Source organism: Arthrobacter sp. 2MCAF14, assembly GCF_052115645.1.
Lineage (GTDB): Bacteria > Actinomycetota > Actinomycetes > Actinomycetales > Micrococcaceae > Arthrobacter.
Genome location: NZ_JBFRHB010000017.1, coordinates 1 through 57,671, shown reverse-complemented (window position 1 = coordinate 57,671; position 57,671 = coordinate 1). Strand labels below are relative to the sequence as shown.

51 protein-coding genes, 1 tRNA gene, 1 pseudogene and 2 riboswitches (1 of these 55 running past the window's edge) are annotated in these 57,671 nt (G+C 64.1%); of the genes and pseudogenes, 22 read left to right on the top strand and 31 right to left on the bottom strand.

The genetic code is table 11. The features are described from left to right. On the bottom strand, positions 1-524 hold the 5' portion of the coding sequence (locus tag AB4074_RS13140) for a hypothetical protein (protein WP_441413768.1). Its footprint begins 514 nt before the window's first position; 524 of the gene's 1,038 nt are visible here — the first part of the coding sequence; its start codon is at positions 522-524; its stop codon lies off the left edge, out of view. A gap of 171 nt (positions 525-695) precedes the next feature. Here AB4074_RS13140 and AB4074_RS13135 point away from each other — a divergent pair, with 171 nt between their 5' ends. Beyond that, positions 696-992 carry a hypothetical protein gene (locus tag AB4074_RS13135; RefSeq protein WP_441413767.1) on the top strand — a complete coding sequence of 99 codons (297 nt, stop codon included), beginning with the start codon at positions 696-698 and terminating at the stop codon, positions 990-992. Positions 993-1,068: 76 nt separating this feature from the next. Here the strand turns inward: AB4074_RS13135 and AB4074_RS13130 are convergent, their stop codons facing one another. The 3 genes from AB4074_RS13130 to AB4074_RS13120 all read right to left on the bottom strand — a co-directional run bounded on the left by AB4074_RS13130 (position 1,069) and on the right by AB4074_RS13120 (position 4,067). Beyond that, positions 1,069-2,589: a putative bifunctional diguanylate cyclase/phosphodiesterase gene (locus AB4074_RS13130; RefSeq protein WP_441413766.1), complete on the bottom strand. Its 1,521-nt coding sequence runs from the start codon at positions 2,587-2,589 to the stop codon at positions 1,069-1,071. After that, positions 2,579-3,025, bottom strand: coding sequence for a DUF7793 family protein (locus AB4074_RS13125; protein ID WP_441413765.1), 447 nt, complete (start codon positions 3,023-3,025; stop codon positions 2,579-2,581). The genes AB4074_RS13130 and AB4074_RS13125 overlap by 11 nt, the downstream gene beginning before the upstream one ends. Before the next feature lie 277 nt (positions 3,026-3,302). Next, positions 3,303-4,067, bottom strand: a complete 765-nt coding sequence (locus tag AB4074_RS13120) for a hypothetical protein (protein ID WP_441413764.1) — start codon at positions 4,065-4,067, stop codon at positions 3,303-3,305. 126 nt (positions 4,068-4,193) lie between these two features. Here AB4074_RS13120 and AB4074_RS13115 point away from each other — a divergent pair. From AB4074_RS13115 to AB4074_RS13090, 6 genes are all read left to right on the top strand, one after another. Then, positions 4,194-4,266 (top strand) — tRNA-Arg (locus tag AB4074_RS13115). Position 4,267: 1 nt separating this feature from the next. After that, positions 4,268-4,723: a DUF6314 family protein gene (locus AB4074_RS13110; RefSeq protein ID WP_441413763.1), complete on the top strand. Its 456-nt coding sequence runs from the start codon at positions 4,268-4,270 to the stop codon at positions 4,721-4,723. Beyond that, the gene (locus tag AB4074_RS13105; RefSeq protein WP_441413762.1) at positions 4,720-5,136 is read left to right on the top strand and encodes an NUDIX hydrolase; all 417 of its coding nucleotides are present in this window, start codon (positions 4,720-4,722) and stop codon (positions 5,134-5,136) included. Before AB4074_RS13110 ends, AB4074_RS13105 begins: the two co-directional genes overlap by 4 nt. 149 nt (positions 5,137-5,285) lie before the next feature. Next, positions 5,286-7,151 carry a glycosyltransferase family 2 protein gene (locus AB4074_RS13100; protein WP_441413761.1) on the top strand — a complete coding sequence of 622 codons (1,866 nt, stop codon included), beginning with the start codon at positions 5,286-5,288 and terminating at the stop codon, positions 7,149-7,151. Then, on the top strand, positions 7,148-10,462 hold the full coding sequence (locus AB4074_RS13095; RefSeq protein ID WP_441413760.1) for a response regulator: 3,315 nt from the start codon (positions 7,148-7,150) through the stop codon (positions 10,460-10,462). The genes AB4074_RS13100 and AB4074_RS13095 overlap by 4 nt, the downstream gene beginning before the upstream one ends. Continuing rightward, a complete protein-coding gene (locus AB4074_RS13090; RefSeq protein ID WP_441413759.1) occupies positions 10,459-11,391 on the top strand; it encodes a GGDEF domain-containing response regulator in 933 nt (310 codons plus the stop codon). Before AB4074_RS13095 ends, AB4074_RS13090 begins: the two co-directional genes overlap by 4 nt. Before the next feature lie 142 nt (positions 11,392-11,533). Here AB4074_RS13090 and AB4074_RS13085 read toward each other — a convergent pair whose 3' ends face one another. Both AB4074_RS13085 and AB4074_RS13080 read right to left on the bottom strand, forming a co-directional pair. After that, positions 11,534-13,447: an ABC transporter ATP-binding protein gene (locus AB4074_RS13085; protein WP_441413758.1), complete on the bottom strand. Its 1,914-nt coding sequence runs from the start codon at positions 13,445-13,447 to the stop codon at positions 11,534-11,536. Then, the gene (locus AB4074_RS13080; protein ID WP_441413757.1) at positions 13,444-15,114 is read right to left on the bottom strand and encodes an ABC-F family ATP-binding cassette domain-containing protein; all 1,671 of its coding nucleotides are present in this window, start codon (positions 15,112-15,114) and stop codon (positions 13,444-13,446) included. The genes AB4074_RS13085 and AB4074_RS13080 overlap by 4 nt, the downstream gene beginning before the upstream one ends. 207 nt (positions 15,115-15,321) lie before the next feature. Between AB4074_RS13080 and AB4074_RS13075 the strand changes: the two genes are divergently transcribed. The 5 genes from AB4074_RS13075 to AB4074_RS13055 all read left to right on the top strand — a co-directional run bounded on the left by AB4074_RS13075 (position 15,322) and on the right by AB4074_RS13055 (position 19,311). Beyond that, positions 15,322-16,047 carry a hypothetical protein gene (locus AB4074_RS13075; protein ID WP_441413756.1) on the top strand — a complete coding sequence of 242 codons (726 nt, stop codon included), beginning with the start codon at positions 15,322-15,324 and terminating at the stop codon, positions 16,045-16,047. Then, the gene (locus AB4074_RS13070) at positions 16,044-16,751 is read left to right on the top strand and encodes a hypothetical protein (RefSeq protein WP_441413755.1); all 708 of its coding nucleotides are present in this window, start codon (positions 16,044-16,046) and stop codon (positions 16,749-16,751) included. The genes AB4074_RS13075 and AB4074_RS13070 overlap by 4 nt, the downstream gene beginning before the upstream one ends. 246 nt (positions 16,752-16,997) lie before the next feature. Continuing rightward, positions 16,998-17,816 (top strand): amino acid ABC transporter substrate-binding protein, encoded by an 819-nt coding sequence (locus AB4074_RS13065; RefSeq protein WP_437772589.1) that lies wholly within the window; start codon positions 16,998-17,000, stop codon positions 17,814-17,816. Between the two features lie 15 nt (positions 17,817-17,831). Then, positions 17,832-18,497 carry an amino acid ABC transporter permease gene (locus tag AB4074_RS13060; RefSeq protein WP_441413754.1) on the top strand — a complete coding sequence of 222 codons (666 nt, stop codon included), beginning with the start codon at positions 17,832-17,834 and terminating at the stop codon, positions 18,495-18,497. Next, positions 18,484-19,311: an amino acid ABC transporter ATP-binding protein gene (locus AB4074_RS13055; protein WP_441413753.1), complete on the top strand. Its 828-nt coding sequence runs from the start codon at positions 18,484-18,486 to the stop codon at positions 19,309-19,311. Before AB4074_RS13060 ends, AB4074_RS13055 begins: the two co-directional genes overlap by 14 nt. 144 nt (positions 19,312-19,455) lie before the next feature. Here AB4074_RS13055 and AB4074_RS13050 read toward each other — a convergent pair whose 3' ends face one another. The 10 genes from AB4074_RS13050 to AB4074_RS13005 all read right to left on the bottom strand — a co-directional run bounded on the left by AB4074_RS13050 (position 19,456) and on the right by AB4074_RS13005 (position 32,015). Next, positions 19,456-22,482, bottom strand: coding sequence for an alpha-mannosidase (locus tag AB4074_RS13050; protein WP_441413752.1), 3,027 nt, complete (start codon positions 22,480-22,482; stop codon positions 19,456-19,458). A 164-nt stretch (positions 22,483-22,646) separates the two neighbouring features. After that, the gene (fdhD, locus tag AB4074_RS13045) at positions 22,647-23,522 is read right to left on the bottom strand and encodes a formate dehydrogenase accessory sulfurtransferase FdhD (protein WP_441413751.1); all 876 of its coding nucleotides are present in this window, start codon (positions 23,520-23,522) and stop codon (positions 22,647-22,649) included. A gap of 1 nt (position 23,523) precedes the next feature. After that, positions 23,524-25,860, bottom strand: a complete 2,337-nt coding sequence (locus tag AB4074_RS13040; protein WP_441413750.1) for an FdhF/YdeP family oxidoreductase — start codon at positions 25,858-25,860, stop codon at positions 23,524-23,526. A gap of 62 nt (positions 25,861-25,922) precedes the next feature. After that, on the bottom strand, positions 25,923-27,248 hold the full coding sequence (locus tag AB4074_RS13035) for a molybdopterin molybdotransferase MoeA (RefSeq protein WP_441413749.1): 1,326 nt from the start codon (positions 27,246-27,248) through the stop codon (positions 25,923-25,925). Beyond that, complete coding sequence (locus AB4074_RS13030; protein ID WP_234751566.1) at positions 27,245-27,532, bottom strand: DUF6457 domain-containing protein; 288 nt, start codon at positions 27,530-27,532, stop codon at positions 27,245-27,247. The genes AB4074_RS13035 and AB4074_RS13030 overlap by 4 nt, the downstream gene beginning before the upstream one ends. Before the next feature lie 31 nt (positions 27,533-27,563). After that, positions 27,564-28,223 (bottom strand): molybdenum cofactor guanylyltransferase, encoded by a 660-nt coding sequence (gene mobA, locus AB4074_RS13025; RefSeq protein WP_441413748.1) that lies wholly within the window; start codon positions 28,221-28,223, stop codon positions 27,564-27,566. Between the two features lie 37 nt (positions 28,224-28,260). Further along, positions 28,261-28,761: an HNH endonuclease gene (locus tag AB4074_RS13020; protein ID WP_441413747.1), complete on the bottom strand. Its 501-nt coding sequence runs from the start codon at positions 28,759-28,761 to the stop codon at positions 28,261-28,263. A 321-nt stretch (positions 28,762-29,082) separates the two neighbouring features. Next, on the bottom strand, positions 29,083-29,847 hold the full coding sequence (locus tag AB4074_RS13015) for an NlpC/P60 family protein (RefSeq protein WP_441413746.1): 765 nt from the start codon (positions 29,845-29,847) through the stop codon (positions 29,083-29,085). 5 nt (positions 29,848-29,852) lie between these two features. Continuing rightward, positions 29,853-30,019: riboswitch (cyclic di-AMP (ydaO/yuaA leader) on the bottom strand. A gap of 145 nt (positions 30,020-30,164) precedes the next feature. Further along, positions 30,165-30,983 (bottom strand): M23 family metallopeptidase, encoded by an 819-nt coding sequence (locus AB4074_RS13010; protein WP_441413745.1) that lies wholly within the window; start codon positions 30,981-30,983, stop codon positions 30,165-30,167. Between the two features lie 2 nt (positions 30,984-30,985). Continuing rightward, a riboswitch (cyclic di-AMP (ydaO/yuaA leader) is annotated at positions 30,986-31,193 on the bottom strand. Between the two features lie 126 nt (positions 31,194-31,319). Continuing rightward, positions 31,320-32,015, bottom strand: coding sequence for a metal-dependent transcriptional regulator (locus AB4074_RS13005; RefSeq protein WP_441413744.1), 696 nt, complete (start codon positions 32,013-32,015; stop codon positions 31,320-31,322). A 248-nt stretch (positions 32,016-32,263) separates the two neighbouring features. Between AB4074_RS13005 and serC the strand changes: the two genes are divergently transcribed. Continuing rightward, on the top strand, positions 32,264-33,394 hold the full coding sequence (serC, locus tag AB4074_RS13000; protein ID WP_441413743.1) for a phosphoserine transaminase: 1,131 nt from the start codon (positions 32,264-32,266) through the stop codon (positions 33,392-33,394). A 21-nt stretch (positions 33,395-33,415) separates the two neighbouring features. On the opposite strand, the gene AB4074_RS12995 is transcribed toward serC, so the two are convergent. From AB4074_RS12995 to AB4074_RS12985, 3 genes are read right to left on the bottom strand one after another with little or no spacing between them, the layout of a single operon-like run. Continuing rightward, positions 33,416-34,780 carry an MFS transporter gene (locus AB4074_RS12995; protein ID WP_441413742.1) on the bottom strand — a complete coding sequence of 455 codons (1,365 nt, stop codon included), beginning with the start codon at positions 34,778-34,780 and terminating at the stop codon, positions 33,416-33,418. A 44-nt stretch (positions 34,781-34,824) separates the two neighbouring features. After that, positions 34,825-35,316 carry a DUF3027 domain-containing protein gene (locus tag AB4074_RS12990; protein ID WP_441413741.1) on the bottom strand — a complete coding sequence of 164 codons (492 nt, stop codon included), beginning with the start codon at positions 35,314-35,316 and terminating at the stop codon, positions 34,825-34,827. A gap of 7 nt (positions 35,317-35,323) precedes the next feature. Further along, positions 35,324-35,707 (bottom strand): cold-shock protein, encoded by a 384-nt coding sequence (locus tag AB4074_RS12985; protein ID WP_059388199.1) that lies wholly within the window; start codon positions 35,705-35,707, stop codon positions 35,324-35,326. Between the two features lie 246 nt (positions 35,708-35,953). Between AB4074_RS12985 and AB4074_RS12980 the strand changes: the two genes are divergently transcribed. Genes AB4074_RS12980 through AB4074_RS12970 form a run of 3 tightly spaced genes read left to right on the top strand, consistent with a single transcriptional unit; the run spans position 35,954 to position 40,335 of the window. Next, on the top strand, positions 35,954-36,169 hold the full coding sequence (locus AB4074_RS12980; protein ID WP_441413740.1) for a hypothetical protein: 216 nt from the start codon (positions 35,954-35,956) through the stop codon (positions 36,167-36,169). 49 nt (positions 36,170-36,218) lie between these two features. Next, entirely contained in the window at positions 36,219-38,681 is a 2,463-nt protein-coding gene (locus AB4074_RS12975; RefSeq protein WP_441413739.1) for a helicase-associated domain-containing protein, read from the top strand. Between the two features lie 10 nt (positions 38,682-38,691). Continuing rightward, a complete protein-coding gene (locus AB4074_RS12970) occupies positions 38,692-40,335 on the top strand; it encodes a DNA repair helicase XPB (RefSeq protein ID WP_441413738.1) in 1,644 nt (547 codons plus the stop codon). 19 nt (positions 40,336-40,354) lie between these two features. Here AB4074_RS12970 and AB4074_RS12965 read toward each other — a convergent pair whose 3' ends face one another. Together AB4074_RS12965 and AB4074_RS12960 are read right to left on the bottom strand one after the other, a co-directional pair. Further along, positions 40,355-40,582: a hypothetical protein gene (locus tag AB4074_RS12965; protein WP_441413737.1), complete on the bottom strand. Its 228-nt coding sequence runs from the start codon at positions 40,580-40,582 to the stop codon at positions 40,355-40,357. Positions 40,583-40,653: 71 nt separating this feature from the next. Continuing rightward, positions 40,654-41,562, bottom strand: coding sequence for a LysR family transcriptional regulator ArgP (locus tag AB4074_RS12960; RefSeq protein WP_441413736.1), 909 nt, complete (start codon positions 41,560-41,562; stop codon positions 40,654-40,656). A gap of 69 nt (positions 41,563-41,631) precedes the next feature. On the opposite strand from AB4074_RS12960, the gene AB4074_RS12955 reads away from it, so the two are divergent. The 4 genes from AB4074_RS12955 (at position 41,632) to AB4074_RS12940 (ending at position 44,986) form a co-directional block, all read left to right on the top strand. Further along, positions 41,632-42,267: a LysE/ArgO family amino acid transporter gene (locus tag AB4074_RS12955; protein ID WP_441413735.1), complete on the top strand. Its 636-nt coding sequence runs from the start codon at positions 41,632-41,634 to the stop codon at positions 42,265-42,267. 84 nt (positions 42,268-42,351) lie between these two features. Then, a complete protein-coding gene (locus tag AB4074_RS12950) occupies positions 42,352-43,062 on the top strand; it encodes a response regulator transcription factor (RefSeq protein WP_234751552.1) in 711 nt (236 codons plus the stop codon). Positions 43,063-43,064: 2 nt separating this feature from the next. Next, entirely contained in the window at positions 43,065-44,546 is a 1,482-nt protein-coding gene (locus tag AB4074_RS12945) for a sensor histidine kinase (RefSeq protein ID WP_441413734.1), read from the top strand. Positions 44,547-44,695: 149 nt separating this feature from the next. Continuing rightward, complete coding sequence (locus tag AB4074_RS12940) at positions 44,696-44,986, top strand: WXG100 family type VII secretion target (protein ID WP_059388207.1); 291 nt, start codon at positions 44,696-44,698, stop codon at positions 44,984-44,986. 120 nt (positions 44,987-45,106) lie between these two features. On the opposite strand, the gene AB4074_RS12935 is transcribed toward AB4074_RS12940, so the two are convergent. The 6 genes from AB4074_RS12935 to AB4074_RS12910 all read right to left on the bottom strand — a co-directional run bounded on the left by AB4074_RS12935 (position 45,107) and on the right by AB4074_RS12910 (position 51,025). Further along, entirely contained in the window at positions 45,107-46,183 is a 1,077-nt protein-coding gene (locus AB4074_RS12935) for an RNase H family protein (RefSeq protein ID WP_441413733.1), read from the bottom strand. Between the two features lie 200 nt (positions 46,184-46,383). After that, the gene (gene groL / locus AB4074_RS12930) at positions 46,384-48,012 is read right to left on the bottom strand and encodes a chaperonin GroEL (RefSeq protein WP_269998773.1); all 1,629 of its coding nucleotides are present in this window, start codon (positions 48,010-48,012) and stop codon (positions 46,384-46,386) included. A gap of 297 nt (positions 48,013-48,309) precedes the next feature. Beyond that, positions 48,310-49,578 (bottom strand): ABC transporter substrate-binding protein, encoded by a 1,269-nt coding sequence (locus tag AB4074_RS12925; protein ID WP_441413732.1) that lies wholly within the window; start codon positions 49,576-49,578, stop codon positions 48,310-48,312. Between the two features lie 113 nt (positions 49,579-49,691). Next, positions 49,692-49,895, bottom strand: a complete 204-nt coding sequence (locus tag AB4074_RS12920; RefSeq protein ID WP_059388209.1) for a cold-shock protein — start codon at positions 49,893-49,895, stop codon at positions 49,692-49,694. A 139-nt stretch (positions 49,896-50,034) separates the two neighbouring features. Then, positions 50,035-50,640 carry a LytR C-terminal domain-containing protein gene (locus AB4074_RS12915; RefSeq protein ID WP_441413731.1) on the bottom strand — a complete coding sequence of 202 codons (606 nt, stop codon included), beginning with the start codon at positions 50,638-50,640 and terminating at the stop codon, positions 50,035-50,037. A 49-nt stretch (positions 50,641-50,689) separates the two neighbouring features. Then, positions 50,690-51,025: a DUF3263 domain-containing protein gene (locus AB4074_RS12910; protein WP_059388211.1), complete on the bottom strand. Its 336-nt coding sequence runs from the start codon at positions 51,023-51,025 to the stop codon at positions 50,690-50,692. 133 nt (positions 51,026-51,158) lie between these two features. Between AB4074_RS12910 and AB4074_RS12905 the strand changes: the two genes are divergently transcribed. Continuing rightward, positions 51,159-51,926 (top strand): uracil-DNA glycosylase, encoded by a 768-nt coding sequence (locus AB4074_RS12905; protein ID WP_441413730.1) that lies wholly within the window; start codon positions 51,159-51,161, stop codon positions 51,924-51,926. A gap of 15 nt (positions 51,927-51,941) precedes the next feature. Beyond that, positions 51,942-52,781 (top strand): siderophore-interacting protein, encoded by an 840-nt coding sequence (locus AB4074_RS12900; RefSeq protein WP_441413729.1) that lies wholly within the window; start codon positions 51,942-51,944, stop codon positions 52,779-52,781. A gap of 38 nt (positions 52,782-52,819) precedes the next feature. Here AB4074_RS12900 and AB4074_RS12895 read toward each other — a convergent pair whose 3' ends face one another. The 4 genes and pseudogenes from AB4074_RS12895 to AB4074_RS12880 all read right to left on the bottom strand — a co-directional run. Further along, positions 52,820-54,298, bottom strand: coding sequence for a threonine/serine ThrE exporter family protein (locus AB4074_RS12895; protein WP_441413728.1), 1,479 nt, complete (start codon positions 54,296-54,298; stop codon positions 52,820-52,822). Positions 54,299-54,376: 78 nt separating this feature from the next. Next, positions 54,377-55,450, bottom strand: coding sequence for a lipid II:glycine glycyltransferase FemX (locus tag AB4074_RS12890; protein ID WP_441413727.1), 1,074 nt, complete (start codon positions 55,448-55,450; stop codon positions 54,377-54,379). Positions 55,451-55,826: 376 nt separating this feature from the next. Next, positions 55,827-57,257, bottom strand: coding sequence for an L-serine ammonia-lyase (locus AB4074_RS12885; RefSeq protein ID WP_441413726.1), 1,431 nt, complete (start codon positions 57,255-57,257; stop codon positions 55,827-55,829). 252 nt (positions 57,258-57,509) lie between these two features. Further along, positions 57,510-57,671 (bottom strand): annotated as a pseudogene (locus tag AB4074_RS12880) (serine hydroxymethyltransferase); the annotation flags it as partial.

The following is a 57,671-nucleotide window of genomic DNA, read 5'->3' as shown; positions in this document are numbered from 1 at the left end:
ACCCAGTATGCCTTGCCGGCCAACTGGTCATCCATTTCATCGGAGATTCTTTCCGAGAGGGACAGGCATTCCTCCCATGCGTCCTCAAGTTTTCCGGATTCGCCGAACGCCGCGATCAGTGCCTGCCGTGCATGGACGTCGATTTCCATGTCTGCGTCATCATCGACCAATCCAACTGCCGACCCCGCAGCCGAGGTGGCCATCTCCAGGAGCCCTTCACCCCGCAGGGAGTTCGCCATCAAGATGAGTGCCCGGGCCCGGTGTTGGGGTGAAGCCACAGCCAACGATGCCTCGGAAAGGGATCTCGCCAGCGCAGTGCTCGCAGCGAAATCACCTGCGTCGAGAAGATTCTCTGCTTGAAGGAAAGTCATGTTCCACCATCCGGCGGAATCGCCCTCATCAAGGGCAATATCGGCGGCCGAGCGCGCACCATCGGCAGCCTTGGCGAAGTCGTGGCTAGCCCGGTGTCCTCTCGCCTGCAGTTCCGCGGAGGCGTATGACGGCGCAACCTTCTTTTCTCCCATGGCTCCATTATGTCCCTGAGACACTTCGTCGAGATGCGGGCGGGCGATTAGCACGATTTTGGGAGATGTGGACAAAGCATTGATGACACGGCGTGTCGTTACTCTTATAATGAGCGTGCTTCACTTCGTTCACTCCAGTCGCATCAGTCACATATCACCAGGAGCTTTCGCATGAAAAGAACTCTCGCCGCCCTCCTCGCGGCAGCAGCAATCTTGCTCGCAGGAATTACCGGCTCGGCAGCAGTGTCCGCCAGCAGCCAGAGCCCCTCGCAGGATTCGTCCATAGCCATTGGCTGGTGGCCGAACTTTGCGCAGGATTCGGCCCAGGCCATTGGCTGGTGGCCCAACGCCGCCACCCAGGGTTCACCTGAGGCCATCGGCTGGTGGCCCAACTCCACCACCCAGGGTTCACCTGAGGCCATCGGCTGGTGGCCCAACGCCGCCACCAACTCCACACCCTCCAACTAGCTACAACGGAAAGGCACCGGACCTAAGGTCCGGTGCCTTTCGGTTACCTGTCTTCCATTACCGGGAAGAGGCATGCTCACGTGCCTCGCAACAGTTCCGCGAATTTATCCGCTGCCATGGGCCGGCCAAAGTAATACCCCTGGCCACTGGCGCAGCCCAGTCGGGCAAGCTCAGCCGCCTGCTCCGCCGTTTCGATGCCCTCGGCAACGGCCTGCATTCCGCATGCATGAATGAGCTGGAGAACAGCCGCCACAAAGTCGCGTTCCTTTTCGTCCGTGCCCAGGCCTTGGATAAGCGAGCGGTCGATCTTGACCACGTTGACGGGAAGGCTGCGCAGGTAGCTGATGGACGAATAGCCGGTGCCGAAGTCGTCGATTTCCAAGCGGATACCCAGACGCCGGAGGCCGGTCAGGGAGTATTTGTCGATGTCGCTTCCGTTCACGGCCATTGACTCCGTCAGCTCGATGACCAGCTTGGATGCCTCCACTCCGGTTTCGGCGAGCACTTCCCGCACATGCTCGATCAATTCCAGGCTTTGCAGTTCGGTTGTCGAAATATTGACGCGCATGCTGAAGTCTTCGTCCACGCCCGGGCCGTCCTGCCACTCGCGCAATTGCTGCATCGCCCGCCGTAGAACCCAATAGCCGAGATCGATGATGATTCCGGTTTCCTCAGCCAGCGGGATGAATGCATCCGGCATCAACAATCCCCTCTCGGGGTGGTTCCACCGCACCAGCGCTTCAGCGCCTTCAATCCTGCCCGAGGCCAGCTCGACAACAGGCTGGAAGTGGAGGACCAGCTGATCTGTCCGGATGGCTTCACGCAGCTCGGAGATCATGAGTCCTTGGAGCCGGCGCGCGTACAACAAAGCCGGCTCGAAAACCCTGACGCTGCTCCCCTGCTCGGCCTTTGCCGCATACATGGCCGTATCGGCTTCCATCACGAGGTCGTCCACGGACTGTCCCGGCTCGGCGACCCGGAGCCCGATGCTGGTTCCACAGATGATCCGGACTTCGCCAATGTCGATGCTCTCACCGACCGCCCGGAGGATCCGCTTGGCAACGCCCCGTGCATGTGCGGCATTGGATTTGGGCATCATGACGGCAAATTCGTCCCCGCCGAGCCTGGCCACCATGTCAGTGTCGCGGACCGCGGCGAGCAGGCGCCTGGCAGTGACCTTCAAGACGGTGTCCCCAGCGCCGTGCCCCAAGGTGTCGTTGATCCCCTTGAATGAGTTCAAGTCCAAAACGAGCAGTGCAGGTGGGAGCTCGCCCCGCTCGGATTCGACGAGTTCATGGTTCAGCGCCCTTTCGAGAGCCGTGCGGTTGGCCAACTGGGTCAGTGGATCAGTGAGCGCCATCCTTTCGAGTTCGATTTGGGCCTCGCGCAGCATGGCAGTCCGGCTTTCGACCCGTTCTTCGAGCTCCTGGTAGATGGCTTGGAGATCGTCCGCCATGAGGTTGATCCCGGTAATGACAGCAGCCACTTCGTCCCGCGGGCCGGAGACCGGGATCCTGGTGCTGAGGTCGCCGTCCGCAATCCGGACTACGCCTTCAACAAGGGCAAGGAGCCGAGGGTCCTGGGGCTCATGATCCACGGTGGTGCTCTCTCAACCAGTCGCGGGCTTCCGCCTCGGAGGTGAAGAACCGGGCCGGAACTGAATCCGACCTCGAACGCAGGAGGTAATGTGCGATCACCCGATCCACGGGACTCTCGCCCAGCAGGGCACATGCCGAAACAACCACGGAATTCGTGTAGGTCAGGCGCGCGTCGTTCGTGACGGACAGTACGCCGGTCACGGTGAGCAGCAGCGGCAGCCGCCGTCCATCCGCAAAAGCACGGACGGCCGCGGCGGCAGCGTGGGCTTCCGGTGAACGGACCACAGTGTTGGGCGGCAGAATGACCTCAACAATGCCATCTTCCGACAAATCGACGGTGATCTGTTCCGGAACATCGAAAACTGGTTCCGAGGAAGTATTCAAGGCATCATCGGGGAGCGTGGAATCCCGGGCGGGCAGTGTCTGGGCGCTCATCGCTGCGTCGCCTGCCGGCGTCGGACGATCGGAGCGTAAGAGTCCCGAAGGGCGCAACCCGAGAGCCCGGAAGCTGCCCTTACGGGGAATATTTCGGCTGCGTGTCCCGGACGACGCAGAACAAGCTGATGAGTCATGGGTCCTATGTTCTGCTGTGTCGGTCAATCTAATCTGCGCCAAGACTGCGTGGAACCCTCAGCCCGGCGCCATTCCGGTGAGTGCACTCATGATAATGCAAAGACTACCCACCCGCTGACATGAGGCTACCCGCGAAAACTCAGCGTTTTGCAAGCCGCGCCGCCGTCCGCCGTACTTGCCGGACCCTTTGCGCCACCACTAGCCCCGCAGCGGAAAATCCGATCGTCACCGGATAGGCCATCAGGCGTTCCAGGGTTCCAGGCTCGGGGACATCCATCCGTGTCAGGCCGCCGACCACGAGGGCGCCCAGTGTCAACGTTCCGCACGCCACGATGAACCAGCTCACAGGGGTATGCGGCAGCCAAAGCAGTCCGAGGAGCAACAGGGCGGATGCTCCACCGATGAAGAACATGAGGGCGCCCACAAGGTGGAAGGGAGACCCAAGGTCTTCCGGCACGAAACCAACAACCACAGTCCCCAGCCCGGAGATACCCGTCAGGACCCGGACCGCGACGGCGGCGGGCCTCGCTTTGCGGTACGCGGCACCCTGCAGGATGCGCACGCCGGGACGGGCCGCGATGCACAGGAGCGCCGAACTCAGCAACAGCGCCCCGAAAAGCATGCCCAGTCCCTGCAACACAAACGAGGCATTCATGAGCAGATGCAGGGGCGAGCAGACATCGCGGTGCTCGTAGATCCCGCACTTGAGCGCGCCAAGGTCGCTGATGAAACCGGTCCGGCGATCGTAGGGTTCGGGTCCCCGCCAGGCTTCGATCACCGCCGATTCGGCAACGAAATACTGCACCACGCTCAACTGGGCCCAGCCGCCGATGTTCGAGCGGATGGTGCCCAGCTCCGGGAGGTGGTCGCCGGGGGCGGCGGGCGCCGTCATCTGCTCTCTCATGCGGGCCAGCCTAGCGCGCGGCGTTCGGGGGCGCGGGCCGTCGGTGTTCGAGGGCCGCCCCGGCAGCTTGTATGCTTGTATGCGTGCCCAGCCAGCGGCTCCCCGGAGCTTCCAGCACGTGCACAGGCCCTCGTAGCTCAGTGGATAGAGCACGGCTCTCCTAAAGCCGGTGTCGTTGGTTCGATTCCAATCGAGGGCACTTGAAAGACCAGCTGCGCGAATCGTCTCCGACGCAAGACCTGCGGGCCTACCTGCTGGGCAGCTGGACCGTGGAACGGTCCCTGTGGGACCGGGCGGGCGGCACCCGCGGTTCGTTTACCGGCGTCGTGCGCTATTCAGCAACGCTCGACGGCGGCCTCCTCCTTCGCGAAGACGGCACCATGACCTGGCCCACCCACACAGGGCCGGCCTTCCGCGAATACCTCCTGCGGCCCTCAGACTCCCCCGCCGCTATGGATGTCTACTTCCCGGACGGGAAACCGTTCCACCGCATGAGCTTCCGCGACCACGCCAACGAGGACAGCCACTGGTGCGATCCCGATGACTACAGAGTCAATTACTTCTGGGGCGGGCAGGATGCATTCAGCTTCGCCTGGGACGTCCACGGACCGGCCAAGGATTTGCTGCTCGAATCACGGCTAAGGAGAGAGCAATGACCCCCAACAGTCCATCCAAGGACCTGATAGTCGTCAGCGCTGTCTGCGTATACGACGACGCCGGACGGCTGTTGACGGTGCGCAAGCGCGGCACCGACAAGTTCATGCACCCGGGTGGCAAGCCCGAACCGGGTGAAACGGCGGCGGAGACTGCATCCCGCGAGCTGGCCGAGGAGGTCGGAATCGACGTCGACCCGGCCAAGCTGGAACCCTTGGGGAGTTGGCTCGCCGTCGCCGCCAACGAGGCCGCGACGGACATCGAAGCCACTGTCTTCACCGCACCGGGCACGTGGGAAGCCCACCCTTCCGCCGAGATCGCAGAAATCCGCTGGCTGGATCTCTCTGCTGAACTTCCGGACGATTTGGCTCCGCTCCTGACGGACCACGTCCTGCCCCTGCTCGCGAAAAAATAGGGCCTCCCCACGCCGGGAGAACGCTGCGCGTATCAGTGCCTGAACTTCCCTGTTTTCCCATGAAAATCCGGTGAGAACTGGCTATAGTGATCGCACAGTTTGTTTTAACTTGATACAGGCTGCATTGTCAGATCCAGCTGGGGGATCGCATGCAATCTCTTGAACAACGCCGACGCGCCCGGGGAGACGTCGGCGGGGAATCCGGCGCGGAAGTCCGCCGGGAACCGACGCAGTTCCGTGACACTCCTGTGGAGGTCAAGGCCTACTCGACGGCGGGAATCGCCGGCTGGGCCGCGCAACTGGGTTCTCCCGCGCCCGAGGCTCCGCGTTCCCGCAGAATGGCCAGGACCAGTGGGATAGCTGCGATCGCAGCATTGTTTCTCTACCTGACGTGGCGGATCGCATTTACCATGCCGCTTGGCGGCGGGGATCTTGTCATCGCGTGGACGCTGGTGACGTTTGAGGCCCTTCCGATGATAGGGCTGGTCCTGAAGTCCATCACGCTGTGGAACATCGGCTGTTTTGCGCCCGAGCCGGTTGCCGAAGCTCCCAATGGCATGAAGGTCGCAGTACTGATCCCGACGTACAACGAACCGGTAGAGGTCCTTGCCCCCACCATCGCCGCGGCTTGCGCGCTTCAACCGAACCACGAAACGTGGGTGCTGGATGACGGTAGCCGCCCGTGGGTTGCGGAGATGTGCGCATCCTTCGGCGCCCGGGTTGTCACCCGCACCGAGCATGACCATGCCCAGGCGGGCAACATGAACCACGCACTGGAGCTCATGGCCGCAGAGGAAGCGGCCGGCAAGGACGCAATAGACATCATTGCCGTGCTGGACTGCGACCACGTACCGCTTCCGACATTCCTGACAGCCACCTTGGGATGGTTCGCCGACGAGGAAGTGGCCCTGATCCAGGGGCCTCAGGCGTTCTACAACTCTGGAGCCTTCGACGACGACGGCATCTCAGGCGAACAGGGTTTGTTCTTCAACGTCCTGATGCCTTCGCGCAACGTTCCCGGCGCAGGGCCGTTCTGGTGCGAATCAACCTCGCTGCTCCGCATGAAGGCGCTTCGCGAAGTAGGCGGAGTGGCCACCGAGACCATAACCGAGGACATGCACACGACCCTCAAACTCATCCGGAACGGATGGAAGACCGTCTACCACCACCAGACCCTGGCTGTGGGCCTGGCCCCGGCAACAGCCGATCAATACCTGCTGCAGCGCCGACGCTGGGGCATGGGCGCGATGCAGATCCTGACCTACGAGCGCCTCTGGGCGGCTAAGAGCTGGATGACCTGGCGAAACTTCCACGAATACATCAACGGAACTTTATGGTGGCTGGAGGGCATTGCCACTTTGATTGCCTTCATCATCCCCATGGCGGTCATGGTCTCGGGAGCCCAGACTTCCACGGCCGGTCCGGTGGAGTTCACCCTTGCCTTCGCAGCCATGTTCTGGGTCCGTTTGTGGGGCGCCAAGAGACTCATGCGCCACCAGATCCACTGGCCGACGGCGTTCGCCCTGCGGATTTTCCGGGTTCCCGTGGGCATGGCTTGCCTTTGGTGGCTCGTTTCGCGGAAGGCCTTGGAGTTTCAAGTCACCCCGAAAGGCGCTGCGGAACTTCGACTCCGCGGACGGGCCCCGGTGATCCTCATTGTGCTGATCGTCATTGTGGCCGCGATTATTCTCTATGCGACCGCCGGAGTCCTGGGTTGGGTGCCTTGGCGGACAAGTCCGGGCTCCACGATTGCCGCGGGCGTCTGGCTGGTTCTGGCCGGGGTTGTCTTGGTGCTGGGAACACTCCGGATCAGGGCCGCCGAATTCGCCACATCACGCAGGAGCGCCCACAGGGTCACAGTCAAGGTACCTGTCACGATCGAGGGCGTCGCTGGAGAATTGCTTGACTGGAACGCGTATCGAGGCCTCTCACTCTGGCTGTTCCATACTCCCGATGATGTCCTGCCGGGCTTTCCCCCTGGCGTCCCTGCCGTTGCAACCCGCGAGTCGGCATGAGCGGCCACACCTTGCGAAAGCCCGCCTTGGCCTGGACGGTGGCCGCCACCGCGGTGACCGTGGTCATCCTGGCGATGGTCCTCGGGGCAAACCAAGGGTCGTCCGCGGCGCAGTCAGCCGGGGACCTCGCCATCCTGGCAGCCGCGCTGCTCGCCACAGTCAGTTGTGCCCGGGCAGCACGGCGCAAAGACGAAAGCTCCCGTGCGTGGCGGGTCATGGCTCTTGCCACCTTGCTCTGGACCATCGGTCAAGCAATCTGGACCTTCTATGGGTTGACGCTCGACCATGACTATCCCTATCCCTCCCTAGCCGACGCCGCTTTCGTCGGCTATTCGATCCCGGCCGCGATTGCCCTCTACTTGTTCCCGCGTCCCCGGGTTTCCCGGGTTGCTTTCGTGCGCGCACTCCTGGATTCGGCAGTGATCGCCTCCGCCGTGCTGTTCATGAGCTGGGCCACTGTCCTCGGTTCCATGTACAGGGCGGAAGGCCATGAAACCCTCGCCCATCTCACCGGCCTGGCCTATCCCGTTGCCGATATCGTGATGGTCTCCATAGTCCTCATGCTCACGATGCGGAGAGCACCGGGAGAACGCCTCAGATGGGTCTGCCTGGGTGGCGGGCTCCTCGTCCTGGCGATCACTGACAGTACCTATGTGAAGCTGACCTCCGACAACATCACGGGGCTCACCGGGACTCCCCTGGCGGCTGGCTGGATCGCGGCCTTCCTGCTGATCGCCCTCGCCCCTCTGGTCCCCTACGCCCCCCGTCCCCGGACGGACCGGCGCCTCTACACCCTTGCGTTGGAGCTCCTCCCCTACGTCCCCGTCTTCGGTGCAGTCATGGTGGCGCCCATACGCGTCGGGCGTCCCAGCGACCCCTTCCTCCAAACCGTAGGCCTTACGGTGCTGGCCCTGGCCATCACCCGCCAGATCCTCATGATCCTGGAGAACATCAACCTCACGCGGGATCTTGAATCCAAAGTTGCCGAGCGCACGTCGGAACTCGAAGGCTTGGGCGCGATCGTCAACTCTTCGGCAGATGCCATTGTGGGCAAGACCCTGGACGGTGTCATCACCAGCTGGAATCCCGGAGCCGAACGGATCTACGGATACAGCGCCGCGGAGGCAATCGGCAGGAATGTTTCCTTCATCATTCCGGACGAGCTTCAGGACGAGGAAAAAGAACTCTTGGCAGCCATCAGGGCCGGCGGGGAAACCCACAGCTACGAAACAGCACGGGTCCGCATCGACGGTTCGATCGTTCCGGTCTCGCTGACGATGTCCCCGATCCGCGGAACGGACGGCATCCGAGGAGTCGCCACGATCGCCCAGGACATCACGGAACGCAGGATCGCCCAGGCCGAGTTGGTGACCGCCCGGGAAGCCGCCGAGGAAGCCAGCCGCTTGAAGTCGGAGTTCCTCGCGACCATGAGCCATGAGATCCGCACACCGATGAACGGTGTGATCGGGCTGACCGGATTGTTGCTGGACACTACCTTGGAGGAAACCCAGCGCCAATATGCCGAGGGCGTCAAGGGCGCGGGCGAAGCCCTGCTGACCCTGATCAATGACATTCTGGACTTCTCAAAACTCGAAGCCGGCAAGGTCGATCTGGACCCCGCGCCCTTCAATCCACGCACCCTGGTGGAGGAACTCGCAGTCCTCCTCGCCGAAACCGCACAGGCCAAAGGCCTGGAGCTGATTGCGTACTGCCGGCCGGAAGTTCCGGCGATGCTGGTGGGTGACGCCGGCCGCATCAGGCAGATCCTGCTCAATCTGGCCTCAAACGCAGTGAAGTTCACTCCCTCAGGAGAAGTCGTCATTAGCGTGAAGCTCGTGGAGCAAGAATCCGCAAACGCGCGGGTACGCTTCGAAGTCCGTGACACCGGGATCGGGATCGAGCCGGCAGACCATCTCAGGCTCTTCGAATCGTTCTCGCAGGCCGACGCCTCAACCACCCGCCGGTACGGCGGAACCGGCCTCGGACTGGCGATCTCGCGGAGGCTTACCGAGGTGATGGGCGGCGAGATCGGGGTGGACAGCTCCTTGGGCAACGGCAGCACCTTCTGGGCCACCCTTCCCCTGGCAGTGAGCGGACCCGCCGCAACTCCGCCGTCGATCTCGCCCGACCAGCTCACGGGACTCCGGGTCCTGGTAGTGGACGACAACTCGACCAACCGGCTAGTGCTGCAGGCACAATTGGCGGGCTGGCGGATGAAACCGGAGGCTGTCGGCGACGCCCAACAGGGCTTGGACCGTTGCCGCCAAGAGGCCGCCGCCGGACGTCCCTTCGACATTGCGGTGCTGGACATGTGCATGCCCGACATGAACGGCTTGGAGCTGGCCCACAAGCTGAGCACCGACGTCGCGCTCGCATCCACGCGGATCATCATGCTGACATCCACCATGAATGTGGACAAAGCCGAACTCGTGGCCGCCGGGGTCCAGGAATGGTTGACAAAGCCCGTGCGCAGCTCCGAGTTCTACGACCGCCTCATGCGTCTCGTCGCGACGCGCCCGATCGCGGCTCCCGCGGTCTCTCCCGCAATCCCGGTGACCATCAGCCAACCTTCGCGCGGCCTGATTCTGGTCGTCGAGGACAACGAGGTCAACCAGCTCGTAGCCCGCAGCATGGTCGCGAAGCTCGGGTACGAGGCCGACGTCGTAGCCGACGGCAGCGAGGCAGTCGCCGCTACCGCGGCCACCGAGTACGCCGCGGTCCTGATGGACTGCCATATGCCCGTCATGGACGGGTTCGAGGCCACCAAGGCCATCCGGGCACGGAACGATGGCCGCAAGCGGCTCCCCGTCATTGCCATGACCGCAGGCGCCCTGGATGAGGACCGTGAGCGCTGCCTTGCGGCCGGCATGGACGACTATCTGACCAAACCGGTGGACGTAGACAAATTGGACCAGGTCCTCTCGCGATGGATACCCGAAACACCGCAGGAAAGTGCCGGACCCGCACTCGACCCCGCGAGGCTGGAAACCCTGCGTGACCTCGGCCCGGCCGACGGATTGGGGTTGCTTCCTGCCGCGGCCCAAGCCTTCAGGCAAGACATCCAACCGAGCCTGCAAGCACTCCGCCGGGCGTTGGACAACGGAAGCGGAGACACTTTCAGGCAAGTGGCCCACAAATTGAAAGGCGCCGCAGCCAACATCGGAGCCGCCCGCGCAGCCCGGATGTGCGAGGAATTGGAACGCAGCTCATCAAGCGGCAAGCCTGTCGATCCCGCACTCCTGGCGGCGCTCGAAGCCGAACTTGACCTCGTTGACAAAGCGTTGGACCACGCCCTGTCGGTGGCCTCGTGAAGGTCCTGGTGGCGGACGACGACTTCGGTTCGCGCCTGGTCGCGAAGGCGGCGGTGGAGCAGTCCGGCCATGAATGCATCGTTGCCGCGGACGGCAGCTCCGCCTGGGAGATGTACAGGCAACACCGGCCGCAAGTCGTCGTGACTGACCTGATGATGCCCGGACTCAACGGACTGGAGCTGTGCCGCGCCATCCGCAGCGCCGAAGAAGACTCCTACACCTATCTTGTCCTTGTCACCTCGAAGGATTCACGGGAAGACGTCGTCGCCGGCATGCAGGCCGGAGCTGATGATTACGTGGCCAAGCCGCTTGATCCGTTCGCCCTGCATACCCGGCTGTTGGTGGCACAAAGGGTGACTTCGCTGCATACGGATCTTGCCCGCTACCGTGCCGCGCTCGCGGAGCAAGCGCGCACCGATCCCCTGACGCAGCTGCACAACCGGCTGAAGCTCTCGGAGGACCTGGAACAGCTGCACCACAGAAGCGCCCGCTACGGAACGGACTACAGCCTGGCGATCTGCGACGTAGACAATTTCAAGAGATACAACGATCTTTACGGCCACCAGGCCGGTGACCTGGCCTTGCAGTCGGTTGCGGCCGCCCTTGCCGGCCAAGGGCGGGAAAGCGACGGAATCTACCGCTTCGGCGGGGAAGAGTTCCTCTTCCTGCTGCCCGGCCAGTCGGTATCCGGCGCAGAAACCAGGCTCACACGCGCGCTCGAGGCCGTGCGGGACCTGGGCATTGCGCATTCAGGAAACCCCTCGGGCACCCTGACCTTGAGCGCTGGTCTCTCGGCCTTTGTGCCCGACCACCGTGTCAGCAGCGAACGGCTCCTCAAGGAAGCCGACATGGCGTTGTACACCGCCAAGTCCGCCGGCCGCAACCGCGTGGAAGTTGCGCCGGAAGTTCGCCAACACACCCGGAGCTGAGCGGCGTCGACACCATTGGCGTCACGTGGCGCAGGTTTTCGGCCGTGGCCGACTCCCGAATCGCCTAGTTTCCGGGGTTCCCTCCGGCGCTGCGCGCTAAAAAGTTGCTTAGCGTGACACCGTCGAACTGCCGGCACCGCGCCTACAGCTCCGGAACAGCTTCCTGTGCCACAGCCGTCGCCTCCGCGAACTGGGTGTTGTACAGCTCGGCGTAGCGACCGTCCGCGGCGAGGAGCTCTGCGTGTGTGCCGCGCTCAACGATCGATCCGTCCTCCACCACCAGGATGACATCGGCCGCCCGGATGGTAGAGAGGCGGTGGGCGATCACGACGGCGGTGCGTCCCTCGAGTGCCTCGCCCAAGGCCGCCTGGACGGCGGCTTCGTTCGTGGAATCCAGCGCCGCCGTGGCTTCGTCGAGGATGACGACCCTCGGTTGGGCGATGAGGAGGCGCGCGATGGTGAGCCGCTGGCGTTCCCCGCCGGAAAGGCGGTAGCCGCGCTCACCCACGACGGTCTCCAGGCCATCCGGCAAGGAGCGGACCATCGCTTCGAGCCGGGCGCGCCGAAGCACGTCCCACATTTCCGCGTCCGTCGCTCCTGGCCGGGCCAACCGCAAGTTGGAGGCGATGCTTTCATGGAAGAGGTGGCCATCCTGGGTGACCATGCCCAGGGTCGCCCGGAGGGAGTCGAACGTTGCGTCCCGGACATCCAGGCCGGTACCTCGCCCGTGCCCGCCCAATCGCACGGCGCCGGAGTCGACGTCGTACAGGCGGGACAGCAGTTGGGCCACGGTTGACTTGCCCGCGCCCGAGGACCCTACGAGCGCCACGGTTTGCCCAGGCTCCACGCGGAAGCTGATTCCATGCAGGACCTCTTCGCCGCCGCGGGTATCAAGCGTCGCCACATCCTCCAGCGACGCAAGGGACACCTTCTCCGCGGACGGATAGCCGAAGCGGACGTCGTCGAACTCCACGGCAACAGGTCCCGAAGGCACGGCGACAGCGTCGGGCTTCTCCTGGATGAGCGGCTTAAGGTCCAGGATCTCGAAGACCCGCTCGAAGCTGACCAGCGCGCTCATGACCTCAACGTGGGCACTCGACAACGCGGTGAGCGGCGCATAGAGGCGGGTGAGCAGCAGCGCCAGCACGACGACGTCGCCCGCTGCAAGCTGCCCGCTCAGCGCAAGCCAACCGCCCAGTCCGTAAACGAGCGAGAGGGCCAGTGCGGAAACCAGTGTCAATGCGGTGATGAACGTGAACTGCAACATGGCGGTGCGGACACCGATGTCCCGCACACGGCCGGCGCGCAGGGCGAACTCGGCGGACTCTTCATCCGGGCGGCCGAACAGTTTGACGAGCGTGGCGCCGGGCGCGGAGAAACGCTCTGTCATTTGGGTTCCCATGGCCGCGTTGTGGGACGCGGCCTCACGCCGGAGGTCGGCCAGCTTGGAGCCCATGCGGCGTGCGGGGATGAGGAAGATCGGCAGCAGCACCATCGCCAGGACGGTGACCAGCCAGGACGTGTTGAGCATGACCACGAGGGTCAGGACCAAGGACACGACGTTGCTGACCACTCCGGAGAGCGTGCCGGCGAAAGCCGACTGGGCTCCGATGACGTCGTTGTTGAGCCGGCTGACGAGGGCTCCGGTGCGGGTCCGGGTGAAGAAGGCGATGGGCATGCGCTGCACATGGTCGAACACCCGTGTCCGCAGGTCAACGATCACGCCTTCGCCGATCACGGAAGACAGCCACCGGGTCAGCAGTCCCACCCCGGCGTCGGCAACGGCCACGGCAGCGATGAGCGCGGCCAGCCCGATCACAACGTCCACGCCTGCATGGGCGATGAGCGCGTTCACCACCTTGCCGGCCAGCACCGGGGTGGCCACCGCAAGGAATGCGCCGGCGATGGAGGCCAGTACGAAGGCAATCAGCTTGTTACGGTAGGGTTTCGCGAAAGCGAGCACGCGCTTGATGGTTTCCCGCGAAAACGGCTGGGAGCCGCTCTTGGCGCGGGTGATGTTGTAGAGCGAGCGCCAGGCGACGCCATCCATGCTCATGGCTTGTGATTCCCCATTCCGGAAGTGTGGTGCAGTTCGGTCACGGTGCCGTTGTCAAGGTGCCAGCGGGAATCGAGCCGGACGTTTTCAAGCAAGCGGCGGTCGTGCGTGACCAGAAGGAGCGCGCCTTCGTAGCCGTCGAGCGCATCCTCAAGCTGCTCGATCGCCGGCAGGTCGAGGTGGTTGGTGGGTTCGTCGAGGACCAGCAGGTTGACGCCGCGGGCCTGCAGCAGCGCGAGCGCCGCGCGGGTGCGTTCGCCCGGGGACAAGGAATCCACGGTCCGGGAGGTGTGGTCCGCCTTGAGGCCGAACTTGGCCAGCAGGGTGCGGACATCCGCGGAGTTCCATTCGATCAGGACGGATTCGACGGCGTCTGCCAGGGTGAGGTGCCCCGCCAGCAGTCCGCGGGCTTGGTCGATCTCGCCGATCGCCACGGACGCACCCATCGAGGCGTCTCCGGCGTCGGGCTGTTGAAGCCCCAGCAGCAGCCGCAGGAGGGTGGACTTTCCTGCGCCGTTGGGTCCGGTGATGCCAATGCGTTCGCCGGCGTTGAGCTGGAGATTGACCGGTCCCAGCGTGAAGTCGCCTTGATGTGCCACGACGTCGCGCAAGGTTGCGACGACCGAGCTGGAGCGCGGAGCCTGGCCGATGCTGAACTGCAACTGCCATTCCTTGCGCGGCTCTTCCACCTCGTCAAGCCGGGCGATGCGGGACTCCATCTGTCGGACTTTCTGGGCCTGCTTCTCTGAGGACTCCACGCTCGCGGCCCTGCGGATTTTGTCGTTGTCCGGGCTCTTCTTCATGGCGTTGCGGACGCCCTGTGAGCTCCATTCGCGCTGCGTCCGGGCCCGGGACACGAGATCAGCCTTGGTGTTGGCGAATTCCTCGTAGCGTTCGCGGGCGTGCCGTTTTGCCACCGCCCGCTCTTCGAGGAAGGAATCGTAACCGCCGTCGTAGACCGCCACGCTGTTCTGGGCCAGGTCCAGTTCCAGCACCTTGGTGATGCAGCGTGCCAGGAACTCCCGGTCATGCGAGACCAATACGGCGCCACCGCGAAGGCCCTGGACGAATGATTCAAGCCGGGCGAGTCCGTCGAGGTCCAGGTCATTGGTTGGTTCGTCGAGGAGCACGACGTCGAAGCGGCTCAGCAGGAGCGCCGCCAAGGCAACGCGCGCGGCCTGCCCACCGGACAGGCCCGTCATGAGCGCATCCGGACCGGATTCCAGGCCAAGTTCCGCCAATACCGCGGGGATCCGGTCCTCCAAGTCCGCGGCACCCGATGCCATCCAGCGGTCAAAAGCCAAGGAATACGCGTCGTCGGCATCCGGGGTCCCGGCCGCGAGCCCCTCGGCGCCGGCTTCCATCTCGGCCGTGGCCTGGGCGCAACCCGTGCGGCGCGCAATGTAGGCGGCCACGGTTTCGCCGGGGGTGCGTTCGTGTTCCTGGGGCAGCCAGCCCACAAAGGCGTCGCTGGGAGCGAGGCTGACCGAGCCCTCTTGGGGGCGGTCAGCTCCTGCGAGGATGCGCAGCAGGGTGGATTTCCCGGCGCCGTTGGCGCCGACGACACCCACGACGTCTCCTGGCGCGACAGTGAGGGACAGCTTCGAGAACAAGGTGCGGTGACCGTGGCCGCCGGAGAGCTCTTTGGCGACAAGCGTTGCAGTCATTGGTCTATCCTCTCACTGCTCCGCCCTTGAGCGGAAAGACCGGGGCATGGAAGAACCCGCTGGTCCGTACTTGGGGGGTGTGCGGACCAGCGGGTTCGAGAATCAAGCATAATTCAATGTGCGCGCATCGTAAAATCGACCTCGCAGTCCTCGCAGGTACCGTCTTCCAGAAACCTCCTGCGGGAACCGTCTATCAGAAAGTGGTTCATGTCCCTCCCCTCCAAGGCGTTCCAACGCTGGCTGCACGGGATCGCCCCGAACACCAGCACGGCCGATGTCTGCCGCACTTCGGGAGTGAAACGCACCACGCTGGCCCAGCAATTGGTCCGCGGCAAGGTGGCCGAGAGTTCGCTCGTGAGCATCAGCCGGGCCTTCGACTTGAATCCCTTCGACGCATTGGCACAATTCGAGGCGTACGCGGCGCTTCGCGGGACCCCGGTTCCCCCCACTGATGCGGAACTCGTCAGCCAGGTCTCCACCATGGACCTGCTTCGTGCAGTCGTCGAGCGCTCGGACCCCCGGGACGGCGTCCCGTCGTTGGTCCTGGCGGAGACCCCGCACCCGAGTTCAGTCAGGAACTGGGTGGATGCGATCGACGACGGTGAGCTGCGCCACCGGGTGAGCGGCGCCACCGGGATCGCACCGCAGAACTTCTCCGCGCACCTGACAGCCAACCGCCTGCCCCCGGAACTGGCCTTGGCAACGTCCCGGGCGGCCGGCGTCGGACCGGCCGGAGGCCTCGTGGCCAGCGGCCTCGTCACCGAGGCGGAGGCGGGATGGCCCCCTGGTGCGCGGAGGGACGCCCTGGACCGGATGACCGAAGGCGAACTGGCACTGTTGGCCGGAGAGCGGCTGCAGGCCCTGGGCAAGGCCCTGCGCCGCCATGAGCATGAGCTCGACCACACGAACAGAATCTGGGAGAACCTGGGATGACCACCGTGTTGGCGTGGGCCACCCTCTCCATTTGCCTCGTCTTGACGGCCATTCGCATTCCCAGCGCCGTCCGGGGCGAGAACCGGATGATGTTCGTCCTGTTCGCATTGATTTCCCTCGACATCCTGCTGAGCATCGAGGGTCCTTATTTGTTGATCGACGCGTGGCTGGGCAGCTTCAACCTCTGTAACCTGCTGCTTCGGTTCATGCTGTACGGAACGTTCCTGCTCATGGGCATCAAGGTGGCGAGGGCCTTCGCTTCACCCGGCGGCGAACGAGCCATCCGTGGCCCCGTTGGCTTGGCCGTTTTGGGAGCAACCGCGGTCCTCACGGCGTTCTTCTTCTTCTCGATGGACACCTCGGGCTCCACCGTGGGCCTGGCCGGACTGGATCGGGGTCCGTCCCTCGAGGTCTACGCGGCTTTGGGCAGGTTCTACCCGGGCTACGTTGCCGTATGCCTCATCCCGGGGATCTGGCGATCCATTCGAGGTTCGGGTCCCGTTTTGCTCCGGGTCGCCTCCGCGACATTGCTCCTGGGCCTTGGGTTGCTGATCGTTTCGCAGGTCTTTCCGCTCATCCCGCTATCCAATACGTGGTTGCGGCCCCTCATCAACTACTCTGCCGCTCTGGCGACAGCGCTTGGCTTGGGAGGCATCTGGCTGTCCAAAATCGTTGCAAGCCGGACTCGCCGCACGGTAACGTAAAAACATACCGCGTAACCTCTTTCATAAATCCATTATATCGTGCCATAATTATGAATGTGTGAAGGCGACGCAGCCTGACCTTTGAATCAATGAACGGGTTTCCAAGGTTCGTGGCGCGTGCGGAAGCACTTTTGGGGGGATGAGTGGTGGCGGGCTGTTGGGGACCGCCCCCACTCAGCCTTTTTAAGCGTCCTCCCGTGTACGCCCGCAGCACCCGGGTACGGTCCCGTGACTAAGATGGCTTTCATGAAGAGCCTGCTTACCCGCCGCACAGCACTGTCCGCAACCCTTGCCGCCGTCGCGCTGGCACTGACCGCTTGCGGCGGCGGGTCCTCGCCGTCGTCGACGTCGGGTGGAGACACCTCGCTGTCGGCCATCAAGTCCAAGGGCGAGATCGTCATCGCCACGGAAGGCACGTACCGGCCGTTCAGCTTCCATGAGAACGGGGCCGGTCCACTCACGGGCTTCGACGTCGAAATCGCCCAGGCCGTGGCCGCCAAGCTCGGGGTAAAGGCGACCTTCCAGGAAACCCAGTTCGATGGCATCTTCGCGGGCCTGGATTCCAAGCGCTTCGACACTATTGCCAACCAGATTTCCATCAACCCCGAGCGCACGGCCAAGTATGACTTCTCGGCGCCTTACACGATCTCCAATGGCGTCGTCGTGACCAAGTCCGACAACAACTCCATCAACAGCTTCGCCGATCTCAAAGGCAAGACCACCGCCCAGTCGCTGACCAGCAACTTCTACAAGATGGCAGTTGACGCAGGCGCAAACGTCCAGTCCGTCGAAGGCTGGGCGCAGGCCGCCACACTGGTGCGCCAAGGCCGCGTCGACGCAACCGTCAACGACAAGCTGACCTACCTCGACTACGCCAAGAGCACCCCGGACTCCGGCTTGAAGATCGCCGCAGAAACCACCGACAAGACGCAGAGCGCCATGGTCTTCCGCAAGGGATCCACCGAACTCAAGAGCGCAGTGGACAAAGCGCTCACGGACCTTCGAGCCGACGGCACCCTCGCCAAGATCTCCCAGAAGTACTTCGGCGCAGACGTTACCAAGTAGCCGGCGGCCAAGCAGATGACCTTCAACTGGGACCTCGTCTGGAGTTCCTTCGGGCCAATCATCGGCGGCGCCGTCACAGGAACCATCCCCTTGACCCTGGCCTCGTTCGCGTTTGGCCTGGCGTTGGCGCTGCTCGTCGCCCTCTTGCGCCTGAGCCCCAACAGGCTGCTCTCCGGCGTCGCGCGCTTCTACGTCTCCGTGATCCGCGGGACTCCACTCCTGGTGCAGTTGTTCGTGATCTTCTATGGCCTCCCGAGCCTCGGCGTGAAGCTGGAGCCGTGGCCGAGCGCCATCATCGCGTTTTCCCTCAACGTGGGCGGCTACGCTGCCGAGGTCATCCGCGCCGCGATCCTGTCGGTGCCGAAGGGCCAATGGGAGGCCGGCCACACGATCGGCATGTCGCGGCCGCAAACGCTCGTGCGGATCATCCTCCCGCAAGCGGCCAGGGTCTCGGTACCTCCACTGTCCAACACCTTCATTTCGCTTGTGAAGGACACCTCGCTGGCTTCACTCATCCTGGTCACCGAGCTTTTCCGCAACGCCCAGCAGATCGCCGCGTTCAGCCAGGAATTCATGATCCTGTACCTCGAATCCGCACTGGTCTACTGGGTCATTTGCCTCGTCCTCTCCACGGGCCAATCCGCCCTGGAGCGCAGATTGGACCGTTATGTCGCCCACTGAGCCAAGCAACGCCCCCCAAGGGAACTCCGCGCTGGTGCTGTCCGCGCGGGACCTCGCCAAAGCCTTCGGCAGCAACGAGGTGCTGCGCGGCATCGACGTCGACGTCCGCCGCGGACAAGTGGTCGCCTTGATCGGGCCCTCGGGTTCGGGAAAGACGACGGTCCTGCGCTCGCTCAACGGCCTCGAAGTGCCCGACGCCGGCACGGTCACCTTCGGGGACGCCGACGCCGGTACGGTCCGGGGGTCCGGCGCAGGACTGACCCTCGATTTCGCCGGCACAGTGGGCAAACGGGAGATCGCCGCCCTCCGGGACCGCAGTGCCATGGTGTTCCAGCACTACAACCTGTTCCCGCACATGACTGTGCTCAAGAACATCATCGAAGGACCACTCCAAGTCCAGAAACGGCCCCGGGCTGAGGTCGTGGCAGAGGCGGAGCGGCTCCTCGCCCGGGTAGGCCTCGCAGACAAACGCGACGCGTACCCCTTCGAGCTGTCAGGCGGCCAGCAACAACGCGTGGGAATCGTGCGTGCCTTGGCCCTCAAACCCCAACTGCTGCTCTTCGACGAGCCCACCTCTGCCCTGGACCCGGAACTCGTGGGTGAAGTGCTCGGTGTCATCAAGGAGCTTGCCGACGAAGGGTGGACCATGGTGATCGTGACGCACGAACTCGCCTTCGCCGGCCAAGTTGCCGACGAAGTCATCTTCATGGACGGCGGAGTGGTGGTCGAGCGAGGACCCGCCGCGGAGGTCTTGCGGGAGCCGCGCGAGGAACGGACCAAGCAATTCGTCAAACGCCTCCAGCACGACGTCTGACCCCCAACTGATCCCCACCGCCACCCTCGCCTCGCAAGCTCGGCCAGGGAACCCTGGCGGCGTGGGCCCACGCGTTTGTTGTCGTTTTGGGCTTCCAAAACGACATTAACTGCGAGTTAGTTGGGTCGGCGGGAGTGCACAAGCTCAGCGGCTGAAACGCAAGGTCACCAACTGGAACGGGCGCAGGGTCAGTTCGGCGGCACCCGCTCCGGGCGTCACACCGGTAGCCTCAACGGGGCGCTCCAGGAGGTCCACCGATTGCACCATCCGGGAATCGAAGTTCGCCGTGATGAGGCCCGTGGAGCGTTCTCCCAGCGATTCATAAAGCCGCACGATCACATCTCCAGAGCCGTCCTCGGCAAGCTTGACGGCTTCGATGACCAGCGCCTGGTTGAACACCGTGAAAAGCGGCTCCACGGGGTTCGCCCCTGCCAGCAACCTCGGTTTCAGGTTGGTCCGATAGCCCTCTTCCACGGCCCCGCCGATGCTGGCGCCGGGCCGGATGCTCAGATCCAGGACGTGCACACCAAGGTCGGCCTGGGGGTCCGGGAACTTGGGCGCCCGCAGCAGTGAAACACGGACGTTGGTGGTGGTTCCGCCGTCGTCGCGGATGCTCCGGGTAACGTCGTGCCCGTAGCTTGCCGCGTTGGAGATGGCGACGCCGTAACCCGGCTCTGCCACGTGGATCCAGCGATGGGCGCAGAATTCGAACTTGGCAGCTTCCCAGGACGTGTTGGTGTGCGTCGCCCGGAATACGTGCCCGAACTGGGTCTCCGAGGCGGAACGGTCAGCACGGACATCCAGCGGGAAACCGATCTTCAGCAGTTTCTCGTGTTCCTGCCAGTCCACCGCGGTGGAAATGCCGAGGGACTCCGCGCCCGCTTCGAGGGAGATGCGCTGCGTGATGGTGGAGGACCCCACAGTCCGCTCCACCACGACGACGGCGTCCCAGCCCGCGCTTTCCAGCGTCACCGATCGCGCCTCGACTACCGAGACGACGTTCCGGCGGTAGAACTCGTCGATGTCCCAGGCATCCCATTCGTTGGGCGTGTCCCGGTGGAGCTCAAGGTGGTTGCCGAACATCCCGGGCGCAATGGCTTCGCGGCCGGTTGCGTAATCCGAGAGGGACGTCAGCAATCCGTTGGCGTCCAGCACCGCGCGGACGATGCCGTTGTCCAAAACATAGCCGCCGGCGCGTTCTGCGACGTTGACCGGACTATCCGGGTGGACCGCTTCCGCAGCGGCGAGAGCCGGAACACCGGTGCGCTCATGCGGGGCCGCATTGAGCAGGAACATCGTGTCCCCCTCGCCAAGGAGGGCCGACGCGGCACCCGCAATGATGCCTTCCAGCTCCCGGGCGATCGCGGCATAGTTCCGCTCCGCATCCTGGTGGACCCACGCGATGGAACTGCCCGGCAGGATGTCGTGGAACTGCTGCAGCAGTACAAGTCGCCACAATCGCTTGAGGTCCGCCGCGGGATAGGTGAACGAACCTGCAGTCCGTACTGCCGCCGTCGAGCACCAAAGCTCGGCCTCGCGCAGCAGGTGTTCCGAGCGGCGGTTCCCCTGTTTGGTGTTGGCTTGGCTCGTGTATGTTCCTCTGTGCAGCTCGAGGTACATTTCCCCCACCCAGACCGGGAGATTGCGGTACTCGCCCTCGGCCTGCGTGAAGAACTCCTTTGCGGTTCCCATGCGCACCTTCGGCGAGCCTTCCAGGTCCGCCGTCCGGTGCGCTGCGGCAACCATTTCGCGCGTGGGTCCGCCACCGCCGTCGCCGTAACCGAAGGGAACCAGGGATATGGTTCCGCGGCCGTGCTCCCGGTAGTTGCGCTGGGCATGGGCGAGTTCGCGGCCGTGAAGCTCGGAATTGTAGGTGTCCACGGGCGGGAAGTGGGTGAAAAGCCGCGTGCCGTCGATGCCTTCCCAATTGAAGGTGTGGTGCGGCATCTTATTGACCTGGTTCCAGGAGATCTTCTGGGTCAGGAACCACCGGGAACCAGCGGACTTGACGATCTGCGGGAGGGCCCCTGAATATCCGAAGGAGTCAGGCAGCCAGGCCTCCTGGCAGTCGATGCCGAACTCCTGCAGGAAGAAGCTCTTGCCCTCCACGAATTGCCGGGCCATTGCCTCGCCGCCGGGCATGTTGGTGTCCGATTCCACCCACATGCCGCCGACCGGCACGAACTGCCCTGCTGTGACCTTCTCCCGGATCCGGATGAACAGCTCGGGATAGAACTCATTCATCCACGCCAATTGCTGCGCCGAGGAGCAGGAGAAGACGAAATCGGGGTTCTCGTCCATGAGGGCCACAACGTTGGAGAACGTGCGGGCGCATTTGCGGATGGTTTCACGGACCGGCCATAGCCAGGCCGAGTCGATGTGTGCGTGGCCGGTGGCCAGTAGTTCGTGGGCCGAGGCGTAAGCTGGCCGGCTCAAGACCTCGGCAAGGGCTTCCCTGCCGGCGACTGCTGTCCCGGCGACATCGTCCGGGTCCATGATGTCCAGCATGCGCTCAAAGGCGCGAAGGATCTCATGCCGCCGCGGCAGTTCGAAGGGTAGCTCGTGCATCAGCCCGCTGAGGGTCCAGATGTCTTGGTGGAGCTCCCACACCACCTCGTTGAGTTCGGCTATGGCTATGCGTCCAAGCCGGTAGTGAGGCTCGTCTCCGGAGGTGGACTTGTCCCCGAGCGGGGTTGCCGCGAAGCTCCACCCCTGGCTGAGATCCGGATTGGCCGCGGCTTCCACGTAGAAGTCCACCGAGAGTCCGCCACCCAGAAGCTTCAACGGGACATGCTGGTTGCGCGGAGAGATGGCCTTGATGATGGTGCCGTCCGGCCGCCAGGCGATGCCTTCGCACTGGAATCCGGGGGCGTCGATGCTGAAACCGAGATCGACGACGATCTCCACCGTGGTGCCATCGGCGACTCCCCAGCCCTCCGGGACCTCGCCCCGAAGCCGAAGCCATTTGGTGCTCCAGGCCTTGCCCCACGCAGCGCCGTGTTCCTGGGGTTCAAAGACCTGGCGGAGCGCTTCGGAGACCGGGACCGGCTCTCCCGGGGCATCCCAGCTGCTCAGTTCAAGAGGCAGTGCGCGGCCATAGATGGCGGGAGCTACCCGCTCCCGGACAAAACGTTCGAGCCGCTTCTCGGTGATCCGGCGGTCGTCGTGCAATTGAAGTCCCCTTTGGCGGTGGGCTGGGTTGATTGCTTCCTTACCGTTACGAGCAGCTTAGTTAGCAAGGCCACTGTCCGGAGGAAATAGATTCCATTCGATGGATAAAATCTACGTTGTTCCTGGACAATAGCCAAGTGATTGGCGGCTATCCCTACAAGTCCCTATATGTTGGCCGGAACACCCACCCGGTCACTGCCCGCGTAGACGTTGAGGCTGGTCCCCCGGCTGAAGCCCACCAGGGTCAAACCGGTCTCCTGCGCGAGCTCCACGGCAAGGCTGGACGGTGCGCTGACGGCGGCCAGAACCGGGATTCCTGCGAGCGCGGCCTTCTGGACCAGTTCAAAGGATGCCCTCCCCGAGACCTGCAGGACGGTGCCGCGCAGGGGCAACATTCCTTCGCGCAGCGCCCAGCCCACCACCTTGTCCACGGCGTTGTGCCTGCCGACGTCTTCCCGCAGGCACAGTAGCTCGGCAGCACTGCCGGTGCCGTCGTCGTGGATTCTGAAGAGGCCGGCGGCATGCACTCCCCCGGTCTTGTCGAAGACCGCTTGTGCTTCGCGGAGACGGTCAGGCAGGGAGGCCAGAACCTCGACCGGGACGCTCAGGGCGTCATCCGCTGGGTTGAAGTGGGAGGATTTGCGCACTGCCTCGATGGAGTCGGTGCCGCAGATCCCGCACGAGCTGGAGGTGTAGACGTTGCGGCCGGTCTCGGGAAGGACGACTTCGGGACGCAACTGCGCCTCCACGACGTTGAAGGTCTGAACGCCGTTCTCGTCCTCACCTGCGCAGAAGCGCAGCGAAATGAGCTGGGCCGGGTCCCAGATGACACCTTCGGAGACCAGGAAGCCCGCCACGAGGTCGAAATCGTCGCCAGGAGTCCGCATGGTCACCGAGAAGGACATGTGCCCCAGGCGCACCTCGAGCGGTTCCTCGACGGCCAGGAAGTCCTCGCGGTAGCGGACCGGGTGCTCCAGCGCCTGGGCGGAGCCATCCAGGACAAATTTGTGCACCTTGCGGCGCTGGGTCACCCGTCCCATCTCAGATACCCACCGTCCCGGCAGCTTCCTTGTGTTCGGCAGCTTCACCGTGCTTGACGAACCGCACCGTCATGGCCTTGTAGCCGGGCGTGTTGGATTCGCGGGCAACGAGTTCCCGGTGGACCAGGGCGTTGGCCTCCGGGAAGTACGCGGCTGCGCAACCCTTGGCCGTGGGGTAGGCAACCAGCCGGAACTTGTCCGCCCGGCGTTCCGTTCCACCGAAAGTGGAGATGACGTCCACCATGTCCCTGTCCTCGAAGCCGAGTTCGCTGAGATCGTCCTCGTGGACCAGGATGACCCGGCGGCCTTCGGAAATGCCCCGGTAGCGGTCGTCCAAGCCGTAGAACGTGGTGTTGTACTGGTCGTGGCTGCGGACCGTCTGGAGGATCAGGTGGCCGGCCGGGGCTTCAAGGTACTCCAGCGGGCTCACGGTGAATCGTGCCTTCCCGATGTCCGTGGCGAACGTGCGGGTGTCGCGTGGTGGATTGGGCAGGACGAAGCCGTTCTTGGTCCGCACCCTTGCGTTGAAGTCCTCGAAACCGGGGATCACCCTGGAGATGTGGTCCCGGATGACGTCGTAGTCCTCGGCCATGGCACGCCAATCCACAGGGTGGTTGTCCCCGAGGACCGCCTGTGCCATGCGTGCGACGATGACAGGTTCGCTGAGCAAATGCTCCGAGATCGGAGTCAAGCGGCCTTGGGTGGAGTGGATGACGGACATGGAGTCTTCCACGGAGAGGATCTGCCGTCCGCCCGGGTGTTTGTCGTCCGTGTCCGTTCGGCCCAGGGTAGGCAGGATCAGGGAGGTCTTGCCGTGCACCACGTGGGCACGGTTGGGCTTGGTGGAAATGTGCACCGTCAACCGGGCCCTCTTGAGCCCTTCCTCCAGCGCGACGGTGTCCGAGCCTGCCGCGGCGAAGTTGCCGCCCATGGAAACGAACACGTCCACCTCACCCTTCTCCAAGGCGTGTTGGGTTTCCACGGAGTCGTACCCGTGCGCCCGGGGCGTCGTGAATCCAAACTCTTTGTCCAAGGCTGCCAGGAAGCCCTCGGAAGGCTTCTCCCAGATGCCCATGGTGCGGTCGCCCTGCACGTTGGAGTGGCCGCGGACGGGACAGGCGCCGGCGCCACGCTTGCCGAAGTTTCCCTGCAAGAGCAGCAGGTTGATGATTTCCCGCAAGGTATCCACGGAGTGGGGCTGCTGGGTCAGGCCCAGCGCCCAGCAAATGATGGTGCCCTTCGAAGCGGCCAGCATGCCGGCCACCTTGGTGATTTCAATGCGGCTCAAGCCCGTGGCGCGTTCCGTCTCGACCCAATCCAGCGCCGCCCGGGCCTCGGCGTAGGCCTCGAAGCCGTCGGTCTGCGCCTCGATGAAGGCGCGATCAACCACTGTTCCCGGCTGCCGCTTCTCCTCCTCCAGCAGGAGGTGGCCCAGCGCCTGGAACAAGGCAAGGTCGCCGCCCACCTTGATCTGCAGGAATTCATCGGCGATGTCCGTGCCACCACCCACCACGCCGTTGAGCGACTGGGGATCCTTGAAGTTCAAGAGCCCGGCTTCCGGCAGAGGATTGACGGCGACGACCTTGCCGCCGTTGTTCTTGCAATCACGCAAGGCGGAGAGCATGCGCGGATGGTTCGTGCCCGGGTTCTGGCCCACGACGAGCACCAGTTGCGCTTCGTGGATGTCTTCCAGCGAGACTGTGCCCTTGCCGATCCCGATGGTCGGGTTGAGGGCGCTCCCAGAGGACTCGTGGCACATGTTCGAGCAGTCGGGCAGGTTGTTGGTGCCCAGGCTGCGGGCAAACAGCTGGTACATGAACGCGGTCTCGTTGGCCGTGCGCCCCGAGGTGTAGAAAACACAGCGGTCCGGCGTCGTGGCATTCACGTGCTCGCCGATCAAGGCGAAAGCATCTGTCCAGCTGATCGGCGAATAGTGTGTGTCGCCAGGGCGGATGACGACCGGCTCGGCAATGCGGCCTTGGCTGCCGAGCCAGTATTCGGTCTTGTCCTCAAGTTCGGCCAGGGAGTGCCGTGCCCAGAACTCCGCATCGACCACGCGAGTGGTGCTCTCCTCGGCGATTGCCTTGGCACCGTTTTCGCAGAACTCGGCCGGACTGCGTTTGCCGGTGATGGACTCCGGCCAGGCGCAGCCGGGACAGTCGAAACCGTCCCGTTGGTTGACGCGGAGCATTGACTTGACGGTCCGGCTGACGCCCGCTTGGGCCCAACCGCGTTCCAATGCCACGGTGACTGCCTTGACGCCCGCAGCGGAGCGCTTTGGTGGGTGGATCTGGAGGTCATCTTCGTTGATGTCCTGCTCGGGTGCATGCCTGTTCATGCCCCCATCATTGCAAGGCCTGACTCTCTAATCCACCCGCGTCCATTCGGCAGCGGAAACTCTCAGCCTGTCAGGGCGCTCCAGTCGACCGGCCCGGACGAAACCTTGCGGGCCGGCTTGGCAGGAGTCTTCTTGGCCTTGTCTTCCGAGGACTTCGGCAGGGGAAGCGGCTGGCCCCACGGCAACGGAAAAGCGGGCACTGCCTCGCCCAGTTGCACGCCGTGCGGCGGCACCACCATGACTCCGTCCGCACTGGCGAGGCCGCGCATCATCCCGGGCCCCGCATGCTGGGCCGGCGACGCCAGGCCGTACACGAACCTGAAGGGAAGCAAGCGCGTGCGTCCGGGATCGGCGTCGAGCATAGCACCGCAAGGAACCTCGCCGACCTCGGGCAGCGCCCTGTGCCCCAGCCCCGCGAGAAGCGGTGCACCGATCGTGAAGAGGACCATCATGGCCGCGAGCGGATTGCCGGGGAGACCCAGCACGAAGCGCCCGTCGGGCAGTTCGGCCAGCACGCCAGGATGTCCCGGACGCATCGCAATTCCGTCAATCAGCAAGCGTCCGCCGAGATCCGCAATGGCCCGCCGGAAGTGGTCGGTCCCCGAGCGGCCGGTTCCACCGGTGGTGATGACGACGTCGGCGGGTGGCGCGTCCGGCGACAGCTCGCCTTCTTCAAGGCCCGAGAGCCATTCTTCATAGGAGTCGCCCACCTTGATTTGCTCGCCGCGGATCCCGCCAAGGAGCTCGACGACGGCGCCAAGCTGGGGACCGAAGGTATCCCTCACCCGCCCGGGGACCGGGACACCCGCGGTCACCACTTCGGAACCGGTCAGGAGCATTTTCACGAGGGGCTTGCCCAGCACGTCGAGTTCATCGCGCCCGGCCAAGGCAGCCAGGGCGAGATGGGCCGGGTTCAGCACGACGCCCGATTTGATCAGCAGCTCGCCCGCCGCAGCTTCTTCTCCCGCGTTGCGGATGTGTTGACCGTTGCGCGGTTCGCCCGGCTTCGCGTTCCCGCCGAGCGCGAGCAGCGGCAAGCCATCTTCGTCCGCGGCCAGGACCCCGCTCTCGCTCCGCAGCACGGCCTTGGCCCCCGGCGGGATCAGGCCACCGGTGGCGATAGGACTCGCTTGGTGCGGTGCCAGCCGCTGGCCGGGTTCGGCGAGGATCCATGGGCCGCTGCCGTTGACCGCCCAGCCATCCATCGCAGAGGACGCATAGTGCGGCAAGTCCTGCAGGGCGTGGACATCCGCGGCCAGGGTCCTGCCGATGGCGTCCTTAAGGGCAACGGGTGCGGCGGGAATGGGCGTGGCGCTATCGAAGGCAAGTTGCCGCGCCTCGGCCCACAAGTGGTCGGCATGCGGGACATGCCCGGGGGCTTCCGTCATCCGGCGTCGGTTCCGGGGTTCGTATAGTCCTTCGCGAGCGTGCGTGCCAGGCCCATGGCGGCATCCATCGACGCAGCTTCAGTGGCTTGTCCCGAACCCGCAGCAAGTCCGGCGGCGAAGCCCGCAATGAAGGTGGTCAAGGGAGCCGCCGGCCGGACCACTGAATGGGCTGCAACGCCTGCCAGGGATAGGATCTCGTTGATGTCGATCTCGACGTCTTCCAGCTCATATGCTTGCAGCAGGCTCCTGCACCATTCCTCGAGCGTTTCTTCCTGGCTCTTCACGATCCGCCTCCACTGTCCGGTACAGCTGTTGTCACGGCAGGTCGCCGTCCACTCCAAGCGCCGCGGCATCGTCCCAGGTATCCACGTCATCGGTGGACCCTGTGGGGACAGGCACGGCCAGCAGATCAAGCCTAGCAAGCAGTCGGAAAACCGCGGCGTTGGCCAGGCCGCCTTGTTCTGCCGCAGCCTGCACTTCCCGTTGTAGAGCGGACACCTGGTAGATCCCGAGCAGCGGCTGTTTCCGGCCATCGGCGGAAATGGACATGGCCCCTTCCGTTTCTTCGTGGCCCGCAAGTTCCTGGAGCAGGACCGGAACGGCGGCGGCGGCCAGGGGCATATCGCAGGCAAGGACGAGGACCCAAGGCGCGTGCTCCGGGGACGGGACCACGCCTTCTTGCGCTTCGCGATCTTGCCCTTCGCCGTCTTGAACTTCTCTGTCTTGCCCCAGGGCGAGGAGTCCGGCTGCGATCGCCGCTGCTGGTCCGGCGTAGGGCGGGTCCTCCCGTGCGGTCAATGTGCCGTCCGGCAAAGTGCCGGGATCCGGCCCGACGACGACGACCCTCCCGGCGCCGCGCGAAGCCGCGACGGCACGCTGAAGGAGGGTGGCGCCGTCGTACTTCAACTGGGCTTTGGGCACGCCGCCGAGGCGGGAGGACTTGCCACCCGCCAATATCACCGCATCAAAGTCCACCCGCCCAGATTACCCGGGAAGCAGGCTCAATTTCCGGTTAGGCCGCCGATTCGGGCAGGAGGAAGGGATCCCATGCCGGCGCAGGTTTCTCAAGCTCCTTGATCTGCCAGATAGTCCCGGTGGGCGCCGCCGGAGTGAACCTCAGTTTCCAGCCCATCTCGGCTGGGGTGTGGTCACTCTTGGCGTTGTTGCAGCGCAAGCACGCTGCCACCAGGTTTTCCCAGGAATCCGCGCCGCCCCTGGATTTGGGGTGGACGTGGTCAATGGTGTGCGCTGCTTTCCCGCAATAGGCGCAACGGTGACCGTCGCGGCGCAAGACGCCGCGGCGTGTAACCGCCGTCATGGTGTTGTACCTCGGCCGGATGTAGCGATTGAGCAGAATCACGGAGGGACGTCCGAGAATCTCCTGTGGCCCGACGACAGGCTCGTCGCCTTCGGCCACTACGCTCGCTTTTCCGGTGAGCACAAGGACCAGCGCCCGGCGGAAGGTCACTACCGCCAGCGGTTCATATCCAGCATTCAGAACGAGTGTGCGCATGCACGTACCTCTTCACGGCCGCACCCGTCAGGGGCGCGAGGGCCGGCTGCCCTCTGCATGTACGGGCTGTGGATCGACAACCTAAGAGTAAACACCCGGAGGCCAGATCAACGAATCCTTGCGGGAGTTCCAGCGCAGTGTCGGTCAAAGTTCATGTGCCGGACACGTAGCCGGAACCTTTCCTAGCACCGAAGGGCTGCTCCTCGAATCGTCCCTTTGAGACTGCCTGGAGCAGTGATTTAGCGCATGCTGGTTAAAACAGAACATCCCCGCCGGCTGACCAGCGGGGATGTTCCAGTGAAGCTATGTAGCCGGAGCTATTTAGCCACCAACGCGGATGAAGACCGGGCCGGAGCCAACGTTGACGCTGTAAAGGGCGGTGGTGCCACCGTTCCAGCCGCCGTGGACTGCCATGCCGTTGCCGACGTAAACGGCGATGTGGGCCATGCCCATGCCACCGTTCTGGTAGTAGACCAAGTCTCCCGGCTGCGCTTCAGCAGCGCTGACCGTACGGCCAAGGGAGAGGTAGTCTGCCGGCCAGCCGTGGAAGTTGATCCCAACAGCGGCCAGGGAGTTCGAAGCCAGGGCGGTGCAGTCCTGGGCAACGCCAAGCTGAGCGTAAGCTGCGGCAGCAATCGCTGCGCCCTTGCCGCTGGCAACCTTCGTGGCGGGTGAAACAGCAGCGGTGACAGAGAGCGTCGAGGCGCCGGTAGCGGCACCCGTCGCAGCCTGCGTGGCCGGAGCAGCTTCCTGCGTGGCAACCGGAGCTGCGACAACCGGAGCAGCTTCGGTGGAGACCGCCGGGCGCTCGTACTTGATGGCGACGGAGGAGTCGGCCGAAATGCTGGCTTGGGCGATGGACTGGACTTCCAGGGCGGAGGTCGAAGTGGACTCGCGGGGGACGTTGGTTTCTGCAGCGTTGGCTGCGATACCGCTAGTAAGCACCAGACCGGAAGCAGCTGCGATAACCGCTGCCTGACGGCCTACGCCACCGGCGTTGCTGCCGACAGTCTTAGCGATAACGGCAAGCGAGTTGGTCTTGGTGACCGCGGCACGGTGGCGCGCAACAGTAGAGCGTGAAGACACGTTAAGAGGCCTCTCCCTATGCCCGCGAGGTAAGCTGTCGGATTCGGATGGGAGTCATCCGGCCACACTTCTCCCTCTCGGAAGTTGTGCGACTTAACCCCAAGGCCATCCGTGAAGATGACCAAAAGTGGGTCCCCCGCCTCTGCCAGACGATGTTTTGCGAACGGAACCTCGAGCAGTGGCAGAGCTAGGCAATCCACTCGAGTGCATCAACTCTCTAAAAGTTGATGCGTCTTAGACGGTACATGAGTTTTGGCTGAATGTCACATTCAGATCACGGAGCGTGACAAGCATGCGAGAGGCTTCCATCGGATTGGCTACAGCCAGCCCAAGGGGTCAACGACGTCGCCGTTGACCATGACTTCAAAGTGGAGGTGGCAGCCCGTGGAGGCGCCCGTGGTGCCGCTCAAAGCAATGACATCGCCGCGGCTGACCGTTTGGCCCACCTGGACGTTGAACGACGACAAATGGTTGTACGTGGTTTCCAGGCCGTTGCCGTGGTCCACCACAATGCGGTTTCCGCCGCCATACGGATGCCAGCCAGCGAAAGTGACCTTACCGGCCGCGGCAGCATGGACCTGGGTGCCGCACTGGGCCACGAAGTCCTGACCTCGGTGAAACTCTCCCAAGCCGCCCGTGATGGGATTCACGCGGTAGCCGAAAGGCGAGGCCGTTGTCAGGGTGTCCAGCGGCGCCCCCAGGGTGCCCTTGGAGGACGACGTCTTGATGCTACCGACGGACTGCGCACTCAAGAGCTGCTTAAGCTTGGTGTCCGGATCTGCAGTGGTGGAAACCGCAGCACGGCTGAAGTCGATCGTGGCGCTCGCCGCGGCCGGAATCTCAGGCTGGCTGCCCACTGCCAAGGCGGTTTGGTTTGACTCGGGCGTGGCCGTCATAGCGCCGGCGCCCGGCAAGGCGACCGTCAGGATGAGGCCCGTAGCGGCAAGGGCCACTCCGGCCTTCTGTCCTGCTCCGCTTGCGGCGGCGAACTCGGCCATCTGCCGCAAGGGACCCTTGCGGCGGCGAAGTTCGCGATGGGGATCGCGGGGCCGGTCGTGCTCGACGGCGGTTGTGCTCCGCAGCACAGCAGTAGGACCGGACGCGCGCCTGCGGCCCCTGGTGTTCTGCGTGGTCAAGGTTTTCCTCTCTGGCAAGCCTGCGAAGTTAGCTGTCGGATTCGGGCCAGAGAGATCGTGGACCCGGTCCGCGCGAAGGGCACGAAACGCAAGGTACCCGGAGGGGCCTTGCGCCGTTTGCACTTCCGCTACGGACTTCACCCCAAGGCCGTCTTTCGACAGCCGATGGTGGTTCCTCCGTTTCTGCCAGTGAATGGACTAATCCACCTGATCCGCTGGCAGAACTCGGCTTCGGATCAGGTAACGCTTTGGTATCGGCGCCAGTATTTAACTATAGGGGATTAAGCCCCCGCGGTAATAATTTCGTTATCTTTGCCGACCGCATCGGCGGGCCGGCTAGGCGACCGTGACAAACACGTGCGACGCAACCTCGGGCGGCAGCTCCAGCGCGCCGTCGATATTGGGCACGCGAACGGAGATGTACTCCCCCACACGTTCCAGGGAAACCCTGGCGCCGGGGCGGATTCCGCCCTCGTCCAGCTGCACCAGAAGTTCAGGCTCCACCTGGATCGGTTCAGCCAGCCGGCTGACGGTGACCCTGTTTTCAGGTGAGTATTCGTTCATCGCTTCAAGAAGGTTGACCACGCCATCCGTAAAGGCGTGGGAGGCGACTCCACCCAGCGCTTCGAGTCCGGGAATGGGGTTGCCATAGGGCGATTCCGTGGGGTGGTCCAGCAGTTCATAGAGCCGCCGTTCCACGCGCTCACTCATGACATGCTCCCAGCGGCACGCTTCATCGTGGACGTAGGCCCAGTCCAGTCCAATCACATCTGCCAGGAGCCGTTCGGCGAGCCGGTGCTTGCGCATGACCTCGGTGGCGCGTTTCCGGCCCGTTTCAGTCAGCTCAAGGTGCCGGTCATTGGACACAATCACCAGGCCGTCGCGCTCCATCCGCCCGATCGTCTGGGAAACGGTGGGGCCGGAGTGCCGCAAGCGCTCGGCGATGCGTGCGCGAAGAGCCACGATGTTCTCTTCTTCAAGCTCCAAAATGGTCCGAAGATACATCTCAGTGGTATCGATCAGATCCGTCATCCAGCTCAGCTCCTCGAGCGCAGTATCTTGCGTATTTTCGCCAGCTCCAAGCTTAGCTTATTTGGAATTACTCCGGATAATTCCGGCGCTTGTCCAGCGCCAGCCGAACAAGTGCTTTCCACGTGGCGGACTATGACAGCTTCGGTTCTGCCCCCGCCTGCGGCGTCAGGCAGAATTGGGGAGTCGAAGGGGCAGCTTGCCACCTGCCACGACCCATCTAGGCCGCTACTTCACCATTGGAGCATCCCGTGAGCGACAACAGCATCACTATCCCCGCCGATTTGCTGCCCAAGGACGGCCGCTTCGGCGCCGGGCCCTCCAAGGTCCGCCCGGAGCAGATCGAGGCGCTCTCCGCCGCCTCGACAACGATCCTCGGCACCTCCCACCGCCAGGCACCGGTCAAGAACCTGGTGGGCTCCGTCCGCGAGGGACTGAGCCAGTTCTTCCGTGTACCCGAGGGCTACGAGGTGATCCTCGGCGTCGGAGGCTCCACCGCGTTCTGGGACGTCGCCAGCTTCGGCCTGGTCGAGAAGAAGGCCCAGCACCTCTCCTTCGGTGAGTTCGGTTCCAAGTTCGCTTCGGCAACCAACAAGGCACCTTTCCTTGAAGCTTCGTCCATTATCAAGTCCGAGCCTGGCACCCGGCCGATTTCCCAGGCCGAAGCTGGCGTGGATGTATACGCATGGCCGCAGAACGAAACTTCGACGGGCGTGGCCGCTCCGGTCAAGCGCGTTCAGGGCAGTGACGACGGCGCCTTGGTCCTGGTGGATGCGACGTCCGCAGCCGGCGGCCTGGATGTTGATGTTGCCGAAGCTGACGTCTACTACTTCGCCCCGCAAAAGAACTTTGCCTCCGACGGCGGCCTGTGGCTGGGACTCTTTTCCCCCGCCGCCCTGGAGCGCGCGGCCCGCATCAAGGCAAGCGGCCGTTGGATCCCCGATTTCCTCGATCTGCAGACGGCTATCGACAACTCGAAGCTCAACCAGACCTACAACACCCCGTCCCTGTCCACCTTGGTGACGTTGGATGCCCAGGTCCAGTGGCTCAACAAGAATGGCGGCCTGGACTTCGCTTCCGGACGCACCGCGGACTCCGCAGGCCGGATCTACGACTGGGCGGAGGCTTCCGAGTACGCCACCCCGTTCGTCGCGAAGGCCGAGGACCGCTCCAATGTCATTGCCACGATCGATTTCGACGACTCGATCGATGCCGCGGCCATCGCCAAGGTGCTGCGCGCCAACGGGATTGTGGACACCGAGCCGTACCGCAAGCTGGGCCGCAACCAGCTGCGCATCGCTACCTTCGTTGCCATCGAGCCGGACGACGTCTCTGCATTGCTCGCCAGCATCGACTTCGTGGTGGGCGAACTGAAGAAGTAAGGGCCTACCGCGTTCCCGCGGTCAGGACTGGTCGGCGTCGTCCGGGAGAGGATCCCGGGCGGCGCTAGCCTCTTTAACAGCGCTAGCCTCTTTAACAGCGCTAGCCTCATTAACAGCGCCACTGGCGCCTTGGGACTCAATACGGAAGAACCGGATGCCGCGAGCGCTGCTATCGAAACGGAGCCGCAGCTGGCGGGCGCGGATGATCCACACGATGCCGACGACGGCGGTGCTGGCGCCCGCGACGGCGGCCACGCCCACAGCCCATCTGGGTCCGGCCACGTTGGACACCCAGCCGACGAACGGTGCGCCGATGGGCGTTCCACCCATAAAGATGGCCATGTAAAGTGCCATGACCCTGCCTCGCATGACGGGTTCCGTGGTGGACTGCACGTAGCCGTTGGCGCTCGTGATCATGGTCAGGGCAAACAGTCCACAGGGAATCAGCGCCAAGGCAAACATGGCGTAGTTCGGAGCCAGGGCGGCCAGTCCGCTCGCGAGGCCGAACCCGCCCGCCGCCGCGAAGATGAGCCGCATGCGTGGCCGCCCTCGCCGGGCGGAAAGCAGTGCTCCTGCGACGGAGCCGATCGCCATGACCGAGTTGAGCAGCCCGAATGCCCCCGCGTCCATACCGAACTCCGTGCCGACCATGGCCGCGATGAAGAGGACGAAGTTCAGGCCGAACGTGCCCATGATGAAAATCGCGACCAGGACAACCACAATGTCCGGGCGATTGCGGACATAGCGAAGCCCTTCACGGATGCGGCCCTTGCCCGCGGCGGCGCGGGGTTGGACACGCAAGGAGGAAAGGGGAATGGCCCGGATCGCGCCAAGCATGGCAAGGAAGGTCAGGGTATTGATCATGAATACCCAGCCCGGCCCCACCGCGACCGTCAACACGCCGGCCACGGCGGGACCGATCATGCGGGCAACGTTGAAGGACGCGCTGTTCAAAGCGACGGCGTTGGAAAGATAGTCGTCCTTGACCAGCTCCGACACGAAGGTCTGGCGCACCGGGGCGTCAAGTGCCGAGACGACGCCAAGCAACAACGCGAACACATAGACATGCCACAACTGCGCTGCACCGCTCAGGACCAGGAGTCCCAGGCCAGTGCTCAGGACCGCCATGGCCGATTGGGTCATGACCAGGAGCCTGCGCCGGCTGTAGCGGTCGGCAAGCAGTCCGGCCCACGGGGCCAGGAAAAGCTGCGGACCCAGTTGAAGGGCCAAGGTCACGCCCATCGCGCCGGCATCGTGGTTGCTCAGATGGGCGAAAACCAGCCAATCCTGGGCCGTCCGTTGCATCCACGTGCCGATATTGGAAATAAGCGCACCGATGAACCAAATGCGGTAGTTAAGGACACCGAGCGATTTGAAGGTGGACATCAGTTTCCACCTTCGGGGAATTCACTCGCCGGGTCCGCCAAGGGCTAGTCAGCCTCGATGTCGTCGGCGTCGTCGTTCTCTTGTTCGTCACCGGAGGTGGCGACGTCCTCGTCGGAGGGGCCGCCGTCGTCGTCCGCGTCAACGGGAACGCCAGCCTCGTCCGCCAATTCTTCGGCCTCGGTAGCCTCGTCCTCGGGACGGACGCGCTTTGCCCAAGGCACCCATTCGGGAGCGAGGATGGAGTCCTCCGAAGGCAGCAGGCCAAGCTCGCTGACCGTGACCACTTTGGAGCGCGAGTTGCGGGTCACGACGGCGTACCACTGCCAACCGCCGTAGCCGGCCAGCCGCGATTCGAACAGGTGCGTGACCACGCGTTCGCCCTCGGAGCGCGCGGCGATGTGGGGTCCGATTTCGGCCGGTTTTGCAATGGTCTCGACGGCGTTACGGGCGACGTCGACGGCGGCCGCAAGGAAAGCGTCCGGCTTGCCGACGCGCCACACAGGAAGGCCGGTGCGGGGTTTCGCCGTTGATGTCATGGCAGGTTTAGGCTTCCAGCTCGTCGGCAACCTTGCGCAGGGCTGCGGCGATGGCCTTGCCCTTGGCGCCTTCAGGGTACTTACCGGCGGACAACGTGCCGGAGAGGTTGTCCAGGACAGAGACGAGGTCCTGGACTACCGGAGCGAGCTCGCGGGCGTTCATACGCTTGGCTTTGGCGATGGATGGCAACTTATCCAGCACGCGGAGTCCCAGCGCCTGGGCGCCCCGGCGACCGTCGGCGACGCCGAACTCAACCCGGGTGCCCGCCTTGAGATCCGCTACACCTTCGGGCAGTGCGGATTTGGGCAGAAATACTTCCTGGCCGTCCTCTGCTGCGAGGAATCCGAAGCCTTTTTCCTTGTCATACCACTTGACCTTGCCGGTGGGCACGTAATCAACCTTCTTCGTTCTTACTTGCGAGACACGGCCGGCGCCCGCCACCGCATCCGCAGGGTACTGCGGGAATAGGGGTAACTGCCTTGACCGTGTTGGTCTGTTGCTTCAAGGTTATCCTGCCCGGCAGCGGATTCGCGCTTTGAGACCCCCGCAGGCAGGTCCTGCCGCCTTTTGTCCGCAACCGAACTGCACCCTGGCCCGGAACAGGGGATGCGGCCCGGGACTGTTAGCGTTGCTTCCATGATTCCCCACGACTTCCGCCGCCCGCTCACCATCGTTGCCGCAGTCGTCGCAGTCCTTTCCCTGGCGGCCGTCGTCGCCGTCATGGCGGTCGCTTTCGCCGACGGAGTGGCACCGGTCTGGGTCACGTCCACCGCTCTCTACGGGCTGCCGCTCGCCTTCATTTTGATGGCCGCGTTGGTGGTTGACTCTGTCTGGGCACGGCGTCGTCAATGAGCAGCCGGAAAGCCCGACGGCGGACCCGGCTGGCTGTAACGTTGAACTGATGTCCCTCATTCGCGCGCTCAGCAAGGAACTGGAAGCGCGCAGCGATGATTCGCTGCGGGCCCTGTTTGCCGCGCGGCCGGACCTCATCTCCCCCGTGGTCCCGGACTTCGCTGCACTCGCGGCGCGGGCAAGTGCCCGGGTCAGCGTGCAGCGCGCCCTGGAACGGCTCAACAAACCGGAGATGCAAGTACTCGAGACGCTCCACCTGTGCACCAACACCGACACTGGCCACAGCGTCTCCGCGACGGGACTGAAGAAGTGCATCAACGGCGCCACCCTTGCCGCGCTCGAGCCGATCCTGAACAAACTCCAGGAACTGGCCCTCATCCACCGGGCCGATCCGCCGGCTACGGTGCACAATCCAGGCCGGCAGCGTTTCTACTTGCCGGTGGGCAGCCTCAAGGACGTCATCGGCATCTACCCGGCCGGTTTGGGCCGCAGCTACACCGAGTTGGTGCGGCTGCAACCGGCCTTCGCCCAGCGCGTGGTGCACCTCGTTGCCGAACTCCACCAAAGCGGAGCCAATATCCTGGCCGCGACGACGCCCATGGAGGCGGCGCTGGCGCTGCAACGTTGGACATCGACGCCGGAGAACCTTCAGCACATCCTGTCCGAGGCACCTGTACGGACGCGTCCGCTTTTGAACAAGTTCGGCAACTGGGCCATGGGCGCCGTTCCCCAGGCCCAGCGCAAGGCTTCCGTGCTCCATGAAGGCCGCGACGTCGGTCCCGTGGACTGGCTCTTGGCCCGAGGTTTGCTCGTCCCCCTGGACGCCGGCCACGTTGAGCTCCCACACAGCGTCGGCCTATCCCTGCGCGGCGGCGCGATCGTGGACCACTTCACCTTGAAGCCTCCCGTTCCTGAACTGGGCCAGACGAGTGCAGCTTTGCGCCGGAATGCCGCCATGGGTGCCATCGCCGAAGCGCTTCGGCTGGTGGGCGACCTCCTGTACGCGGTCCGCGAGCAGCCGGTGGTTACCCTGCGCAGTGGAGGGGTGGGCGTGCGTGAACTCAAACGCCTGGCCGATAGCCTTCGCCTGGGGTTGTCCGAGACCGCCCTGATCCTCGAGCTCAGTGCCTTGTCAGGATTGTTGCGGCTCGATGTAGACAGTTCCACCTGGGTGCAACCGCCATCGGTGGAATGGCTCACGCTCCCCCGCCAGGAACAGTGGCTCTGGCTCGTCAACGCCTGGCTCGCGAGCGAGCGCGCTCCTTCCCTCGTGGGACAAACCCTCCCCGGGCCTGCCACCACGGCACCCCGATCCGGCTCTCCGGCAAGTTCAATCAACGCCCTTTCCGCCGAGGCCCAACGCCCTGACGCCCCGCTGGTCCGCAAACGGATCCTGGAGATCCTCGAAGAGCTCACCCTCGAAGTAGAAGCACCGGACGGCAAGGCTCCCGTGCTCAACGCCGAAGCCGTCATGGAACGCGCGGAATGGGCCCAGCCCCGGATGTCTCGACGGTTCAGCTCCCTTGTCCGCGGAATCCTGCACGAAGCCGAACTCCTCGGGCTCATGGGCTCCGGCGCCCTGACCCAGCTTGGTTCGGCGATCGCCACCGAACAGCCCGAGCTGGCCCTCAGTATCCTCGGCGAACACCTGCCCGCGGCCGTCAATCATGTCCTGCTCCAAGCCGACCTGACCGCCGTCGCCCCGGGGTACCTGGCACCTGAACTGAGCGAAAAACTGCTCTTGATCGCCGACGCCGAAGGCCAGGGCCCGGCCACGATCTTCCGCTTCTCCGGAGATTCGATCCGCCGCGCGTTGGACGCCGGCCAGGATGCGGAAACCATCCTCGCGTTCCTGCACACCCACTCCGCCACCGATGTTCCCCAACCGCTCCGCTACTTGATCAAGGACATCGCCTCCAGGCACGGCCGGCTGCGTGTCGCCAGCAGCCCCAGTTTCATCCAAAGCGACGACGAGGCCGCCATCGCCGAGCTCGTTCGGGAGCCGGGAGCCGCGAGCCTGGGACTTGTCCGGATCGCCCCCACAGTACTGACCTCCGCCGCGAGCCCCCGGGAGACCGCGAGGGTGCTGCGCGAGCTGGGACTCTCGCCTGCCGTGCAGGAGGCGGAGACCGCCGTCGTGCGCTACAAGAGGACGACGGCCGTGGCCGGGGGCGTCCGCCCCGTTTACACTGCGCCCCGCATTGCACCGCCGGACGACGACGTCGACGCCCAGCTCGCGGTGCTGAGGCACCATCGCGCGGTCCATGGCGAATCGACCGGCGAGGCGGCAACGCAACTAGGACTCGAAACCCTGCAGAGGGCCATCCGACTGAAGCAAGCGGTCACCATGAACGTGGTGGACGGCTTGGGGAATTCCAATACCGAAACCGTCGTTCCGGTATCAGTGTCGGGAGGACGCGTCAGGGTGTTCGACGCCGCCAGGGATACCGAAAGAGTCTTGTCCATCCACCGCATCATCGATGTGGAGCCCGCGGGCGATCCGCACAAGTGAGGAAGCAATAGTGAGCGACGGTCCGCTGATCGTACAGAGCGACAAAACCATCCTGCTGGAAGTCGACCACGAGCTCGCTACCGAGGCACGGCATGCGATTGCGGCGTTCGCCGAGCTGGAGCGTGCCCCCGAACACGTCCACAGCTACCGGCTCACCCCTCTGGGCCTCTGGAATGCGCGCGCCGCAGGACTGGACGCCGAAAAAGTCCTCGACACGCTCCTGCGCTACTCCCGCTTCCCGGTGCCGCACTCTTTGCTGATCGACATCGAAGAGACGATGTCCCGCTACGGCCGCTTGCGCCTCGAAAAGGATCCGCAGCACGGACTGGTCATGCGCACCACCGACTACCCCGTCCTCGAGGAAGTCATCCGGGCCAAGAAAATCGCACCCTTGCTGGGGCCGAGGATCGACGGCGAAACCGTGGTGGTGCATTCCTCCCAGCGGGGACAGCTCAAGCAATTGCTGCTCAAGCTCGGATGGCCGGCCGAGGACCTCGCAGGCTACGTAGACGGCACTCCGCACCTGATCGCCCTGAACGAGGACGGTTGGCACCTGCGGCCATACCAGAAGCTCGCCACGGAGAACTTCTGGGCGGGCGGCAGCGGCGTCGTCGTGCTGCCCTGCGGTGCGGGCAAGACCTTGGTGGGGGCCGCAGCCATGGCTACCAGCTCCACCACCACGCTGATCCTGGTCACCAACACTGTCGCGGCCCGGCAATGGAAGGACGAGCTCCTCAAACGGACGTCACTGACGGAGCAGGAGATCGGCGAGTATTCGGGCGCGGTCAAGGAAGTCCGACCCGTCACGATCGCCACCTACCAGGTCCTGACCACGAAACGCGGAGGCCTTTACCCGCACTTGGAACTCGTGGACGGGCACGACTGGGGACTCATCATCTACGACGAGGTCCATCTTCTGCCGGCTCCGATCTTCCGGATGACGGCGGACCTGCAGGCCCGGAGGCGTCTCGGGCTCACTGCGACCCTTGTGCGTGAGGATGGTCGCGAGGGTGAGGTCTTCAGTTTGATCGGCCCCAAGCGCTACGACGCACCGTGGAAAGACATCGAAGCCCAGGGCTACATTGCGCCGGCGGACTGCGTGGAAGTGCGGGTAGACCTGCCCCGGGACGAGCGCGTGGCCTACGCGATGGCGGAGGATGCGGACAAGTACCGGCTCTGCGCGACGTCGGAGACCAAGACCCACTTGGTGGAGCAGCTCGTCGCCTTGCACCAGGGCGAGCCGCTGCTGGTGATCGGCCAATACATCGACCAGTTGGATGAGATCGGCGAGCGTTTGGACGCTCCCGTGATCAAGGGCGATACAACAGTCAAGGTGCGGCAGAAGCTGTTCGATGCCTTCCGCGCCGGTGACATCAAGACCCTCGTGGTGTCCAAAGTGGCCAACTTCTCGATCGACCTGCCCGAGGCTTCCGTGGCGATCCAGGTATCGGGATCTTTCGGTTCCCGCCAGGAAGAGGCTCAACGATTGGGGCGCTTGCTTCGCCCCAAGCAGGACGGCCGTGCGGCACGCTTCTATTCCTTGGTGGCCAGGGACACCCTCGACCAGGACTTCGCCGCCAAACGGCAACGGTTCCTCGCCGAACAGGGCTACGCCTACCGGATCATGGACGCCAAGGACGTACCCGCCGCGTAGGGGCTGGTCAATTTAAGGGCTAGGCAACCAGCTGTTGCGTGCGCTCCTGGTGCTCCGCTGCTTGCAGCACGACGGCGTCGACCACAGCCCAGGAGTCCTCGTCTTTGAGCTGCGCATCGGCAAAGCGTTCAGCGGCGGAGCGGTCGCTGAACGCCTCGAGCTCGATGCGTTCAGAGTGCGTGTCCAGGTAGCTGACATGGAATTCGACGTTTTGAATTTCAACGCGTGAATCTTGTTTGTTTTCCATGGCTCAAGTGTGAAACGGGGCTCCGACAATTTAGGACTGTGCCCGCGGCGTGTTGGCTTTTGGCCCGCTTGTCAGGCCCTGCGCAGCACTTCCGCAGCGGTGCTCCGGACCGCCTCAGTCACGGCGTCCAGGATCCGCGACGGTGTCCGCCACCGTTGCCAGTACAAGGGCACATCCAAGGGCTGCTCGGGCGCGAGTTCCACCAAGTCTCCGTCGGCTATCTCCCGGCCGCATTGAGGTTCAGGCAGCAGTCCCCACCCGAGCCCCAAGCGAATGGCCTCGGCAAACTCCTGGCTGGACGGAACATAGTGGCGCGGGCCTGCCGGCTCCATCCCACGCCCAGCCCCGCCGAGGAGTTCCAGGAAACGATGTTGGTACTCGTCCTTGCGGTCGAAGTCCACGGCCGGAGCTGCGCCCAGCGCGGCGACATCGACCCCGTCGGGAAGCCACCGCGCCCTGAATTCCGGCGTAGTGACAGCACGGTATCGCATGCTCCCCAGCGGCTCCACCCGGCAGCCCTGTACCGGCTCGGGAGTCGCTGTCACGGCGGCCATCACCGTTCCGGCGCGCAGCATGGACGTGGAATACTGCTCGTCGTCCCGGTGAAGATCGAAGACGGCGTTCAGCTCCGCAGGGACCTTTGTGAGTGCCCTGAGGAACCAGACGGACAAGGAATCCGCGTTGACCACTATCGGGACCGAAACCATCGGCGACTCGCCCGGCAGGCCCAGTTCGAGCTCGGCGTCGGCCTCCAACTGGGCGAGCTGCTGCGCCAATCTGAGCACCACATGTCCCGACTCCGTGGCCTGGACTGGATTGCTGCGCTGCAGCAATACCCTTCCGGACGCTTGTTCAAGCGCCTTGAGACGCTGGGAGACCGCCGACGGCGTGATGTTCAGTGACCGGGCGGCGGCGTCGAGGGTGCCTTCCGTGAGCACGGCGGCGAAGGTGTGCAACTGTTCGGAAGAGAATCTTGACATAAGATGATCTTACGATGCCTAAGAATATTTAGCTGGACTAATGTTGATGGTGAAACTTAGCCTCGAAGAATGAACTCCCACGACGTCTTCCACGCTGCCGGCTTGGGCCTCGGCACAGGCCTGGCCCTCATTGTTGCCATTGGCGCCCAAAATGCTTTCGTCCTGCGGCAAGGAATCCGCGGCGAACATATCGGCGCAATCGTTGCAGTGTGCGCCATCTCGGACGCCGCGCTCATCGCGGCCGGGGTACTCGGCACAGGCGCCCTGCTCACCGCGGCGCCTGCCGCCGTCGTCGTTCTCCGCTATGTCGGCGCGGCATTCCTGGTGACGTACGGCGTGATGGCGGCACGGCGGATCCTCAAGCCGCAAGCCCTCGTGTCCGCGGAGCCCGGGCCTTCGGGTACCGGTCGAAGCGGACTGGCGGCAGCGCTGGCAACCGTCACGGCACTGACATGGCTCAACCCCCATGTCTACCTGGACACTGTCTTGCTCCTGGGATCCGTGGCGAACGCGCAAGGGCCCGGGCTGCAGTGGTGGTTCGGCGGCGGAGCCATGCTGGGCAGCGTTCTGTGGTTCTGTTCACTCGGGTTCGGCGCGAAACTGCTGCGTGGATTCTTTGCGCGGCCGGCGTCCTGGCGGATCCTCGACGGCGGGATTGCCGTCACCATGGTGGGACTCGGCGTCGGGCTCGCTCTCGGCACTTAGCCCGGGCCCACAACCAAGACACCACGATAATTCTCACAACAAGCATCCAGTCAACTCCCAGAAACTGGGAGCATCATGAATGGTATGAAAAAGAACGGCCCCGAAGCCAAGCTCCTCGTCGTCGACGACGAACCCAACATCCGTGAGCTGCTCTCCACCTCGCTGCGTTTTGCTGGCTTCGAGGTCGTTGCGGCGTCGAACGGCCGCGAAGCGCTCGCTGCCGCCGAACTTCATGCCCCGGACCTCGCTGTCCTGGACGTCATGCTCCCCGATATGGACGGGTTCACTGTCACCCGCAGGCTCCGTGCCGCCGGAAAGCACTTCCCTGTCCTGTTCCTGACTGCCAAGGACGACACGGAAGACAAGGTCACGGGCCTGACCGTGGGCGGCGACGACTACGTGACCAAGCCCTTCAGCCTGGATGAAGTGGTGGCCAGGATCCGCGCCGTGCTTCGCCGCACGCAGCCGATGGAAGACGACGACGCCGTCATCCGCGTTGATGACCTTGAGCTCGACGACGACGCGCACGAGGTCCGCCGCGGCGGCACCATCATCGAGCTCTCGCCCACCGAGTTCAAGCTGCTGCGCTACCTCATGCTGAACCCCAACCGGGTGCTTTCCAAGGCGCAGATCCTGGACCATGTCTGGGAATACGACTTCAACGGCGACGCCTCGATCGTGGAATCCTACATCTCCTATCTCAGGCGCAAAGTGGACATTGACCCGGATGCCACTGCCTTGATCCAGACCAAGCGCGGCGTCGGTTACGTACTGCGGACGGCCGAGAAGCGCTGACCTTGTTCAACCGTTGGAAGTCGGCCTCCCTCAGGTCGCAGCTGGTCGCCATCATCATGGGGCTGCTGCTCCTTGCCTTGGCCGCCACGGGCGCCGGGACGCTGACGCTCGTCAAGAGCTACCTCCAAGGGCAAGTGGATGACAAACTCAAGGCTGCCGTCCAGATCGCCCAGCAACAGCAATCTTTCGCCAATCTGTCTGAGGCGGGCCCTGCCGTGCCCACGGACTATTCGCTGACGCTCTACGTCCAGGGCCAGCCGCCGTATCCGTTCGGCGGCAGCAAGACGGATCGGCCGAGCATCGCCACCATCAGCCCGGGTGAAGCCAAGAACCGCAATTACGCACCCTTCCAGGTGAACGGCACCGCCGGCGGCGATTGGCGTGTGGTGGCGGTCAACGTCGTGGACAACCGGACCGGGCAAAACGCAGTAGTGATCGTCGGGCTGCCCCTGTCCCCCGTGGATAAAGTCATGGAACACGCCACGCTCGTAGTGGTCGGCGTCGGACTCTTGACCCTGGTGCTCGCGTTCTTCATCGCCACCTGGACTGTTGCACGTTCCTTCCGTCCCCTCTCACGCGTTGAAAAGACTGCAGCCGCTATCGCCGCCGGTGATCTCTCACGCCGCGTGGAGGTCGAAAACCCGGTCACCGAAGTCGGTCGCTTGGGTGCTTCCCTCAACGCGATGCTCGCCCACATCGAGTCGTCCTTCGCGGCCCGGGCAGCTTCCGAGGCGAGAATGCGGCGATTCGCCGCCGACGCCTCCCACGAACTGCGGACCCCCTTGGTCACTATTCGCGGTTTCTCCGAGCTCTACCGCCACGGCGCCCTTGCCACGCCGGAGGATGTGGGCACCGCCATGGGCAGGATCGAGAGCGAAGCCAAGCGGATGGGATCCATGGTGGAAGACCTGCTCCTGCTTGCCCGCCTGGACGAACAACGGCCGTTGCAGCTCAAGCCGGTGGACCTGCACCTGCTGGCGAACGACGCCGTCGTGGACTCATTCGCGACGTCCGGCGAGCGGAAGATTTCGCTCACGGGGCTCGACGGCGGAGCGGCAGCGCCTGCCCCCGTCCAGGGTGACGAGGCCAAGCTTCGTCAGGTGCTCGGAAACCTGGTGGGCAACGCCCTGCGATACACCCCCGAAGGAACGCCGATCGAGCTCGCCGTGGGGGTGCGGAACACGCCCGGCGGTCCGTTATCCGTTCTCGAGGTGCGGGACCACGGCAGCGGCATTCCGGCCGAGGAATTGCCCCGGATCTTCGAGCGCTTCTACAGGGCGGATACTTCACGCACGCGGGAGACAGGCGGCAGCGGGCTCGGTCTCGCGATTGTCGCTGCAATTGTGGGGTCCCACGGCGGTACCGTCAGGGTCGAAGAGACCGACGGCGGCGGGGCCACCCTGGTTGTCAGCCTCCCCTTCCAGGACGACATGTCCGAGGTACCTGAAGATGCGGGTATCGCCGACGCGGAGATCTCCGACTAGCAGTTTTCTACGCTGGGCGGTTTGATTTTGCGAGTTGTCCACATAGGGAGGTTCGGCTCTGCATGCGCCATGTGACGGCTTCTAGGCTCATTGTGTGGACCACAAGCCAGCCGCACCCGCGGACCGCATTAGTTGAAAGGCCATGCCCTATGAGCGTCATATCCGTCGATACCGAACTGCTCCAGCTCAAGTCCGCCAACGTCAAAGCCACCGTGGATCGCATCAGCGCCGACGTCCAGGCGATGAAACGTGGCCTGGACGAGCTCCAAGCCACCTGGAAGGGGTCAGCGGCCAACAATTTCCAGGCCCTCGTCTCCGAGTGGACGTTGACCCAGAACAAGGTGGAGGCCTCACTCGCATCCATCAACCTGGCACTGTCCTCCGCCGCGGCAAGCTACCTCCAGACCGAGCAAGGCAACACCCAGCGGTTCAGCTACTAAGAACGGCTAGGAGATCCCGGCGGGGCGGCCAATCTGCCTTCCCGCCGGGATCCAGTTGCTTTCAGGTCCGGTTGCTTTCCGGGTCCTGTTGCTTTGCGGGGTTCGTCTGCTTCTGCCCCGTTACTTCTCCGGCGTCGACTGGTGGAAGCGCAACCGCCAGCGGCCGTCGTCGAGCAACCAGATCGAGCTCCGCAATGCCGAGCCGGTTCGCCCATAACTTCTGTAACTGAGCAGCATGGCGTTGCCGGAGATGCGCTCTGCGGAAATTATCTCAACCTCCGCGGTTTCGCCTGGATCGCCCTCCAACGCCATCATGAGCTCATCGCGGGACCACACACGTCCGGAGCTGCCAATCTCGGTGAAGTCCGGGTGCAGCAGGATCCCCGTACGCCCAAGATCTCCCCTGACGTCGGGCCTCAGGAGCTCCTTCTCAAGGAGAATCACCGTTTCTTCGTCTGAGCGCCCGCGCGCCTGGCCAAGGACTGTTTCTTCGTCGTCTCCGGCGAACAAAGTGGACTCGATGAACGGCTCCTGTTCCATGAACGCCGCCGGAGCGTTAGGCAAGGATGACCCGCTCAAGAGGTCCTGACCGCCGAACAACGTGAGGTCTTCATCCGGGGCATCGGCGTCGTCGTGGTCGTCGAAAAGCGAGGGCGCTTCCACAGGCACTGTGCGGGCTGACTGCGTGCGCGCTGCTGGCGTGCGGGCAAAGGACCGTGCAGCTTCATCAGCCCCCGGATAACCCGGTCCGCCGGGAGCAGCTGTTCCCTGCTGGAACGCGGTGGCGACAGCGCGGGCGCGCTCGTCAGCGGCCTCGTTGAGGTCGTGGCCGGCGTGGCCCTTGACCCACTCGAACGTGTACTTGCGGCCGACAATGACCTGGTCGATGTCCTTGAGGAGATCGACGTTCAAGACGGGCTTTCCGTCGGCCTTGCGCCAGCCCTTGCGCTTCCATCCCGGCATCCACTTGGTGATGCAGTTGATGACGTACTGGCTGTCGCAGAGAATCTTCAGTTCCTCATCGGGCACGTGTGCCGTGGACCGGAAGAGGTCGAGCACCGCCATGAGCTCGCCCTGGTTGTTGGTGCCGTGCGGCCAACCGCCGGCCCTCCAGCAAGAGTCGTTCACGTACCAGGCCCAGCCGGCAGGCCCGGGATTGCCGAGGGCAGAACCATCGGCGGCAGCAATAATCGTCATGGTTTCCATCCTGCCAGACCGCCCCGACACTCCCGGACCGCGAGGCAGTGAGCGAGCGTCGGGCCAAAACCCGATAAAGGTGAGCGAGCGTCGGGCCAAAAACCCACACAAGTGAGCGAGCGTCGTTAAACGGCGACGACGGCCCCCACCTGAAGTGGGGACCGTCGTCGTGCGTGTGGCTAGTGAGCCGGCGCGGGGGCTTAGAAGCCGCCCATGCCGCCCATGTCGTCGCCGCCACCCATAGACGGAGCGTTCTTCTCCGGCTTGTCGGCAACAACGGCCTCGGTGGTCAGGAACAGACCAGCGATGGAGGCAGCGTTCTGGAGCGCCGAGCGGGTGACCTTTACGGGGTCGTTGACGCCGGCAGCCAGCAGGTCCTCGTAAACGCCGGTTGCAGCGTTCAGGCCGTGGCCCGACGGCAGGCCGCGGACCTTGTCGATGACAACGCCCGGCTCGAGGCCGGCGTTGTAAGCGATCTGCTTGAGCGGAGCGTCGATGGCAACGCGGACGATGTTGGCGCCCGTTGCTTCGTCGCCTTCGAGCTGCAGGTTCGCGAATGCCTTGGCACCGGCCTGGATGAGGGCAACGCCACCACCGGCGACGATGCCTTCTTCAACGGCAGCCTTTGCGTTGCGGACTGCGTCCTCAATGCGGTGCTTGCGTTCCTTGAGCTCTACCTCGGTTGCGGCACCGGCCTTGATGACTGCAACGCCGCCGGCCAGCTTGGCCAGGCGTTCCTGCAGCTTCTCGCGGTCGTAGTCGGAATCGGAGTTCTCGATCTCGGCACGGATCTGTGCCACGCGGCCGGCGATAGCGTCGGCGTCGCCGGCACCTTCGACGATGGTGGTCTCGTCCTTAGTGACAACAACCTTGCGGGCGTTGCCGAGCAGTTCGAGGGTTGCGTTCTCGAGGCTGAGGCCGACCTCCGAAGAGATGACCTGGCCACCGGTGAGGATCGCGATGTCGGCGAGCTGTGCCTTGCGGCGGTCACCGAAGCCCGGAGCCTTGACGGCAACGGACTTGAAGGTGCCACGGATCTTGTTGACGATCAGGGTGGCCAGGGCTTCGCCCTCGATGTCTTCGGCGATGATCAGCAGCGGCTTGTTGGACTGCATGACCTTCTCCAGGACCGCAACGAGTTCCTTCACGTTGGAGATCTTGGAGTTGACGATCAGGATGTACGGGTCTTCGAGGATGGTTTCCTGGCGCTCTGCGTCGGTGACGAAGTAAGCGGAGATGTAACCCTTGTCGAAGCGCATGCCTTCGGTGAGCTCAAGCTCAAGGCCGAAGGTGTTGGACTCCTCGACCGTGATGACGCCTTCCTTGCCAACCTTGTCCAAGGCTTCAGCAATGAGGTTACCGATTTCGGTGTCGCCAGCAGAGATAGAAGCCGTGGCAGCGATCTCTTCCTTGGTCTCGATCTCCTTGGCGGAGGCGAGCAGCTCGCGGATGACGGCTTCAACAGCCTTCTCGATGCCGCGCTTGAGGGACAGCGGGTCGGCGCCGGCAGCTACGTTGCGCAGGCCTTCCTTGACCAGTGCCTGGGCCAGGACGGTGGCAGTGGTGGTGCCGTCGCCAGCGACGTCGTCCGTCTTCTTGGCAACTTCCTTGACCAGCTCTGCGCCGATCTTCTCGAACGGGTCGTCCAGTTCGATCTCCTTGGCGATGGAAACGCCATCGTTGGTGATCGTGGGGGCGCCCCACTTCTTTTCGAGGACGACGTTGCGTCCACGCGGGCCGAGGGTGACCTTGACGGCGTCGGCGAGGATGTTCAGACCCCGCTCGAGACCGCGGCGTGCCTCTTCATCAAATGCAATGATCTTGGCCATAACGGCGGTAGTCCTTTCGGGACAGTCGTTAAGAAGGTGCCTTCACTGCGGTGCCCGCGACGGACGATCCTTCACATTCGGCCTCTGTACGCCGTGTGCTCCGGACCTCACCCCAGCAAGGTTTTCTTTGTTCTCCCAGGCACCGCCACTACTTCCATACGGCCGGAGCCGCGAAGAATTAGCAGTCAGTGCTTGAGAGTGCTAATCAATAATTAGCACTCACCTGAGGAGAGTGCAAGCAGCAAGGGCCGGAAACTACTCGCCACGCCACGGGAATTCGCTACGGGCACAAGCCCATCACGGAGTCCGTGAGGCGGTCTCCTTGCCGCTCACCCGCGCAGTGTTGTCAGCTCCGTAGGTGAAGACCATGTAATTGGACGAGGTGACGTCGCCGTTGGCGTCGAACCGGATGGTGCCGGACTCGCCGTCGTAATCCGGGAGCTTGCCCCCCTTCAGCAGCTCGACGCAGTCCTTGTATGACGTACAGGACGTGCGTTCTTTCGTTGCCGCATCGCCCGACGTCGGACGCGTCCCGCCGGACACTGTGGTGAGCCAGGCCGCGATCGAGCCACCGGCGTCGTCGCCCGCCGCTGCGGCCGCAAGCGCCGCGAGGGTAACGGCGTCGTACGTCTCGGCGGCGTACGTCGTGTCCTTGAGTTTGGGGTCGATGCCAGTCAGATCGGCTTGGAACGCCGCACTCGGGAAGACACCTGGAAGAATCCCCCGCGCGCCGTTAAGGCCACCGGCACCGAGTGCGGTTCCGTATTGGCGGATGGCACCGTCGCTCAAAATCAGGCTCTTGCCGCTCAGCCCCGCGTTCAGGAGCTCGGCCAGGGCGCCTTGGGCACCGTCACGGGCAACCACGACGACGGCGTCCGGTGTGCCGGACTTGATGCCCGCCGCGGCGGGACCTGCTTTGCCGGCCGCGAATTCCGCGTTGGTCACGGCGTCCATTCCGAGGCTGCGGGCGGCGTCCATGACCGCTCCGGAGACACGTGTACCGTAGTCCCCGGCTTCATGCAGGACGGAAATCCTCTTGGCGCCGGCGTCGTGGGCAAGCTTCGCCAGGACGCTGCCCTGTGCGGCATCGGCGGCCGAAGTGCGGAAGTAGAAGCCGCCGTTCTTGTAGCTGCTGAGTCCTGACGCCGTGTTGGCCGGCGAGATAAGTGGAATCCGGGCAGGAGACAGCACATCGATGGCGGCGGGCGCATGGCTGGAATCCGTCGGCCCCACAACGACGTCGGCGTGGGCTGATAGCAACGCCTTGCCTTGCGCCGCGGTATCGGCAGTGAAAGCCGCAGCGCTGGCCCCCTGGCTAGCGCTGCCGCTTTCGCTGGCCGCCGACGCCGAAAGCAACTCGACGGGATGGCCCTTGTATCCGCCTGCATCATTGATTTGCTTGACGGCCAACTTGGCGGCTGCCAGCTCGGACTCGTTGAGGAATGCGGAACTGCCGGTATTGTCCAGAATCACACCGATGCGCAGGATGCCGTCGCCGCTCGGGGTAACCGAGCTGAGCCTGGCGTTAGCCACGGGGGCGGAACATCCGGCCAGTCCAAGTGCCAAGGCTGCAAAGCCTGCAAGAAGAGGAATTGCCCGGGACCGGCGCCCTCCAAGGGGCTGGGTTCCAAAAGGCTGAGTTCCAAAAGGCTGGGACAGCCCTGTTGCCGCAACACCCACTAGATAAGCCGCACGCTTTCTGCCTGCGGGCCTTTCTGGCCCTCGCCCAGTTCGAAGTCGACCCGTTGTCCTTCTTCGAGCGCACGGAAACCATCCATCTGGATGGCGGACCAATGCACAAAGATGTCGTCACCGGACTCATCGACAGTGATGAACCCGTAGCCCTTTTCGGCATTGAACCATTTGACGGTTCCCAAAGCCATGATCCCCACACTTTCAACTAGCAGTGGCCGGCTTCCGGGATCTCCGGGCCAGCTCACAACTACTGTAACCACAGTCACGTTGCCGTAGCGCAACCTCGGGTGTGGGTGGCCGCAATGTTATTGAGGCGTAACCGAGTTGCTACTTGTAGCCGGGGCCCAGAATGACAACCACGGGCTGCTGGAATTCGGCACTGTCCACAAGGTTGGAAATGCCCAGCAATTTACCGAGGGCTTCGGCATTGCCCTTCTGGGCTGCGCCCTTGTAGAAGACCGACGACGTCTGCTGGGGCATGCCGCCCCAGTTTGCGACGGTGGACAACGGCCAGCCTCCGCCTTGAACGAGGCCGGCCACGCGGGCAGCCAGGCCACCGGTGGTGGTGCCGTTGTAGACCGCGACTGCCGCCGTCTTGTCCAAGGGCGCCGTGCTCGGGGTCGGCGTGCTGGAAGGTGTGTCGCTCGGGCTTGGCTGGCTGGACGCCTGCGCGGCGCCGCTTGCGGATGGTGACGCCGCGGCGCTTTGCTTGGGGGCATCCGCGGTGACGACGGCTTGCGGCGTCGTCGATGAGGTGAATCCAAGCTTCGGAAGGATGAGGAACGCAACGAGGCCTACGGCCAGCGCGATGCCGCCCAGCAGCAGCACCGGCCACAGGGCGGGCCGGGAAGCGGACGCGACGAGTCTGTGGACACCTTGGCGCGATGAGCTCTGCGGGACACGGTCGAATTCATCCCGGGCAAATTTGGTCATGGTGAAGCCTTGTCCTTGCTGCTTGCTTGCTGGGGGATCAGCGGGTGCTCTATGCGTCAGAACCGAGACGACGCGCTGTGCGGGCCCTCTGACGTGACATACGTAGTCTACGCAATCTCTTGACCAGCATAGGATCGTGAGCCAATGCTTCCTCAGTGTCGATGAGGGCATTGAGCAGCTGGTAATAGTGGGTCGCGGAGAGATCGAAGAGTTCCCTGACGGCCTGTTCCTTGGCCCCGGCGTACTTCCACCATTGCCTCTCCAGGGCGAGCATCTGCTGTTCACGCTCGCCGAGCGGCGAATCGCTGCGGAGTCCGGCGGACAGGTCTTCGAGTACCAGTCCAGTTGCTTCGGACGCCATGGGTTCCCGTGCGGGTTCTGCCACGACACACTCCTTCGACGCATTGACTGAAAAATGTCCCCCGCCCATGGTAACGGGCGAATAACATCGATGTCATTTGCCCCGCCGCCTCGCGGAGCCGCTTTCCCCGGAGCCTCAGGACAGGGACAATGACTGGGTGGCAGGCGAAGAAGCGCTATTCGAGCTTGAATCCGAGGATCACTCCACCGGGTTCGAGGCACTCCCGGGAATGGCTTTGGCGGACCTCATGGCGCCGGACTGGGCCGACGCGCTCTCTGACGTCGAGGACGAGTTGCGCTCGGTGCTAACCTTCGTGGCGGCCGAGGCAACACGCGGAACCCGCGTGCTTCCTGCCGCGTCCAACCTCCTTCGCGCCTTCCGGCGGCCTCTTGCCGACGTCAAGGTGCTCATCCTGGGCCAAGACCCCTACCCGACGCCGGGACACGCCGTCGGGCTCTCTTTCGCGGTTTCCGGGCAAACCCGTCCCATCCCCCGCAGCCTCTCGAACATCTACCGGGAGATGGAGTCCGATCTCGGACTCCCGCCGCGGGTTCACGGCGATCTTTCGGCTTGGACGAGCCAAGGAGTACTCCTCCTGAACAGGGTACTGAGCGTCGCGGCCGGTGCAGCCGGCTCGCACCGGGGCAAAGGCTGGGAGGCCATCACGACGGCGGCGGTCGCCGCCGTCGCCCGCCGCCGCACAGTTGCGGGCAAGCAGAGTCCGCTCGTCGCGATCTTGTGGGGCAAGGACGCCGAAGCAGTACAGCCTCTGCTTGAAGGCGCCCCTGTGATCTCCTCCGCGCACCCCAGTCCGCTCTCCGCCTCGCGCGGTTTCTTCGGTTCGCGCCCGTTCAGCCGGGCCAATGCCCTGCTCCGTGCGCAAGGCGCAGATCCCGTCATCTGGGAGCTTCCACCGCTGCCCTAGCTTAGGCTTGCCTACATGACATCTTTGCCCGCGACGTCGTCTGCATCCCGCAATACCCGCCCCCAAGTGAACCTGACGGTGCTGCGCACGGAACAGCTTTCGCCCCATATGGTGCGCATCATTGCAGGTGGACCCGGGTTTGCCGGTTATGCGAACATCGACTTCGTGGACCGGTATGTAAAGATCGTGTTCCCGCAGCCCGGCGTCGACTATGAGCTGCCGCTGGATCTTTGGGCCATCCGGGAGACAATGCCCCGCGAACAGTGGCCCTACACCCGCACCTACACCGTCCGTTGGGTGGACCAAGCTGCGCAGGAGCTGGCAATCGACTTTGTGGTCCACGGCGACGAGGGCCTTGCAGGCCCGTGGGCCCTGGCAGCCCAGCCCGGAGACACGCTTGTTTTCACGGGTCCCGGCGGCGCCTACAACCCGGCGCCCGACGCCGACTGGTACCTTTTCGCGGGCGACGACGCCGCGCTCCCGGCGATTGCCGCCGCGATGGAATCCCTGCCGGCCGACGCCAAAGGCTTTGCCTTCCTCGAAGTCGATAGCGATGCCGACATCCTTGCTATTGCAGCTCCCGACGGCGTGGAGTTGCGTTGGCTTCTTCGCTCCGGGGTCCCGGCCGGATCAAGCTCGATCCTGCTCGATGCCTTGGGCGACGCAGAGTGGCTGCCCGGCCGCGTCGACGTGTTCGCGCATGGTGAGCGAGGCTATATGAAGGCGTTGCGGGAGATTTTCTTCAAGCAGCGTGGGCTGGAGCGTTCCCAGGTATCCCTTTCCGGATACTGGGCCCAGGGGCGCGTAGAGGACGACTTCCAAGCGGAGAAGAAACTCCCGATCGGGCAGATCTAGGGACTGCTTCCGCTGGGTCGCCCTCCGGACGCGGCGGGCTATCGCCGGCGGACGCGGCGTCGCTCGTTGCTGGCAAGCCCCTTGGTCAGCGGCCGGGCAAGGTTGTCGCCCAGCACAATTCCTGCGGCCACGCCCAGCACGATCGCTCCCGCGTTGAGCATGCCGCCCGAACCCAGTAGGACGTCTGCTTCCTGCACCGTCAATACATACATGGAACGGAATATCTTCAAACCCGGGAGCAGGATGAGGGCTGCCGGGACTGCCACCACCAGCTGCGGGGCTCCGAGCCTGAGTGCCACTATGCGGGCGAGCAGGCCGATGACCACGGCGGAAATCGCCGGAGAGAGCCGGTCTCCGAAGCCAAGGTTGGAAGCCCCCCACAAGACGAAGTAACCCACCAAGCCCACTGCCGCCGTCGGGAGCAGTAGTTTGAGCAGGGTCTGTTCGGTGATGCCGATGGCAATCACGGCCACGGCGATCAGGATGGCCTGGCCCCACAATGGATACGCCTCGGGGAATGTTTGAGTGACGTCGATCGCGACGCTGCCAATGAGGTCACCAACAACCACCGCAACGGCGATGCCCGCAACGATCGCGCCGAAGGTCAGGATCGTGGACAGGAAGCGTCCGGCCGCAGTCACGGGGAATCCGTTAATGGCATCTTGCACCGAAGACACGAGCCGACCGGTTGGCAACAGCAAGAGAATGCCGCCCGCCACGACGATGGACGGCGGAATATCCGCCCCGGCCCAGTGGAGCATGAGCGCGATGAACGTGACCAGGAAGGAGCAGGCCGCTGTCACGAAGAAGTCAGGCGTGCGCCACTTGCCCAATTGCCGGGCCACGAGATTGACAAGCATGTTGGAGACGAAAGCCAGGGCGGACGCTCCCAGTCCCCCGCCCAGGACCCCGACGAAAACAGCGGAGAAGACGCCGAACGCCATGGTGACCATCCACCGCGGGAAGGGCTTGCTGCTCCGGATGATGTCATCCAGCCGCCGCACAGCCTCGGCCCTGCCCACCCCGCCGGCCACGATATCCGTGACGAGTTGGTGCACCTGGGCCAAACCTGCGTAGTTGTTGGTCCAGGAACGGACGACGCGGAGCAGGGTCAGGGGGGTCTGGTCCTTGGGTGCGTAGTTGATCTGGACTGACTGGTTGGTGATGTCCACTTCGATGTTCTTCAACCCGAGTGCCGCCGTGACCGCGATGATGCTGGTCTCGACTTCCAGGGCGCCGGCTCCGTAGCGAAACATGGATTCGGCCATGTGCAACGCGAAGTCGATGGTCTTGCGGGCTGAAGCGTCAACACCGCCCACGTGGATGATGGGGTTGGCGTAGGGACTGCCCGCCAACCGGTCGACGATGCTCATGGGGGCGGTGGGAGGATTCTCGCCCTGCACGAGCCTGCGAAGCATGCGCTTGGCGTTGACGTTCTGGCGCACCTGGGATGGCTTCAGCGGCTGTGTCTTGGGCAAGCCGTCGGTGTTGGGCCTGTTGTCGGGGCGGTCAGTCACGCGGGTGTTCCTCCAAAGGGCGTGGTTCCTCCAAATACGGTGTCGTGCACATGCAGTAGGCGGGGTGGCGCTGCGAATCTAGTAGAACTGCTGGCCCGTGCGGCGGGTGTAGATCTGCCGTGCGACACGTTCCCCGGCAACGGTCCAGAGCTTGTACTTCAGCGGGCTGATGACTTGGTCGTAGCAGCCGACGAAGTCGGTGACGGTCTTGCTGAAGCTGGTCTTGAACAGGCCAAGTCCGTGGAACGGATGTGAGGTGTCCTTGAGCCGGTCCGCGGGCGGAGTGCCGCAAAAATCGTACTCAGTGCAACCCAGCTCCTTGACCTGGTTGATGGCTGTCCACTGGACCAAGTGCGAATCGCCGTACTGCGCGCGCTTCTGCAGCGATCCGCCGTCCTTGTAGGTGCCCTTCCGGCCATAGTTGATGACGAAGGCTCCGACCGATGGGACGCCGTTTTCGAAGACAAACAGGAGCCTGCCCTGGCCACGCTCGATGAAGTTGGTCCAGAACTGGCGGTAGTACCCGAATTCACGGACGCGCACTTGGGACTTCGCCTCGACCGTGTTGGTCATCAGCGCATACATGGAACGGAAGTTCTCTTCTGTGGGTTCCATGGTGTGGACTTCGACGCCTTCGCGGATGGCCCGGCGAACGGCGTTGCGGCCGCGGGAATGCAGGTTGCGCAGCAACTGGTTTTCCTCGGGAGAGATGTCCAGCAGGGCTGTGGAGTCGTTCGGCTGCAGGTTGGGGGTCTTGACCGCTCCCGTGGCCTCAATCGCATCCCGGGCTTCGCCGCTGACGACGATGTCCGGCTCGATTTTCACGGCGAAAACCCCGAGCCTGTCCCGCTTGACGAATTCCCGGTTGGCCTTGATGATCCCAGGAATGTCCTCGACCCCGGCAACGTCAGGGCCCTTGATGAGGTACCAGAGCTTGCCGAGCAGTGGAAACGATTTCTCCAAGACCAGGTTGTAGCTGCTGTAGTCCGCGGTTTCGTACACGAGATGCAGGGGCTTCCAGCCGAAGTGCTGCTTCACATCTGCAAATGCCTCGGATTGGAGGAGGTTTCCGCCGTTGGGATTGGCCGTGACGTGTTTGTCCCAGTGTTCGATTTCCTCGGCGGTGGCAAAGCGTGCGGTAAATTCTCGCAAGGGGGCCGTGTCCAATCAGTTGCTTACTTGAGGCAGCAGGCGCCGGTGTGCGGCGCAGGCGTTCAGCCCCAAGTCTATCGGCCCCGACGGAGAGCTACCGCCTGATCGGTCTCTGACGGCTTCAAACCAGCGCCCTTCAGTTTCTCACAGGCACGGCAAAGGTTCCCCAAAGTCCACAGCTATCCCGGAGGCGGAGAGTGGTTGTAACGAAAGCCGAACCAGGAGGACCCGATGATCGTCTACCGCCCCATTCCGCCGCTCTCGACCGGCCGTAGCAACAGCTTTTGGGCGGTATTCGCTGCCATGGCATCCGCGGCATTGCTCGGCCCTGCCTGGCCGTCCGGTACGCGCCGCCTGGAACTTCAGGACGCGGGCGTCAGCACTCCACGACGTTGACCGCGAGGCCGCCCATGGCCGTTTCCTTGTATTTGGAGGACATGTCCTTGCCGGTTTCGCGCATGGTCACGATGACCTCGTCCAGGGAGACGCGGTGGGTGCCGTCGCCCCAGAGCGCCATCTTCGCGGCGTTGATGGCCTTCGCCGCGGCGATCGCGTTGCGTTCGATGCAGGGGATCTGCACGAGCCCGCCGATCGGATCGCAGGTCAGGCCCAGGTTGTGTTCCATCGCGATCTCGGCCGCGTTCTCCACCTGTCCCGGGGAGCCGCCCATGACTTCGGCCAAGCCGGCGGCGGCCATCGAGGAGGCGGAGCCGACCTCGCCCTGGCAGCCCACTTCGGCTCCGGAGATCGAGGCCTGCTCCTTGTAGAGGACCCCGACGGCGCCCGCGGCGAGCAGGAACTTCACGATCGTCTCGTTGCGGTCCTGTTGCGTGGCCTTGTCCATACCGGGGGCGAAATGCAGGGCGTAGTACAGCACGGCGGGGATGATCCCGGCGGCACCGTTCGTGGGCGCGGTGACCACGCGGCCGCCCGAAGCGTTTTCCTCGTTCACGGCCAGCGCGATGAGGTTCACCCATTCCTGCCAGTACTTCGGATCCCGGTAGTCAGGGTCCTGGTCTTTGGTTTCCTTCAGGAGCCGCTCGTGCCAGTCGGGAGCCCGACGGCGGACCTTCAGTCCGCCGGGCAGCACGCCTTCGCGCTTGAGGGACGTTTCGACACAGGCCTCCATGACGGAATAGATGTGCAGCAGGCCTTCGCGGATTTCCTCTTCGGTCCGGGAGGCGCGCTCGTTGATGAACATGATGTCCGAAATGCCAAGCCCCTTGGAAGAACAGCGGCCCATGAGTTCGGCGGCAGTGCGGAAGGGCAGCGGGAGTTCCTTCTTGGACTCCTCCAGTTCCTTCTGGGCTGCGTCCTCTTCGCCTTCGCGGACGATGAACCCGCCGCCCACGGAAAAGAACGTGGCCTCGTGCAGCACCTCGCCGTCGGCGTCGGACACGGAGAACTTCATACCGTTCGTGTGCCGGGGCAGGACCGTGAGCGGGTGCAGGATCATGTCCGCTTCCCCGTACGGCAAGGACACGCCGGACTCAGGATCGACGGCGCCGCAAAGGTTCAGCAGGCCGGTCTCGGCGATCGAGGCGAGCCGTTCCTCCACTTCCTCTGGGAGGATCTCCTCGGGGTGGTAGCCCTCCAGACCCAACAGCACAGCGGTCATGGTGCCGTGCCCGCGGCCCGTAGCAGCCAGGGAACCGTATAGATCAACGCGCAGGGACGCCACCCGTTCCAGGGCACCGGACTCCTTCAGCTCGCCCGCAAAGACCGCAGCAGCCCGCATCGGCCCCACGGTATGCGAACTCGAAGGACCAATCCCAATAGAGAAAAGATCGAAGACGCCAACAGCCATGTCGGTTTCCTTAGTTAGTTGTGGTCGGGTGGGGAGGGTGCCGGACATCCTCTGCATGCTGGGCCCACACCGTCCGGGTTCCCTGACCGAGCTTGCGAGGACAGGGGGACGGTGGGGAGCATGCTGCCGGATGCCCAGCCCCCTCCGAGGGGCCGACAGGCCGCGGTTTTCGAAAGCGTGCGTCAAAGCGACGAAGGAGCAGCACGCGTGAAAACTGGGGTCTGCCGGACCCGGAGCCAGGGCCGGAGAATCTCAGCTGAGGTTCGCGACGCCTGGGTAGAGCGGGTGCGCGGCGGCGAGTGCCTCCACGCGGTGACGCAGGCCGGAGAGGTCCGCGTCGGCGTCGGCGATCAGTGCCTCGGCGATGATGTCCGCAACTTCACGGAACGCCGCTGCACCGAAACCGCGGGTGGC

Coding starts and splice junctions, on each gene's coding strand:
- AB4074_RS13135 (WP_441413767.1), top strand. CDS start 696: ATGAAAAGAACTCTCGCCGCCCTCCTCGCGGCAGCAGCAATCTTGCTC.
- AB4074_RS13125 (WP_441413765.1), bottom strand. CDS start 3,025: ATGAGCGCCCAGACACTGCCCGCCCGGGATTCCACGCTCCCCGATGAT.
- AB4074_RS13120 (WP_441413764.1), bottom strand. CDS start 4,067: ATGAGAGAGCAGATGACGGCGCCCGCCGCCCCCGGCGACCACCTCCCG.
- AB4074_RS13105 (WP_441413762.1), top strand. CDS start 4,720: ATGACCCCCAACAGTCCATCCAAGGACCTGATAGTCGTCAGCGCTGTC.
- AB4074_RS13100 (WP_441413761.1), top strand. CDS start 5,286: ATGCAATCTCTTGAACAACGCCGACGCGCCCGGGGAGACGTCGGCGGG.
- AB4074_RS13095 (WP_441413760.1), top strand. CDS start 7,148: ATGAGCGGCCACACCTTGCGAAAGCCCGCCTTGGCCTGGACGGTGGCC.
- AB4074_RS13085 (WP_441413758.1), bottom strand. CDS start 13,447: ATGAGCATGGATGGCGTCGCCTGGCGCTCGCTCTACAACATCACCCGC.
- AB4074_RS13080 (WP_441413757.1), bottom strand. CDS start 15,114: ATGACTGCAACGCTTGTCGCCAAAGAGCTCTCCGGCGGCCACGGTCAC.
- AB4074_RS13075 (WP_441413756.1), top strand. CDS start 15,322: ATGTCCCTCCCCTCCAAGGCGTTCCAACGCTGGCTGCACGGGATCGCC.
- AB4074_RS13070 (WP_441413755.1), top strand. CDS start 16,044: ATGACCACCGTGTTGGCGTGGGCCACCCTCTCCATTTGCCTCGTCTTG.
- AB4074_RS13065 (WP_437772589.1), top strand. CDS start 16,998: ATGAAGAGCCTGCTTACCCGCCGCACAGCACTGTCCGCAACCCTTGCC.
- AB4074_RS13060 (WP_441413754.1), top strand. CDS start 17,832: ATGACCTTCAACTGGGACCTCGTCTGGAGTTCCTTCGGGCCAATCATC.
- AB4074_RS13055 (WP_441413753.1), top strand. CDS start 18,484: ATGTCGCCCACTGAGCCAAGCAACGCCCCCCAAGGGAACTCCGCGCTG.
- fdhD (WP_441413751.1), bottom strand. CDS start 23,522: ATGGGACGGGTGACCCAGCGCCGCAAGGTGCACAAATTTGTCCTGGAT.
- AB4074_RS13040 (WP_441413750.1), bottom strand. CDS start 25,860: ATGAACAGGCATGCACCCGAGCAGGACATCAACGAAGATGACCTCCAG.
- AB4074_RS13035 (WP_441413749.1), bottom strand. CDS start 27,248: ATGACGGAAGCCCCCGGGCATGTCCCGCATGCCGACCACTTGTGGGCC.
- AB4074_RS13020 (WP_441413747.1), bottom strand. CDS start 28,761: ATGCGCACACTCGTTCTGAATGCTGGATATGAACCGCTGGCGGTAGTG.
- AB4074_RS13005 (WP_441413744.1), bottom strand. CDS start 32,015: ATGACGGATCTGATCGATACCACTGAGATGTATCTTCGGACCATTTTG.
- AB4074_RS12995 (WP_441413742.1), bottom strand. CDS start 34,780: ATGTCCACCTTCAAATCGCTCGGTGTCCTTAACTACCGCATTTGGTTC.
- AB4074_RS12990 (WP_441413741.1), bottom strand. CDS start 35,316: ATGACATCAACGGCGAAACCCCGCACCGGCCTTCCTGTGTGGCGCGTC.
- AB4074_RS12980 (WP_441413740.1), top strand. CDS start 35,954: ATGATTCCCCACGACTTCCGCCGCCCGCTCACCATCGTTGCCGCAGTC.
- AB4074_RS12975 (WP_441413739.1), top strand. CDS start 36,219: ATGTCCCTCATTCGCGCGCTCAGCAAGGAACTGGAAGCGCGCAGCGAT.
- AB4074_RS12965 (WP_441413737.1), bottom strand. CDS start 40,582: ATGGAAAACAAACAAGATTCACGCGTTGAAATTCAAAACGTCGAATTC.
- AB4074_RS12960 (WP_441413736.1), bottom strand. CDS start 41,562: ATGTCAAGATTCTCTTCCGAACAGTTGCACACCTTCGCCGCCGTGCTC.
- AB4074_RS12955 (WP_441413735.1), top strand. CDS start 41,632: ATGAACTCCCACGACGTCTTCCACGCTGCCGGCTTGGGCCTCGGCACA.
- AB4074_RS12950 (WP_234751552.1), top strand. CDS start 42,352: ATGAAAAAGAACGGCCCCGAAGCCAAGCTCCTCGTCGTCGACGACGAA.
- AB4074_RS12940 (WP_059388207.1), top strand. CDS start 44,696: ATGAGCGTCATATCCGTCGATACCGAACTGCTCCAGCTCAAGTCCGCC.
- AB4074_RS12935 (WP_441413733.1), bottom strand. CDS start 46,183: ATGACGATTATTGCTGCCGCCGATGGTTCTGCCCTCGGCAATCCCGGG.
- groL (WP_269998773.1), bottom strand. CDS start 48,012: ATGGCCAAGATCATTGCATTTGATGAAGAGGCACGCCGCGGTCTCGAG.
- AB4074_RS12920 (WP_059388209.1), bottom strand. CDS start 49,895: ATGGCTTTGGGAACCGTCAAATGGTTCAATGCCGAAAAGGGCTACGGG.
- AB4074_RS12915 (WP_441413731.1), bottom strand. CDS start 50,640: ATGACCAAATTTGCCCGGGATGAATTCGACCGTGTCCCGCAGAGCTCA.
- AB4074_RS12900 (WP_441413729.1), top strand. CDS start 51,942: ATGACATCTTTGCCCGCGACGTCGTCTGCATCCCGCAATACCCGCCCC.
- AB4074_RS12885 (WP_441413726.1), bottom strand. CDS start 57,257: ATGGCTGTTGGCGTCTTCGATCTTTTCTCTATTGGGATTGGTCCTTCG.